This is a genomic window from Roseobacter sp. TSBP12, from assembly GCF_009129705.1.
GTDB classification, from domain to species: domain Bacteria; phylum Pseudomonadota; class Alphaproteobacteria; order Rhodobacterales; family Rhodobacteraceae; genus Celeribacter; species Celeribacter baekdonensis_A.
Genome location: NZ_PYIB01000041.1, coordinates 55,978 through 111,634 on the forward strand (window position 1 = coordinate 55,978; position 55,657 = coordinate 111,634).

Annotated in this window: 59 protein-coding genes and 2 pseudogenes (2 of these 61 running past the window's edge); 38 read left to right on the top strand and 23 right to left on the bottom strand. The window is 57.4% G+C overall.

The window, feature by feature from the left end; genetic code table 11:
• From C8029_RS11930 to C8029_RS11940, 3 genes are all read left to right on the top strand, one after another.
• On the top strand, positions 1 to 936 hold the 3' portion of the coding sequence (locus tag C8029_RS11930) for an MBL fold metallo-hydrolase (RefSeq protein WP_009572354.1). 99 nt of this gene lie to the left of the window's left edge; 936 of the gene's 1,035 nt are visible here — the last part of the coding sequence; its start codon lies off the left edge, out of view; its stop codon occupies positions 934 to 936.
• Positions 937 to 1,079: 143 nt separating this feature from the next.
• Complete coding sequence (locus C8029_RS11935; RefSeq protein WP_009572355.1) at positions 1,080 to 1,214, top strand: aa3-type cytochrome c oxidase subunit IV; 135 nt, start codon at positions 1,080 to 1,082, stop codon at positions 1,212 to 1,214.
• A gap of 27 nt (positions 1,215 to 1,241) precedes the next feature.
• Complete coding sequence (locus C8029_RS11940; RefSeq protein WP_009572356.1) at positions 1,242 to 1,868, top strand: hypothetical protein; 627 nt, start codon at positions 1,242 to 1,244, stop codon at positions 1,866 to 1,868.
• 1 nt (position 1,869) lies between these two features.
• On the opposite strand, the gene C8029_RS11945 is transcribed toward C8029_RS11940, so the two are convergent.
• From C8029_RS11945 to greA, 4 genes are all read right to left on the bottom strand, one after another.
• Positions 1,870 to 2,196 (bottom strand): AzlD domain-containing protein, encoded by a 327-nt coding sequence (locus tag C8029_RS11945; protein WP_009572357.1) that lies wholly within the window; start codon positions 2,194 to 2,196, stop codon positions 1,870 to 1,872.
• Positions 2,193 to 2,909, bottom strand: coding sequence for an AzlC family ABC transporter permease (locus tag C8029_RS11950; RefSeq protein WP_009572358.1), 717 nt, complete (start codon positions 2,907 to 2,909; stop codon positions 2,193 to 2,195). The genes C8029_RS11945 and C8029_RS11950 overlap by 4 nt, the downstream gene beginning before the upstream one ends.
• Before the next feature lie 122 nt (positions 2,910 to 3,031).
• Positions 3,032 to 4,048 carry a hypothetical protein gene (locus C8029_RS11955; protein WP_152002961.1) on the bottom strand — a complete coding sequence of 339 codons (1,017 nt, stop codon included), beginning with the start codon at positions 4,046 to 4,048 and terminating at the stop codon, positions 3,032 to 3,034.
• A gap of 16 nt (positions 4,049 to 4,064) precedes the next feature.
• Complete coding sequence (greA, locus tag C8029_RS11960) at positions 4,065 to 4,535, bottom strand: transcription elongation factor GreA (RefSeq protein WP_009572360.1); 471 nt, start codon at positions 4,533 to 4,535, stop codon at positions 4,065 to 4,067.
• Between the two features lie 395 nt (positions 4,536 to 4,930).
• On the opposite strand from greA, the gene C8029_RS11965 reads away from it, so the two are divergent.
• From C8029_RS11965 to C8029_RS11975, 3 genes are all read left to right on the top strand, one after another.
• A complete protein-coding gene (locus C8029_RS11965; RefSeq protein WP_152002962.1) occupies positions 4,931 to 6,583 on the top strand; it encodes an electron transfer flavoprotein-ubiquinone oxidoreductase in 1,653 nt (550 codons plus the stop codon).
• 121 nt (positions 6,584 to 6,704) lie between these two features.
• Positions 6,705 to 8,411, top strand: coding sequence for a tetratricopeptide repeat protein (locus tag C8029_RS11970; protein WP_152002963.1), 1,707 nt, complete (start codon positions 6,705 to 6,707; stop codon positions 8,409 to 8,411).
• Positions 8,412 to 8,420: 9 nt separating this feature from the next.
• Positions 8,421 to 9,248: a 4-(cytidine 5'-diphospho)-2-C-methyl-D-erythritol kinase gene (locus C8029_RS11975; protein WP_040402427.1), complete on the top strand. Its 828-nt coding sequence runs from the start codon at positions 8,421 to 8,423 to the stop codon at positions 9,246 to 9,248.
• 39 nt (positions 9,249 to 9,287) lie between these two features.
• Here the strand turns inward: C8029_RS11975 and C8029_RS11980 are convergent, their stop codons facing one another.
• Positions 9,288 to 10,298, bottom strand: a complete 1,011-nt coding sequence (locus C8029_RS11980; RefSeq protein ID WP_009572364.1) for a polyprenyl synthetase family protein — start codon at positions 10,296 to 10,298, stop codon at positions 9,288 to 9,290.
• A 50-nt stretch (positions 10,299 to 10,348) separates the two neighbouring features.
• On the opposite strand from C8029_RS11980, the gene C8029_RS11985 reads away from it, so the two are divergent.
• From C8029_RS11985 to C8029_RS11995, 3 genes are all read left to right on the top strand, one after another.
• The gene (locus tag C8029_RS11985; RefSeq protein ID WP_009572365.1) at positions 10,349 to 10,567 is read left to right on the top strand and encodes a putative signal transducing protein; all 219 of its coding nucleotides are present in this window, start codon (positions 10,349 to 10,351) and stop codon (positions 10,565 to 10,567) included.
• Positions 10,564 to 11,325, top strand: coding sequence for a tRNA1(Val) (adenine(37)-N6)-methyltransferase (locus C8029_RS11990; protein WP_009572366.1), 762 nt, complete (start codon positions 10,564 to 10,566; stop codon positions 11,323 to 11,325). Before C8029_RS11985 ends, C8029_RS11990 begins: the two co-directional genes overlap by 4 nt.
• A gap of 137 nt (positions 11,326 to 11,462) precedes the next feature.
• Positions 11,463 to 11,630 carry a YdcH family protein gene (locus C8029_RS11995; protein WP_009572367.1) on the top strand — a complete coding sequence of 56 codons (168 nt, stop codon included), beginning with the start codon at positions 11,463 to 11,465 and terminating at the stop codon, positions 11,628 to 11,630.
• Between the two features lie 134 nt (positions 11,631 to 11,764).
• On the opposite strand, the gene yddG is transcribed toward C8029_RS11995, so the two are convergent.
• The 4 genes from yddG to C8029_RS12015 form a co-directional block, all read right to left on the bottom strand.
• Positions 11,765 to 12,628, bottom strand: a complete 864-nt coding sequence (gene yddG / locus C8029_RS12000) for an aromatic amino acid exporter YddG (protein ID WP_009572368.1) — start codon at positions 12,626 to 12,628, stop codon at positions 11,765 to 11,767.
• An 88-nt stretch (positions 12,629 to 12,716) separates the two neighbouring features.
• Positions 12,717 to 13,439 carry a beta-ketoacyl-ACP reductase gene (locus C8029_RS12005; protein WP_009572369.1) on the bottom strand — a complete coding sequence of 241 codons (723 nt, stop codon included), beginning with the start codon at positions 13,437 to 13,439 and terminating at the stop codon, positions 12,717 to 12,719.
• 300 nt (positions 13,440 to 13,739) lie between these two features.
• The gene (locus C8029_RS12010) at positions 13,740 to 14,915 is read right to left on the bottom strand and encodes an acetyl-CoA C-acetyltransferase (protein WP_009572370.1); all 1,176 of its coding nucleotides are present in this window, start codon (positions 14,913 to 14,915) and stop codon (positions 13,740 to 13,742) included.
• A 149-nt stretch (positions 14,916 to 15,064) separates the two neighbouring features.
• Positions 15,065 to 15,892 carry an EAL domain-containing protein gene (locus C8029_RS12015; RefSeq protein WP_009572371.1) on the bottom strand — a complete coding sequence of 276 codons (828 nt, stop codon included), beginning with the start codon at positions 15,890 to 15,892 and terminating at the stop codon, positions 15,065 to 15,067.
• Positions 15,893 to 16,235: 343 nt separating this feature from the next.
• Between C8029_RS12015 and C8029_RS12025 the strand changes: the two genes are divergently transcribed.
• Positions 16,236 to 17,513 (top strand): PAS domain-containing protein, encoded by a 1,278-nt coding sequence (locus C8029_RS12025; protein ID WP_009572372.1) that lies wholly within the window; start codon positions 16,236 to 16,238, stop codon positions 17,511 to 17,513.
• On the opposite strand, the gene C8029_RS12030 is transcribed toward C8029_RS12025, so the two are convergent.
• Positions 17,482 to 17,991 (bottom strand): TlpA family protein disulfide reductase, encoded by a 510-nt coding sequence (locus C8029_RS12030; protein ID WP_226946323.1) that lies wholly within the window; start codon positions 17,989 to 17,991, stop codon positions 17,482 to 17,484. The genes C8029_RS12025 and C8029_RS12030 overlap by 32 nt on opposite strands.
• 98 nt (positions 17,992 to 18,089) lie before the next feature.
• On the opposite strand from C8029_RS12030, the gene argH reads away from it, so the two are divergent.
• From argH to C8029_RS12045, 4 genes are read left to right on the top strand one after another with little or no spacing between them, the layout of a single operon-like run.
• Positions 18,090 to 19,481 carry an argininosuccinate lyase gene (gene argH / locus C8029_RS12035; protein WP_040402398.1) on the top strand — a complete coding sequence of 464 codons (1,392 nt, stop codon included), beginning with the start codon at positions 18,090 to 18,092 and terminating at the stop codon, positions 19,479 to 19,481.
• Entirely contained in the window at positions 19,478 to 19,642 is a 165-nt protein-coding gene (locus C8029_RS22055) for a hypothetical protein (protein ID WP_176832867.1), read from the top strand. The genes argH and C8029_RS22055 overlap by 4 nt, the downstream gene beginning before the upstream one ends.
• Before the next feature lie 37 nt (positions 19,643 to 19,679).
• On the top strand, positions 19,680 to 20,945 hold the full coding sequence (lysA, locus tag C8029_RS12040) for a diaminopimelate decarboxylase (protein ID WP_152002965.1): 1,266 nt from the start codon (positions 19,680 to 19,682) through the stop codon (positions 20,943 to 20,945).
• Positions 20,946 to 20,993: 48 nt separating this feature from the next.
• Positions 20,994 to 23,540, top strand: a complete 2,547-nt coding sequence (locus C8029_RS12045; RefSeq protein WP_152002966.1) for a DUF4175 domain-containing protein — start codon at positions 20,994 to 20,996, stop codon at positions 23,538 to 23,540.
• Positions 23,541 to 23,561: 21 nt separating this feature from the next.
• On the opposite strand, the gene C8029_RS12050 is transcribed toward C8029_RS12045, so the two are convergent.
• Positions 23,562 to 24,533, bottom strand: a complete 972-nt coding sequence (locus C8029_RS12050) for a zinc-ribbon domain-containing protein (RefSeq protein WP_157789810.1) — start codon at positions 24,531 to 24,533, stop codon at positions 23,562 to 23,564.
• Positions 24,534 to 24,689: 156 nt separating this feature from the next.
• On the opposite strand from C8029_RS12050, the gene C8029_RS12055 reads away from it, so the two are divergent.
• The 4 genes from C8029_RS12055 to C8029_RS12070 are packed head-to-tail and all read left to right on the top strand — an operon-like array spanning position 24,690 to position 27,663.
• Entirely contained in the window at positions 24,690 to 25,361 is a 672-nt protein-coding gene (locus C8029_RS12055) for a cell division ATP-binding protein FtsE (RefSeq protein WP_009572378.1), read from the top strand.
• Positions 25,358 to 26,257, top strand: coding sequence for a cell division protein FtsX (locus C8029_RS12060; protein WP_009572379.1), 900 nt, complete (start codon positions 25,358 to 25,360; stop codon positions 26,255 to 26,257). The genes C8029_RS12055 and C8029_RS12060 overlap by 4 nt, the downstream gene beginning before the upstream one ends.
• On the top strand, positions 26,257 to 27,000 hold the full coding sequence (locus tag C8029_RS12065) for a lysophospholipid acyltransferase family protein (RefSeq protein ID WP_009572380.1): 744 nt from the start codon (positions 26,257 to 26,259) through the stop codon (positions 26,998 to 27,000). The genes C8029_RS12060 and C8029_RS12065 overlap by 1 nt, the downstream gene beginning before the upstream one ends.
• 57 nt (positions 27,001 to 27,057) lie before the next feature.
• Positions 27,058 to 27,663, top strand: coding sequence for a pyridoxamine 5'-phosphate oxidase family protein (locus tag C8029_RS12070; RefSeq protein ID WP_009572381.1), 606 nt, complete (start codon positions 27,058 to 27,060; stop codon positions 27,661 to 27,663).
• 41 nt (positions 27,664 to 27,704) lie between these two features.
• Here C8029_RS12070 and C8029_RS12075 read toward each other — a convergent pair.
• A pseudogene (locus C8029_RS12075) lies at positions 27,705 to 28,666 on the bottom strand (acetyl-CoA carboxylase carboxyltransferase subunit alpha).
• Positions 28,667 to 28,779: 113 nt separating this feature from the next.
• Between C8029_RS12075 and C8029_RS12080 the strand changes: the two are divergent.
• Entirely contained in the window at positions 28,780 to 29,625 is an 846-nt protein-coding gene (locus C8029_RS12080) for an AraC family transcriptional regulator (RefSeq protein WP_152002967.1), read from the top strand.
• Between the two features lie 77 nt (positions 29,626 to 29,702).
• On the opposite strand, the gene C8029_RS12085 is transcribed toward C8029_RS12080, so the two are convergent.
• The gene (locus C8029_RS12085) at positions 29,703 to 30,662 is read right to left on the bottom strand and encodes an L-malyl-CoA/beta-methylmalyl-CoA lyase (protein ID WP_009572384.1); all 960 of its coding nucleotides are present in this window, start codon (positions 30,660 to 30,662) and stop codon (positions 29,703 to 29,705) included.
• 278 nt (positions 30,663 to 30,940) lie between these two features.
• On the opposite strand from C8029_RS12085, the gene dgcN reads away from it, so the two are divergent.
• The 3 genes and pseudogenes from dgcN to C8029_RS12100 all read left to right on the top strand — a co-directional run bounded on the left by dgcN (position 30,941) and on the right by C8029_RS12100 (position 33,860).
• Positions 30,941 to 31,942 (top strand): N-acetyltransferase DgcN, encoded by a 1,002-nt coding sequence (gene dgcN / locus C8029_RS12090; protein ID WP_009572385.1) that lies wholly within the window; start codon positions 30,941 to 30,943, stop codon positions 31,940 to 31,942.
• Positions 31,943 to 32,007: 65 nt separating this feature from the next.
• Positions 32,008 to 32,975, top strand: a pseudogene (gene dgcA, locus C8029_RS12095) (N-acetyl-D-Glu racemase DgcA).
• 24 nt (positions 32,976 to 32,999) lie between these two features.
• Positions 33,000 to 33,860: a D-amino-acid transaminase gene (locus C8029_RS12100; protein WP_152002968.1), complete on the top strand. Its 861-nt coding sequence runs from the start codon at positions 33,000 to 33,002 to the stop codon at positions 33,858 to 33,860.
• 102 nt (positions 33,861 to 33,962) lie between these two features.
• On the opposite strand, the gene C8029_RS12105 is transcribed toward C8029_RS12100, so the two are convergent.
• The 5 genes from C8029_RS12105 to C8029_RS12125 all read right to left on the bottom strand — a co-directional run bounded on the left by C8029_RS12105 (position 33,963) and on the right by C8029_RS12125 (position 37,381).
• Complete coding sequence (locus C8029_RS12105) at positions 33,963 to 35,465, bottom strand: calcium-binding protein (protein WP_353617603.1); 1,503 nt, start codon at positions 35,463 to 35,465, stop codon at positions 33,963 to 33,965.
• On the bottom strand, positions 35,408 to 35,761 hold the full coding sequence (locus C8029_RS22745) for a hypothetical protein (RefSeq protein ID WP_152002970.1): 354 nt from the start codon (positions 35,759 to 35,761) through the stop codon (positions 35,408 to 35,410). The genes C8029_RS12105 and C8029_RS22745 overlap by 58 nt, the downstream gene beginning before the upstream one ends.
• 163 nt (positions 35,762 to 35,924) lie before the next feature.
• Positions 35,925 to 36,245, bottom strand: a complete 321-nt coding sequence (locus C8029_RS12115; RefSeq protein ID WP_040402437.1) for a DUF1244 domain-containing protein — start codon at positions 36,243 to 36,245, stop codon at positions 35,925 to 35,927.
• Positions 36,246 to 36,259: 14 nt separating this feature from the next.
• Positions 36,260 to 36,604 carry a 5-carboxymethyl-2-hydroxymuconate Delta-isomerase gene (locus tag C8029_RS12120; protein WP_152002971.1) on the bottom strand — a complete coding sequence of 115 codons (345 nt, stop codon included), beginning with the start codon at positions 36,602 to 36,604 and terminating at the stop codon, positions 36,260 to 36,262.
• Positions 36,605 to 36,607: 3 nt separating this feature from the next.
• Positions 36,608 to 37,381: an N-formylglutamate amidohydrolase gene (locus tag C8029_RS12125; RefSeq protein WP_152002972.1), complete on the bottom strand. Its 774-nt coding sequence runs from the start codon at positions 37,379 to 37,381 to the stop codon at positions 36,608 to 36,610.
• Between the two features lie 135 nt (positions 37,382 to 37,516).
• Between C8029_RS12125 and pyk the strand changes: the two genes are divergently transcribed.
• The 8 genes from pyk (at position 37,517) to pheT (ending at position 44,793) form a co-directional block, all read left to right on the top strand.
• Positions 37,517 to 38,965 (top strand): pyruvate kinase, encoded by a 1,449-nt coding sequence (pyk, locus tag C8029_RS12130; RefSeq protein ID WP_152002973.1) that lies wholly within the window; start codon positions 37,517 to 37,519, stop codon positions 38,963 to 38,965.
• A 36-nt stretch (positions 38,966 to 39,001) separates the two neighbouring features.
• On the top strand, positions 39,002 to 39,223 hold the full coding sequence (locus tag C8029_RS12135) for a hypothetical protein (RefSeq protein ID WP_009572393.1): 222 nt from the start codon (positions 39,002 to 39,004) through the stop codon (positions 39,221 to 39,223).
• A gap of 131 nt (positions 39,224 to 39,354) precedes the next feature.
• On the top strand, positions 39,355 to 39,555 hold the full coding sequence (gene rpmI / locus C8029_RS12140) for a 50S ribosomal protein L35 (protein ID WP_009572394.1): 201 nt from the start codon (positions 39,355 to 39,357) through the stop codon (positions 39,553 to 39,555).
• Between the two features lie 15 nt (positions 39,556 to 39,570).
• Complete coding sequence (rplT, locus tag C8029_RS12145) at positions 39,571 to 39,933, top strand: 50S ribosomal protein L20 (protein ID WP_009572395.1); 363 nt, start codon at positions 39,571 to 39,573, stop codon at positions 39,931 to 39,933.
• Between the two features lie 231 nt (positions 39,934 to 40,164).
• Positions 40,165 to 41,235, top strand: coding sequence for a phenylalanine--tRNA ligase subunit alpha (gene pheS, locus C8029_RS12150; protein WP_009572396.1), 1,071 nt, complete (start codon positions 40,165 to 40,167; stop codon positions 41,233 to 41,235).
• On the top strand, positions 41,232 to 41,789 hold the full coding sequence (locus tag C8029_RS12155) for a hypothetical protein (protein ID WP_009572397.1): 558 nt from the start codon (positions 41,232 to 41,234) through the stop codon (positions 41,787 to 41,789). Before pheS ends, C8029_RS12155 begins: the two co-directional genes overlap by 4 nt.
• A gap of 119 nt (positions 41,790 to 41,908) precedes the next feature.
• Complete coding sequence (locus C8029_RS12160) at positions 41,909 to 42,340, top strand: ASCH domain-containing protein (protein ID WP_009572399.1); 432 nt, start codon at positions 41,909 to 41,911, stop codon at positions 42,338 to 42,340.
• A 59-nt stretch (positions 42,341 to 42,399) separates the two neighbouring features.
• On the top strand, positions 42,400 to 44,793 hold the full coding sequence (pheT, locus tag C8029_RS12165) for a phenylalanine--tRNA ligase subunit beta (protein ID WP_152002974.1): 2,394 nt from the start codon (positions 42,400 to 42,402) through the stop codon (positions 44,791 to 44,793).
• Between the two features lie 29 nt (positions 44,794 to 44,822).
• On the opposite strand, the gene C8029_RS12170 is transcribed toward pheT, so the two are convergent.
• Positions 44,823 to 46,268: an ArnT family glycosyltransferase gene (locus C8029_RS12170; RefSeq protein ID WP_152002975.1), complete on the bottom strand. Its 1,446-nt coding sequence runs from the start codon at positions 46,266 to 46,268 to the stop codon at positions 44,823 to 44,825.
• A 34-nt stretch (positions 46,269 to 46,302) separates the two neighbouring features.
• Positions 46,303 to 47,004: a glutathione S-transferase N-terminal domain-containing protein gene (locus C8029_RS12175; RefSeq protein ID WP_152002976.1), complete on the bottom strand. Its 702-nt coding sequence runs from the start codon at positions 47,002 to 47,004 to the stop codon at positions 46,303 to 46,305.
• 153 nt (positions 47,005 to 47,157) lie between these two features.
• Between C8029_RS12175 and mscL the strand changes: the two genes are divergently transcribed.
• The 5 genes from mscL (at position 47,158) to C8029_RS12200 (ending at position 51,404) form a co-directional block, all read left to right on the top strand.
• The gene (gene mscL, locus C8029_RS12180; protein WP_152002977.1) at positions 47,158 to 47,586 is read left to right on the top strand and encodes a large conductance mechanosensitive channel protein MscL; all 429 of its coding nucleotides are present in this window, start codon (positions 47,158 to 47,160) and stop codon (positions 47,584 to 47,586) included.
• Between the two features lie 213 nt (positions 47,587 to 47,799).
• Complete coding sequence (locus C8029_RS12185; protein WP_040402438.1) at positions 47,800 to 48,255, top strand: Lrp/AsnC family transcriptional regulator; 456 nt, start codon at positions 47,800 to 47,802, stop codon at positions 48,253 to 48,255.
• A 72-nt stretch (positions 48,256 to 48,327) separates the two neighbouring features.
• Positions 48,328 to 49,287, top strand: coding sequence for a GAF domain-containing protein (locus tag C8029_RS12190; RefSeq protein WP_009572405.1), 960 nt, complete (start codon positions 48,328 to 48,330; stop codon positions 49,285 to 49,287).
• Between the two features lie 134 nt (positions 49,288 to 49,421).
• A complete protein-coding gene (gene adh, locus C8029_RS12195) occupies positions 49,422 to 50,942 on the top strand; it encodes an aldehyde dehydrogenase (RefSeq protein ID WP_009572406.1) in 1,521 nt (506 codons plus the stop codon).
• Between the two features lie 102 nt (positions 50,943 to 51,044).
• Positions 51,045 to 51,404 carry a DUF779 domain-containing protein gene (locus C8029_RS12200; RefSeq protein ID WP_009572407.1) on the top strand — a complete coding sequence of 120 codons (360 nt, stop codon included), beginning with the start codon at positions 51,045 to 51,047 and terminating at the stop codon, positions 51,402 to 51,404.
• Between the two features lie 137 nt (positions 51,405 to 51,541).
• Here the strand turns inward: C8029_RS12200 and rpsU are convergent, their stop codons facing one another.
• Entirely contained in the window at positions 51,542 to 51,751 is a 210-nt protein-coding gene (rpsU, locus tag C8029_RS12205; RefSeq protein ID WP_009572408.1) for a 30S ribosomal protein S21, read from the bottom strand.
• A gap of 111 nt (positions 51,752 to 51,862) precedes the next feature.
• Here rpsU and C8029_RS12210 point away from each other — a divergent pair, with 111 nt between their 5' ends.
• Both C8029_RS12210 and C8029_RS12215 read left to right on the top strand, forming a co-directional pair.
• Complete coding sequence (locus C8029_RS12210; RefSeq protein ID WP_152002978.1) at positions 51,863 to 52,573, top strand: COQ9 family protein; 711 nt, start codon at positions 51,863 to 51,865, stop codon at positions 52,571 to 52,573.
• Positions 52,574 to 52,587: 14 nt separating this feature from the next.
• Positions 52,588 to 53,568, top strand: a complete 981-nt coding sequence (locus C8029_RS12215; RefSeq protein ID WP_152003001.1) for an NAD(P)H-quinone oxidoreductase — start codon at positions 52,588 to 52,590, stop codon at positions 53,566 to 53,568.
• A 51-nt stretch (positions 53,569 to 53,619) separates the two neighbouring features.
• Here C8029_RS12215 and C8029_RS12220 read toward each other — a convergent pair whose 3' ends face one another.
• Positions 53,620 to 54,261, bottom strand: a complete 642-nt coding sequence (locus tag C8029_RS12220) for a ribonuclease T2 family protein (protein ID WP_009572411.1) — start codon at positions 54,259 to 54,261, stop codon at positions 53,620 to 53,622.
• A 140-nt stretch (positions 54,262 to 54,401) separates the two neighbouring features.
• On the opposite strand from C8029_RS12220, the gene C8029_RS12225 reads away from it, so the two are divergent.
• Positions 54,402 to 55,151, top strand: coding sequence for a DUF1013 domain-containing protein (locus C8029_RS12225; protein WP_009572412.1), 750 nt, complete (start codon positions 54,402 to 54,404; stop codon positions 55,149 to 55,151).
• 76 nt (positions 55,152 to 55,227) lie between these two features.
• Here the strand turns inward: C8029_RS12225 and recR are convergent, their stop codons facing one another.
• On the bottom strand, positions 55,228 to 55,657 hold the 3' portion of the coding sequence (recR, locus tag C8029_RS12230; RefSeq protein WP_009572413.1) for a recombination mediator RecR. It continues 209 nt past the right edge of the window; 430 of the gene's 639 nt are visible here — the last part of the coding sequence; the start codon falls outside the window, past its right edge; it ends in the stop codon at positions 55,228 to 55,230.

Below are 55,657 nucleotides of genomic sequence, written 5' to 3' on the forward strand. Positions count from 1 at the left end.
CCTTTGGCGCATGTGAATTGCTACCTCTTCGAGGAGGCCGATGGCTGGACCGTAGTGGACACCGGCGTCGATACCGCCAAAACGCGGCGGCTGTGGCAGCGGTTGATCGACGGGGTTTTGGGCGGCAAGCCGATCCACCGCGTCATTGCCACCCATCATCATCTTGATCACATCGGTCTTGCGGGCTGGTTTGTGTCCGAACATGGCGCGGGCCTAACCACCACCCGCACCGCCTATCTGATGGCGCGGATGCTGCAGCTTGATGTGCAAGAGGCTCCAACCCCTGAAATGTGTGCCTTTTGGCGCTCCTGCGGCATGGCGTCCGAGGTCTATGACAAACGTCTCACCGAACGCCCGTTCAACACCGCCGATGCGGTGACGCCAATCCCGCTTGGGTATACCCGCCTGCGCGAGGGCGATGAGATTGAGATCGGTGGTCGCATGTGGGACGTGCGCTGTGGCAATGGCCATGCGCCGGAACACGCGACATTTTGGAGCCGGGATGCGGATTTGGTGATTGGCGGGGATCAGCTTTTGGGCGCGATCTCTCCCAACCTCGGAGCCTCTGCGACTGAACCTTTGGCCGATCCGGTAGGGGAATGGATCACCTCTTGTGAGGGCTTCGTGCCCCATGCGCAAGACAGCCATCTTGTGATGACTGGGCATAAATTGCCCTACACGGGTCTGCCTGCGCGGTTGCGGCAATTGCTTGACAATCACCACCATGCGCTCGCCCGCCTGATTGAGACCCTAAAAGAGCCACATACTGCCTGCGATTGTTTCGATGTGCTGTTTCGTCGCAAGATCAAGGAGGGCGAATACGGCCTTGCGATGGTCGAAGCCATGGCCCATTGCCGCCATCTTGAAGCACAAGGGTTGGCCACCGGGCACGTCCGCGAGGATGGGGCGATCCTGTGGCAAGTGACGCAGGTATAGGCCCTGGATGGCTCAAGCAAAGCGACTTGTGGCTGATCTGAAACAGATTACCCCCTGATCGCACCCTCTGGATGCAAGCAACGGGTGACAGGCCGATCTGAATCGTCTAATTCAATGCCAAAGAAGATAAAAGGACACGCACAATGGCTGAGTATAAACACGGCGAAATGGATACTTCGGTTCAGGAAAAGACCTTTGCAGGCTTTATCAAATGGTCCACCTGGGTGGCAGGCGCTGCGATTTTCGCTTTGATTTTTATGGCTGTTTTCAACAGCTAAGCCTCGTTTAGGAGTCGGACAGTTCGGATGTTCTCTCGCGTTTTCTGGCTCCTGAGCCTTTTGGTCCTGACGGCCTGTGGAGCCGCCGAGCCCAAATGGGCCCCTGACGATGAGGTCGCGCGCGCGCATTATGTGCATGGCGCGCCCTACACGTTGACCCTGTTCACGGTGATCGGCAATCGCAGCGGCGGCGGGGCACATTCATCCTTGTTGGTCAATGCGCCGTCCGAGCGTGCGATTTTTGACCCTGCAGGCACGTTTTACCACCCGCATTTGCCCGAGCGTAACGATGTGCACTATGGCATGAGTGACGCCGCCGTGGCCTTTTACATAGATTACCATGCGCGCGTGACGTACCATGTGGTTGAACAGACCATCGTGGTCAGCCCTGAAGTCGCGCAGCTCGCGTTGTCAAAAATTCAGGCCCATGGCGCGGTGGCGAAGGCGCATTGTACCGATAGCATTTCGGGTATTTTGTCTGATCTGCCGGGGTTTGCCGGTGCACCAAACACGATGTTCCCCAAAAAACTGATGACGTGGTTCGGCACGTTTGAGGGCGTCAGCGAGAAAAAGCATTATGACGACAGCCCGGATGAGAACGGGCGCCTCATTGAAGCCCCGCCGCTGTTGCTACGTCACAGGCAGGGTGCCTGAGTCACCCTATCAACGCGCCGAAGCCGAAAAACAGCCCAAGCCCGATCAAAATCGCCCAAAGCACATTGCGGGTTAAAATCCCCACGGCAATGGTGGCCGCTGCACAGCCCAATCGCAGTGGGTCAAAGGCGTTTTCACCCTGCCCCAGTAGCATCGGTGCAACCACTGCGGGCAGTACCGCCACGGGCGTATAGCGCAGCAGGCGCAAGAGCCAATTGGGCAAAGGACGGTCACCGACAAAGCCCAAAAATGCAAAGCGGATCAAAAACGTACCCGCCGCCATAGACAGGATGATGGTCCAGATTTGACCTGTCGTGGCTTCGATCATGATGCGGCCTTTCGGTGTTCCATCCAAATCTCAACCTGTGCGCCAACGACCAAAGCAACCGCCGCAGCGACCAAAAGCCCGGAGCCAAAGGGCATAAAGCTCAGGGCCAGCACCAACACGACAGAGGTAAGCGCCGCCGCCAAATGCGCCAGTGTTTTCAACATCGGTGAGACCACGGCCAAAAAGGTGATTGGCACGGCGAAATCGACGCCGAGATCGGTGGGGATTTTCTCACCCAAAACCGCGCCGGTAAAGGTCAGCGCATACCATCCAATGCCGAGCGGGATGGCGACGCCAAAGAAATAGCCGAGCTTTTCAGAGACGCTCAGGTCGGGTTCTTTTTCGAATTTGATCGTCGAGAGCGCATAGGGTTGATCATAGAGCATATAGGCGGCAAAGGCGCGGGTCAGCAGCGAGGATTTGCCAATATGCGGGGTGATCGAAGCGGAATACATCCCCATGCGCAGATTGACGGCCAAAGCGGTGGCGATGACGATCACCGTGGGGGCGTTTTCCGTCATCAATTGCAAAGCGGCCAATTGCGCCGATCCGGCGATGACAAGCACGGAAAACCCCATGACTTCCACGATGTTCAGCCCGGCTTGCGTGGCAATTGCGCCAAAAATTGCGGCAAAGGGCCAGAGCACGATGTGAAACGGCAAACCGTCTTTGATGCCTATAAGGAACTGTCGCGAGGCGGGAGATTTAAACATGGATCTGTCACTTTTGGGGTCATGCCAACCTAAGGCATGTGTTCGCGCATGACCAATGTCGATTTGTGAATATGGGTTTTGCAAATGGTGATCAGACGGGGTCGATCAACAGGCGGGGTCGATCAATCAAACGTCCCGGTGACCCGCCCCAAAAGCATAAAGGCACGCGCGGTACGGGTGTCGGAGAGGGCGGAAATTTCTTCGTCCGTTGCGGTCTGTTCAAACTCGGCAAATGTTTTGTCGAATTTGCGCAGGAAATGGTGCACCGCATCGCGAAACACCGCATCCTGTTTCATCCGCCCCGAAGCCAAAGCCAAAGACGACCGATCCCGAACGCCGCCCAATGGCGCGACCGAATGGCCACGCTCTCCGGTGGCGAAGCGTCGCCACACCTCGGGCTTGGCACGGTCAGGACGCAGGTCGTCCATGTAAATCCCGTCTTGTGACAGCAGGGTCAAGACGTCCTGTGCGGCGTGAACCAATTGGCTGACCTTACGGTCAGACAAGGCGCGGCGCAGGGCGCGAAAACCCTCTTTGTCCTCGGCGGTTTCGGGGAAATTCAAAGCCTTGATAAAATCCGCGACCGAAAGGGGCGGTGCGAGGGATTCGGAGGGGGTGCCAAGCGCCAGCGAGGCCTGTTCTTCGATCAGCGCAGGCGAGGGGATCGCCAATTTGTCCTCCGGCGGCGTGGTACCGGGGCGGATCGAGGTGAACATCGCAAGGGTGGATTCGGTTTTTCGCTGAGCCGCGACAATCTCTTCGAGCTTTTTTTCAACGCTGCTGGATGCCGTGCCGCCGTGTTGTTGCGCCAGGTAGGATTGACGCATGGCAGAGATCGCCGCCTGAAGGCGGCGGCTCTCCTCTCGCATCGTGACCGACGCCCGCACCGCCAAGGCCCCGACCCAAATCATCGCCACGGGCATGAAAATCGCGATCAATATCATGACAAAGCGGATGCTGTCAAAATCGTCCGTGCCTTTGCCGACGATCAGAAAATAGCCAATGGTCAGCGCCAGCCAGAACAACGACAGGACTGCCGCGATCATTTCTGTCGCGGTGATCCGAGGGGCGTCATCCGGGCGTTGATACACGCCAAGTTCAATTTTTTTGGGACCTTCGTCTGCCAAAGGGGCCTCCACGACCGCGTCTATAAGGTTAAATATACGCGATCTTGAGGATTTCGTAGCTCTTTTCACCGCCGGGCGTGCGCACTTCGACGCTGTCGCCCTCTTCTTTGTTGATCAAGGCGCGCGCCAAGGGGGAGGCGATGTTCAACAGCCCGTTTTCGATATCGGCCTCGTGTTGGCCAACGATCTGATAGGTTTTCTCTTCGTCGGTGTCTTCATCCACGATTGTCACCGTGGCGGAGAATTTCACAGCGCCGGAAAGTGTTTTTGGATCAACGACTTCGGCCAGGGACAACACGCCCTCAAGCTCCTTGATCCGGCCTTCGATAAAGCTCTGTTTTTCACGCGCAGAATGATATTCGGCATTCTCTGACAGATCGCCAAGCTCGCGGGCTTCGGCAATCGCCTGAATGACAGCCGGGCGTTCCACCGACTTGAGTTTTTTCAGCTCGCTGCTCAACGCGGTGTTGCCCGCGCGCGTCATGAGAATTTTTTCCATCAGGCCACTCATCTGCACGAAAAAAGCGCTGCGAGGTCGGAGCCTCCGCGCGCTTTGGTTATCACAATTTATACTCCCAACTGACCCGGAATAGGGGCAGATTGCAAGGGCTCAGTTGTGCGACGTCCGACATGATGTCTGACATGGCGTGGTTTTAGGGGGTGGCCTGGTTGATGAGGGGCGATTCTTTTGGGGCAGACTGTGTGCTCTGCATGTAGCCTTATGAGATAATTGAGGTGTGGCGCGGGGCTTTGGTCACTTTTGATGCGGCGCTGCGGCGCTTTATCGATGTTTACGCCCAAGGGACGCCACGAAAAACACCATCTGAAATTGACCCGGCTATGGCTTAGCGGTTAGGTAAGCGCCGGAAAGCTGTTTGATCTGGGAGAAACTTTATGTCGAATGTCGAACGTGAGGCGATGGAATATGACGTCGTTATCGTTGGTGCCGGACCTGCGGGTCTCTCTGCTGCGATCCGCCTCAAACAGCTGGATGAGGACCTCAACATTGTTGTGTTGGAGAAAGGCTCCGAAGTGGGCGCGCATATTCTGTCCGGTGCGGTGCTCGATCCCTGTGGCCTTGACGCGCTGATGCCGGATTGGAAAGAGCGCGGTGCGCCGATTTCCACCAAGGTCACCGAAGACCATTTCCACCTTTTGGGGGAAGCGGGTTCCATTCGTATCCCAAATACGCCGATGCCGCCGTTCATGTCGAACCATGGCAAATACATCGTCTCCATGGGCAATGTCTGCCGCTGGATGGCGGAGCAGGCCGAAGCAATGGGCGTCGAGATTTTCCCCGGCATGGCCTGTTCTGAACTGATTTATGGCGAGAATGGCGAAGTCAAAGGCGTGGTAGCGGGCGAGTTTGGTCGTGGGCCGGATGGCGAACCGACCGAGGCCTATGAGCCGGGCATGGAGTTGCACGGTAAATATGTTTTGATTTCTGAAGGCGTGCGTGGCTCGCTTGCCAAAGAGATCATCGCCAAATACGACCTGCAAAAAGGCCGTGACGTTCAAAAATTCGGTCTCGGCATGAAGGAAATCTGGGAAATCGACCCGGATAAGCACAAAGAGGGCAAGGTTTGGCACTCGATGGGCTGGCCTTTGAATTCAAATGCGGGCGGCGGTGGATTTATCTATCACGCGGAAAACAATCAGATTTTCATCGGATTTGTGGTCCATCTGAATTACAAAAATCCCTATGTCTTCCCCTATATGGAGTTCCAACGCTTTAAACATCACCCGCTCGTCGCGGAGCTTTTGAAGGGCGGCAAACGCGTGGCGTATGGCGCACGCGCGATTTCCGAGGGCGGCTATCAGTCGATGCCAAAAGCGGCCTTTCCGGGGGGGGCTTTGCTGGGCTGTTCCGTTGGTCTCGTCAACGTGCCGCGGATCAAAGGCAACCACAACGCCATGCTGTCCGGCAAAGCGGCGGCGGAGCATGTTGTGGCGGCTCTCAAAGAGGGCCGGTCTGGCGACACGTTGGAAGGCTATGAAACCGAGCTGCGCACTGGCGCTGTCGGCAAGGACCTGAAACGTGTGCGCAATGTCAAACCGCTCTGGTCGAAATACGGCCTGACGGCGTCGCTGATGCTCGGTGGGTTGGATATGTGGACCAATACCCTGTTTGGTGGCTCGCTGTTTGGCACGGTAAAACACGGCAAAACCGATGCGCAATCGACCGGTAAGGCCGATAAATTCAAACCGATCGACTATCCGAAACCCGATGGTGTGATCTCGTTTGACCGGCTGACCAATGTGTCATTTGCCGCGACCAACCACGAAGAAAGCCAGCCCTGCCACCTCAAACTCAAAGATCCGCAAGTGGCGATTGATGTGGATTACAAACAATTCGGCGGCCCGTCCGCCCGCTATTGTCCGGCGGGGGTCTATGAATATCTGACACCCGAAGGGGAAGGGCCGAAATTTGTGGTGAACTTCCAAAACTGCGTGCACTGCAAAACCTGTGACATCAAAGAGGCCAGCCAAAACATCACCTGGACCGTGCCGCAGGGTGGCGATGGCCCGAACTATCCGAATATGTGACTCTCTCACGCCAACGTGTTGACGCAAATGACAGAACGGGGGCCCAGGCGGCCCCCGTTTGCGTTGCAGCCGCCCGGTTTGAACGATAGGCTTTGCGCAGATAACGCGAAGGAGATTTCTGGTGACACACCGCGCGGGTTTTTCGCTTTCCGCCCTGACCGCCGTCGGACTGATTTTAGGCGTCGGGCTTTTCAACCCGTCTCCGGTCTCGGCGGATGCGGGTGCCTATCTTGCGGCGCGCCAGGCGACAATGGATCGCAGTTTTCTCGACCTTGTGGGCTATGCGACGCGCTCGCTGGCCTCTGATCCGCAAAATCCGGTCCTGCTCGAATCCGTGATCTCGGGCCATATCTCCATGGGCAACTTTGATCAGATCAAAGGTTACGCCACCGTGTTGCGCGACCTTGAACCCGGCAATCAAATCGCCGCCATGGGCAATCTGACGCGACTGGCGCGTGATGAGGATTATGATGGTGTGATTGCGGCCCTTGATGAGGGACAAAGCATTTCTACCGTCGTTGACGGGATGGTGCATGCTTGGGCTTTCGTCGGCAAAGGCGATATGTCCAGTGCTCTGGCCCTGTTTGACGGCACGGTTGATGCGGGGCAGGGATTTGAGTTTTTTGGGCCTTATAACAAGGCCCTGGCCCTCGCCCTCGTAGGGGATTACGAAGGCGCGCTTGAAACGCTGTCTTCGGTTGGCATGCCCGCTACGCGTTCTGCCGTCATCGCACAAGCCCAAATTCTTAGCCAATTGGAGCGCAATGACGAGGCGCTTACCCTGATCAATGACAGTTTCGGACCGGCCAGTGATGCGCAAATCGACGCTCTCAAAGCCGCCCTGAGTGCGGGCGAAAACGTGCCGTTCACAGTCGTGCGCAGTGCGCGGGACGGTATGGCGGATGTGTTTTTCGCCGTGGCGTCCGCCCTAGATGGCGGGCTTGATGATGGCTACACGCTTTTGTACGCGCGCATTGCCCAGGAATTGCGCCCGGATGAGGCCAATTATGCGTTGTTCAGCGCTGCGCTTTTGGAGCGGCTCGACAATTACGATCTTGCCACCACCGCTTTTGACGCCATTGGTGTTGATGATCCGGCCTATCCGATGGCCACGCTTGGCCGCGCCGAAGCGCTGCGGGCGGCGGGCAAAGACGATGCCGAGCTTGAGGTTTTGCGCCAGTTGACGAAATCCCATCCTGAATTGGATGACGGGCATATCGCGCTTGGCGATGCGTTGCGTCGCCATGAACGCTATGCGGAAGCGGCCGAGGCCTACACCGTTGCAATTGATCTCAATCGGCCGCCCAGCCGAGCACAATGGCCGCTCTATTTCACCCGTGGCATCGCCTATGAGCGCGAAGGTGTTTGGGACAAGGCCGAGGCCGATCTGCGTCAGGCGCTTGCACTGGAACCCGATCAGCCGCAGGTGCTGAATTACCTTGGCTATTCTTTCCTTGAGATGAAAACCAACCTTGATGAAGCCATGGGGATGATCCGCAAGGCCTCTGCTGCGCGTCCGAATGATGGCTATATCACCGACAGTCTGGCGTGGGGGCTGTACCTTTTGGGTCGCTATGATGAAGCCGTCGATCCAATGGAACGCGCCGCCGCATTGATGCCGGTCGATGCGGTGGTGAACGATCACTTGGGGGACGTCTATTGGGCGGTGGGGCGCGAACGCGAAGCACGGTTTCAATGGGAACGCGCCCTGTCCTTTGATCCCGAGGAGGATGAGGCCAAGCGTATTCGCCGCAAATTGGAGGTGGGGCTGGACCGGGTGTTGGGTGAGGAGGGGCTCGCGCCCACGCGCCCCTTGGATGATGGCTAACCCCATATGATCACAAAGATTTTTGCTCCGGCCAAGATCAACCTTGCCCTACATGTCACCGGGCAACGGTCGGATGGCTATCACCTGTTGGACAGCCTTGTGGCCTTCGTCGATCTCGGCGATCAGATCATCGCCGCACCTGCCGTGCAATCGTCCCTGACGGTGACGGGTCCCTTTGCCGAGGGTGTGCCTGCCGATGGCACCAACCTTGTGTTGAAAGCGGCGGCTTTGGCCGGGCGGCCGATGGCCCTGACGCTTGATAAACATTTGCCGCCGGCCTCCGGCATTGGGGGCGGATCGGCGGATGCGGCGGCGACATTACGCGCGGCGGCCCGTTTGGGAACTCAGCCGGTGACCGCCGATCAGGCGCTGTCGCTGGGCGCGGATGTCCCCGTTTGTTTGCGCTCGAAACCGGTGCGGATGTCGGGGATCGGCGAGGGGCTGACCCCCGTCGTCATGCCCGCGCTGCATCTGGTGTTGGTCAACCCTCGGATCGAAGTGTCGACGCCGGAGGTGTTCGCCCGCCTTGAGCGCAAAGACAATATGCCGATGCCCGATAAGTTGCCGCGTTGGCCGGACACCTTGGCTTTTGTCGATTGGTTGAGCACTCAGCGCAACGATCTTGAACGACCTGCAGTGAAACTTGTGCCCGAGATTGCAGCGGCTTTGGCGGCTTTGGTGCTGGCCCCAAAAGTACAAATGGTGCGGATGTCGGGGTCCGGTGCGACCTGTTTTGGTCTTTTCGAGGATCGTTTGTCTGCGGATGCAGCGGCGGCGCAAATGGCCGCAAGCAATCCGTGGTGGTGGGTCAAATCGGCCAGCACGCTGCCGGGCTAAGGCGCGCTATCGTTTGGCGCAGCCGAGCCACATATTAAATTAGCGCAGCCGAGCCACGACATAATCCGCGATGTCCGACAGCATGTGAACAACCTCACCCGCAGGCAGCACAGACAGCGCCGCCTTGGCTTTTTCCGCCCAGTCCAGCGCCACCTCTCGGGTCTCTTCGAGCGCATTGTGGCGGTTCAACAGTGCGATGGCATGGTCCAGATCGCCCTCGTCCTGTTTGCCTTTCTCGATGGTCTTGACCCAAAAGGCGCGCTCTGTCTCGTCCGCTTTGGCAATCGCTTTGATCACCGGCAGGGTCAGTTTGCGTTCGCGGAAATCGTCACCGATGTTTTTCCCGGTCTGCGCCGAGCCCCAATAATCCAAAAGATCATCGACGATCTGAAATGAAATCCCAAGCGCATCGCCATAGTCAAACAGCGCCTTGACCACCGTGTCATCCGCCTCGGCCAAAACGCCGCCGACTTCGGTTGCCGCCGAAAACAGCGCTGCAGTTTTGCCGCGTACGACTTGCAGGTACACGCTCTCGTCGGTTTTCAAATCCTGCGCGGCGGTCAGTTGCAACACTTCGCCCTCGGCGATGGTCGCGGAGGCGTTGGAGAGGATTTGCAACACGCGCATGTTGTCGGCATCTGTCATCAACTGAAATGCGCGGGCAAAAAGATAATCCCCCACCAGCACCGAAGATTTGTTGTCCCACAACAGGTTCGCCGTGGGACGCCCGCGCCGCTGCGCGCTTTCATCGACCACATCGTCATGCAACAGCGTGGCGGTGTGGATGAATTCGACCGTGGCGGCGAGGTGAATGTGATAGGGGCCCATGTAGCCACAGGCCTTGGCCGCCGCCAAGGTCAACATTGGACGCAACCGTTTGCCGCCCGCCTCGATCAAATGCGCGGTGACTTCGGGAATGCGCGGCGCGTGCTCCGAGGACATGCGTTCACGGATCAGGGCGTTGACGGCCTCAAGCTCGGGCGCAAGATATGCGGCCAATTGCTCATGCGGTTTGATCGCCGCTCGTTTTGTCGCCTCACCCAAACTCATGGGACACTCCTTGTCTCGACAAACCCCTCGGTCTGTCTTTAAATCAAGTGATGAAACAGCTCCTGCGCACAACCGACCTGACCCAGATCATCTATGCCAAAGCCATCTTGTCCGGGGAGGATATAGACTGCTTTGAAATGGACGTCCATATGAGCGTCCTTGAGGGCAGTCTTGGCATATTGCCGCGTCGATTGATGGTCTTAGACGAGGATCTCAATCAGGCGCGGCGGATTTTGCGCGATCATGATTTTGAGTTGGAAGATCTGTGAGTTCGGAGACGACGGAGACCTGTGACGCGTTTTTGGGCGGGCGGGTGCAGCTTTACCAACCGGCAGACGGCTATCGCGCCGGTGTCGATCCGGTTATGTTGGCGGCGGCGACGCCTGCGCAGCCCGGACAGCATGTGTTGGAATTGGGCTGTGGGGCAGGGGCCGCGTTGCTGTGCTTGCATGCGCGCGTTGCGGGGCTGTCGCTGACCGGGGTTGAGATGCAGCCGATGTATGCCGATCTGGCCCGACGCAATGCGGCTCTGAACGGTGCCGATATGAGGGTTGTGGAGGCCGATTTGCGGCATCTGCCGCCGGATATAAAGACGCGCGGATTTGATCATGTGATGGCCAATCCGCCTTATTATGATCGCGCCCGTTCGACGTCTTCTCTCAATGCCGGGCGGGATATGGCCCTTGCAGGTGACACGCCGCTGAGCGATTGGATTGACGTGGCCGCGAAACGGCTTGCGCCCAAAGGCTATCTGACGATGATCCAAAAGGCGGATCGCCTCCCGGACATCTTGACACCGCTGATGGCACGGCTTGGCTCTGTACGGGTGCGTGCCATTCAGCCGCGTGTGGGGCGTGTGGCCGAGTTGGTGATTGTTCAGGCGCGCAAGGGCGGGCGGGCGGCGTTTGTGATGGAGCCGCCGCTGATCATGCATGAGGGCGAGCGACATCTGCGCGATGGTGAAAGCTACACGGCTCAGGTGTTAACCATTTTGCGCGAAGGCGGGGATTTGCCCTGGGGGCATTAATCCTTTGGCAATATTTCGCGCGCAACCCTGAGCGCGTCATTTTGTTCCAAAACAAACCCGTGACACGACTCAAAATCTATGGTGCACTTGTTACATAGCTTTTACATTGAAGCTAAATCAAACAGAGAGGAGAAGACATGAGCTTGGTTTCCCATATTGAGGAATTGAAGAAAAAGCACAAATCCCTCTCCGAAGCCGTCGAAATCGCGCAACGCTCCCCAAGCGCAGACGACCTTCGGATCGCAGACCTGAAAAAGCAAAAACTCCGGATCAAGGAAGAGATCGCGCGTTTGAGCACGACCTAAAACGTTATTAAAGCGTCACACCTTTCACCTGAGACAGGGAAAAAGTGTGACGCTGTCAGACATATTAATGTTGTGGGCGTTCCGCCATAAACCCGTGAAACAGGTTTATGGCGGAACGCTTTAAGTACAGATCATCATCCGGTCTGGCGGTTTGTAAAAGCGGCCAGACCGGCACCAGCAGTAATCAATCCCGCCGAGAGCAAAAGCATCAAACGCGGCTCAGTCACCCCTCCAAGGATCAGAGCCCCTGTTGACAAAAGTGGCGCGGCATATGCCGCTGTTCCAAGCAGTTGAATATCGCCCTTTTTCATTCCCACATCCCACAAGTAAAACGCACCGCCTGCGGGACCCAGTCCCAATGCGATCAGCGCCCCCCATCCTATGTAGGTTGCGGGCCAAACGGTCTCTTCAAAAGCCAAATGCGAGATCAACGAGAGGAACGCCGACAAAAGGCAAAATACGGCGACAGAGGCAGTGGTGATATGGCCGATCCGGCGCGAGATCACTGAATATCCGGCCCATGTGAAGGCCCCCGCCAAGGCGAGAAGATAGCCAAGTCCGGCCTCTCCCGCAAAGGATGTGCCACGCGCGATGACGAGGATGGCCCCCGCCAGCCCAAGTACGGCCCCTAAAATGTGCAGTGGGCGAAGGCGTTCGCCGGGCAAAAGGCCGGAAAAGAGGACGATCAGCAAGGGCCAGAGGTAGTTGATCAATCCCGCTTCCGCCGGAGGGGCAAGACGCAGGGATGAAAAATACAGGAAATGAAAGCCAAAAATCCCAAGTGTGCCAAAGCCATAGACCAAGGGCGAGACGCGTTTCAAATCCCTCCATGCACGGTTTTTGGCGATCCAGATCAGGCCAATTCCGCCACCAATGGCAAAGCTGATCGCATTGAGTTGCAGTGCCGGGACCGGCGTGCTGGCCACGGTGAACAGCGCCAAAAGCGCCCAGAGAAGGACGGCGAGAAAGCCGATGGATGTGGCGGTTTTGCGTGTCATTGCGCGAGATAGCCGTAAGTCTTTGAGCTGCGCAATCATAAAAAAAGGGGCCACGGCTGTGACCCCCTTCAAACCGTATCTCAACGCCTTAGGTGAGGTATTGGCCGCCGTTCGCCGTGATGGTCGAGCCGGTGATAAAGCCCGCCTCATCGGAGGCAAGGAACACCACACAGCGGGCGATGTCTTCGGGTTCGCCAAGGCGACCAACGGGAATGGTCGAAATGATTGACTCGCGGACTTTTTCCGGCACGGCCATGACCATTTCGGTCGCGATATAGCCGGGGCAAATCACGTTGACGGTGACGCCAGCGCGCGCACCCTCTTGAGCCAAGGCTTTGGTGAATCCGATGTCACCCGCTTTTGCGGCCGAATAGTTCACCTGGCCAAACTGACCTTTTTGGCCGTTGATCGACGAAATGTTGATCACGCGACCAAATTTACGCTCGCGCATGCCTGGCCAGATTGGGTGAGTCATGTTGAACACACCGGAAAGGTTGGTGTCCATGACCTGCTGCCATTGCTCACGGGTCATCTTGTGGAACGGCGCATCGCGGGTGATGCCCGCGTTGTTGACGAGAATGTCTACGGGGCCAAGCTCGGCCTCGACTTTGGCAATGCCTTCAACACAGCCATCGTAATCTGCCACGGACCATTTAAAGGTCTTGATGCCGGTTTCCTCAGTGAACTTCGCAGCAGCGTCGTCATTGCCTGCATAGTTTGCAGCCACGGTGTAGCCTGCGTCTTTCAGGGCCTTCGAAATGGCGGCGCCAATCCCGCGCGTTCCCCCGGTCACGATTGCGACTTTGGACATGATACTCCTCCCTATCAAATCTTCTGTTGGAAATCTTGTTATCCAAAATATTCTGCAGCCGCAACAATATTACTTAGCTGATGCAGAAATTTTTTGGCGCGACGGCATCGTCCCATGACATGGCTCCCAATGTTTTGGACATGAACACTGTACCGTCCAATCATGACAAACTGAATGCGGCGTGGGATCAAGAGCTATTTTAAGAAGGGAGTGTTTGCGCTACCATTTTGTAGGCTTTGGGCTTGTTTTGAGATCAAGCGGAGGGGAGAGGCCCCGAATTGGCCCCTCCCAGATTGGCTATCAATCGCGTTCGACGCAGAGGGCAACGCCCATACCGCCGCCGATGCAGAGTGTGGCGAGGCCTTTTTTGGCATCGCGGCGCTGCATCTCAAACAAAAGCGTGTTGAGAATACGTGCACCAGAGGCGCCGATCGGGTGGCCGATGGCAATTGCGCCACCGTTTACGTTTACCACGGCCGGATCCCAGCCCATGTCTTTGTTCACGGCACAGGCTTGTGCGGCAAAGGCTTCGTTGGCTTCGACCAGATCAAGATCCTGAGCCTTCCAACCGGCTTTTTCGAGCGCTTTGCGGGAGGCATGGATCGGGCCGACACCCATGATCGACGGGTCGAGACCGGCGGTTGCATAGGAGGCGATGCGGGCCAGGGGTTGGATGCCGCGTTTTGCCGCGTTGTCTGCCGACATCAAAAGCACGCCAGCCGCGCCATCGTTGATCCCTGAGGCGTTGCCTGCGGTGACAGATCCCTCTTTGTCAAAGGCCGGGCGCAGTTTTTGCATGGACTCCAACGTCGCGCCGTGACGGATGTATTCGTCGGCATCAACGATGATTTCGCCTTTACGGGTTTTCACCGCGAAGGGGATGATTTCATCAGAGAATTTCCCAGCCTTTTGCGCCGCTTCGGCTTTGTTTTGCGAGGCGAGGGCAAAGGCGTCCTGCATTTCGCGGGAAATCTGCCATTGATTGGCAACGTTTTCGGCGGTGATGCCCATGTGGTAGCCGTTAAACGCGTCCCAAAGGCCGTCTTTGATCATCGAATCGATGAACTTCATATCGCCCATTTTATGGCCAGCGCGCAGGTTGGCGACATGGGGAGACATGGACATGTTTTCTTGGCCGCCGGCACAGACGATGTCGGCATCCCCCAACATGATGTGTTGGGCGGCGAGGGCGACGGTGCGCAGGCCCGAGCCACAGACTTGGTTGATGCTCCATGCGGCGGATTCTTGTGGCAGACCGGCGTTGATATGGGCTTGGCGTGCCGGGTTTTGACCCTGACCCGCAGTCAGCACCTGACCAAGAATGGTTTCAGACACCTCGCCTTTTTCAATCCCGGCGCGCGCTACCAGCGCTTCAAGGACTGCGGCGCCGAGGTCGTGGGCCGGGGTATTGGCGAAAGCGCCCGAAAAGCTGCCGACGGCAGTTCGTGCTGCGGATGCGATAACGACATTGGTCATGATGGTCTTCTCTCCCAGAATGGTTGTGGGGAGATTGCCCAATGGTTGGATTTTTTGCAACAATATTGCGCGGCTCCCCACCAAAGCAGTAGGCTGCGCGCGCAGCATTTTCAACCATCAATCCCAGGATGAGGCGGTTTGACGCCCGACTAGCTGGCTTTTCGGCGTGTTTCTTTGGTTTGCCACGCCGGATCAATCGTGGCCGCGCCGAAGTAGTGGCCCTGCATGCAATCGATCCCGATTGAACTCAAGTATTGGGCATCTGCTTCGGTTTCGACAAATTCGGCCACCGTATACATGTCAAAATGTTTGGCGACAGAGACCAGTGCCTGCGTCAGCACTTGGTTGTCGGGATTTGTTGCGATGCCACGGATAAAGCTGCCATCAATTTTCACAATGTCGAAATAGAATTCTTTGAGATAGCGGAAGGCGGTATAGCCCGCGCCAAAATCATCAAGAGCAAAGGAAATGCCCATAGATTGTAGCTCTTTCATGAAGACAGACACAAGATCAGGCATCACCATGGCGGAGCTCTCAGTGATCTCCAAAATAAGACGTTCGGCGACGGTTGCGTTTTTGGCCAAACCAATGTGAAGCGTTTCTTTCCAGCGTGGATAGCCAATGGAGCGCGCCGACATGTTGATCGCAAGGCGCAATGTCGGGTGTTTGTTGAGGGCGGTGAGCCCAAGTTCAAGTGCGAGACAGTCGAGTTGGCGACCGGTTTCAGTGGTCTCGGCAACGTCAATAAACTCGCGCGCGGGAATCACCCGTCCGGTTTGATCCAAAACCCGAATGAGGCCTTCGAAAAAGGCGGGACGGTCCGGGCGCAACGTTTGGACAATAGGTTGATATGCAAGCATCACCTGTTTTTTCCGCAGGGCCGAATGCACCATATCCATTGTGTTTTGATCGCGCTCTGCGACCGCAGCCGACAGTGGGCTACCCAAATCATCGTGGCCATAGAAAGAGGTATTCATCCCGTCACCTTGCCTTAAAGCATCCGCATTGTGAGACCGACTTTGAAAGACTTGGGATAACGGTGGGTAAACTTTCAAATTTGTTTGAGATTTTAGAGAAGTTTTAAACAATGTCATAAAGCATTGATGCGATTTGAAAATTTAAGGGAAAACGTGAAATTGATCGAAAATTCGGAGTATTTAAATCGAATTTTTCTTTCTAAAAGGGCGCAGGTTTTGCGGGCCAAGGCAAAAACTGCCGTTGCAAAAATTGAATGGCAAAACAGGATCGATTTGAAATGGCTTAACCATATTGAAAGTAACCTTTGCTCAACTGCGATCAAATCAGACAATTGGGCACAACATGTCATTTCAAAACTCTGCAACAGCCTTTTCCTCAAGCCGTGAAGAGGCGCCGTTCTCAATCGACGAACTGTTCTTTTCACGGACAGATGAGCGCGGTGTGATCGCGGCCGGGAACGAAGTTTTTCGCCGAATTTCCGAATATTCCTGGCAAGAACTTGTTGGTGCCCCTCATAAGATCATTCGACACCCCGATATGCCGAAAGGGGTTTTTTATATTCTGTGGGAGCGGCTCAAAAAAGGGCTAGCCACGGGCGCTTATGTGAAAAACCGTGCGAAAGATGGTCGGTACTATTGGGTCTATGCGGTTATTTCGCCGATTGAGGGCGGCTATGTTTCCGTGCGGATGAAACCCTCTTCGAAAGTCTTTTCTCAGGCTCAGGTCGCGTATGCGGAGGCTCTAAAATTAGAGGCAAATGAAGGGCTTACTCCCGAAGAAAGTGCTGCGAAAATTCGTGAAGTTTTGCGAGATCTCGGGTTCCCAACCTATGCGGCGTTCAGTTCGTTTGCGATTGCACAAGAGATGACGGCCCGTGACACCGCGCTCGCCCGGGTCGAAGACGGGCGTTTACGCAGTATGAAAGAGCTTTTGCCCAGGCTGCATGACCTTGAATCAGAGCAACAGAACCTGTTCACGGCCTTCGCCAAAATTCGTGGGATTCCCTCAAATATGCGCATTGTTGCATCGCGGTTGGAGCCTGCGGGAGGGCCGATTTCTGCAATCTCCCAAAATTATAGATTGATGTCGGACGAAGTGACCAACCATCTTGGAGGGTTCAGGGTCGAAAACGGCGCCCGAAGTATGACCGAATCGGTTCTGTCGCGAGTGCACCACGGTATTTTCATGATGGCCGCGGCACGGCTACAACGTGAAGTGAAAATGGTTGCGCTAGAGGCTTTCTTGACAGCGAAAGAAGGGGATAATTTCAAGTATGAGGTGGAGGTTCTCACCACCTTACTCGACACCTACTCCATTGATTCTGGAGCAGTTTTGGTATCCGTCTTTAACGATGTGACCGCGCTCACGCGCTCGGCAAAGGATCTGCGTCAACTTGTGACGGGGCTTGATTCCATCCGGGTGTTGTGCCGCGTCGAAGCTGGGCGTCTTGGGGCGAATTCGGTATCGCTCATGCCTGTCATTGATCAACTCGATAAATTCCATATCGAAATTGATGCGACTTTGGAGCGGATCATGCATCTCTCGGAACGGGTGAAAACATTGGTTGAGGCGGCCATGCCGCGCACCGCTAATGGATCACTACACTATCATCATTCGTGAGGCCGTATTCATTCAACAGTTCGGTCACAATTGCTTGGGCTGAGGGCGAGAACCAGTCCGCATCTCCGGTCATACGTGCGATTTCCTGGCCTTGTGGAGAAATCAAGATCGACACAGGGAGGCCAAGCACCCCCATATCACGCGCCATTGCGCCTTTTGGGTCAAGTCGTGCCGTCAGCTCTTTGATCTGAGCGGTTTCAAAGAATTTTTCGATCGCGGGTGTGGGGTTGTGTCCGGTCGCAATGGGCAGAACCGCAAACCCTTTGCCGTCAAACTCAGCGGAGAGCGCATCAAGCGCCGGCATTTCTTTGCGACACGGCGCACACCACGTGGCCCAGAAATTGAGAAGGACAAGTTTGCCCGCATGGTCCGCAAGCGTTTCCTCAGCACCATCCATCGTCGTGAACGGCAGCGCACTCACTTCTTTGGGTTCAGTGTGAAATCCCAGTTTTTGCAGGCTGTCCTCGCGCAAATCCATCACGCTTTGCATATCCTGTGCGGCAGCAGGAATTGCACCAAGCTCAGGGCCGTATAAAGGGTGGCGGCAATCAGATTTTTCAACATGCGGGTGTGTCCATGACCGATAAGAAATCAAACGCGATGTGGGGCGGGCGTTTCGCCGCCGGACCTGACGCGATTATGGAAGCGATCAATGCGTCCATTGGTTTCGACAAACGACTGGCCTCCCAAGATATCGCGGGTTCGCGCGCCCATGCTTTGATGCTTGCGCAACAGGGCATTATTACCGATAGCGATGCGCAGGCCATTCGGGAAGGCCTTCTCACGGTATTGTCAGAAATTGAAGCCGGTGAGTTCGTCTATTCCACAGCGCTTGAAGACATTCACATGAATGTCGAATCCCGGCTCAAAGAGATCATCGGCGAACCGGCTGGGCGGTTGCACACGGCGCGTTCGCGCAACGATCAGGTCGCCACCGATTTCAAACTTTGGACCCGCGATCAAATGGATGCAGCGGTTTCTGGCCTTGAGGCCTTGATCCGCGCGTTGATGGCGCAGGCCGAAAAGGGCGCTGATTGGGTCATGCCCGGCTTCACCCATTTGCAAACTGCGCAGCCGGTGACCTGGGGCCACCACATGATGGCCTATGTCGAAATGTTTGGCCGCGATATGTCTCGCTTCAAAGACGCACGCACCCGGATGAACGAAAGCCCGCTGGGCTCAGCGGCTCTGGCAGGCACGGGTTTCCCGATTGATCGCCATATGACCGCTGAGGCGCTGGGCTTTGACCGTCCGACCGCCAACTCTTTGGATGCCGTGGCCGATCGTGACTTCGGTCTCGAATTTTTGAGCTGCGCGTCCATCACCGCCATGCACCTGTCGCGTTTTGCCGAAGAGTTGGTGATCTGGTCCTCGGCGCAGTTCCGCTTTGTCGCGCTTTCGGACCGGTTCTCCACCGGCTCTTCGATCATGCCGCAAAAGAAAAACCCCGACGCCGCCGAATTGATCCGCGCCAAGGTGGGGCGGATTTTTGGCGCAAATGTCGCGTTGATGATGGTGATGAAAGGCCTGCCTCTGGCCTATTCCAAAGACATGCAAGAAGACAAAGAACAGGTCTTCGACGCCGCCGACAACCTTATGCTGGCCCTCGCCGCGATGACCGGGATGGTATCGGATATGAACGCCAACACCGACAATCTGCGCGCTGCCGCCGCCTCTGGGTTCTCCACTGCGACCGATCTTGCCGATTGGTTGGTGCGCGAAGCGGGCCTGCCGTTCCGCGACGCACATCATGTCACCGGCGCATTGGTGGCGATGGCTGAGAAAAAGGGCTGCGATTTGCCTGATCTGAGCCTGGAGGAGATGACATCCGTTCACGAAGCGATCACTGAAGGCGTCTATGATGTCTTAACGGTTGAAAATTCGGTCGCGTCTCGCACAAGCTACGGAGGCACGGCGCCCTCTCAGGTCCGTGCACAAATTGCGCGTTGGAAAGAGGTGCTCGGATGATCCGTTTTATATGTGCTGTGGCGATGATCGGCCTTGTGGGCTGTGGTGTGGATGGCGACCCTGTCAAGCCTGAGGTGGGCGTGTCGACCACCGTGGGCGTGAATTCCAAACGCGGAAGTTACACCGACACGTCGGTTAACATTCACATTCCGCTGAACTGACTGAGGGCCCTTGGGCCCGGCATCTGAAAGACCCTACATGGATCATTTCCTTTATAGAGACGGTGTTTTATACGCCGAAGACGTGCCCGTGTCTGACATCGCGGCACAGGTTGGCACGCCGTTTTATGTCTATTCCACCGCCACATTGACGCGCCATTACAATCTGTTCGACGAGGCCTTGGGCGGGATGGATCATCTGGTCTGTTTCGCGATGAAATCGAACTCGAACCTTGCCGTGCTCAAACTCATGGGTGAGCTGGGCGCGGGGATCGACGTGGTGTCGATCGGCGAGTATCTCAAGGCCAAGGCGGCGGGCCTGCCGGGGGATCGGATCGTGTTTTCCGGCGTGGGCAAAACCCGTGATGAAATGCGTCAGGCGTTGATCGGTGGTATTCGTCAGTTTAACGTCGAAAGCGAACCCGAGCTTGAGGCGCTCAATGAGGTGGCGATGTCTTTGGGCGTCAAAGCCCCGATTGCCCTGCGGGTGAACCCGGATGTGGACGCCAAAACCCACGCAAAAATTGCCACTGGGAAATCCGAAAACAAATTCGGTATTCCGATTGCCACATGCCGCGACGTCTATGCTCGCGCGGGCCAAATGCAGGGCATCGACGTGGTCGGTATTGATGTTCATATCGGCTCGCAATTGACCGAGCTTGCGCCGTTTGAACTGGCCTTTACCAAGGTGGCGGAATTGACCGAAGCCCTGCGCGCCGATGGTCACAACATTCGCCGACTTGATCTCGGCGGTGGTTTGGGCATTCCTTATGAGCGCTCAAATGAGGCCCCGCCGCTACCAGTGGAATATGGCGATGTGATCCGCAAAACCGTCGGCCATCTGGGCTGTGAGATCGAGATCGAGCCGGGGCGGCTGATTTCCGGCAATGCCGGGATTTTGGTGTCTTCGCTGATCTATCTCAAACATGGCGAAGGCCGCGATTTTCTCATCCTCGATGCGGCGATGAACGATCTCGTGCGGCCGTCGATGTATGACGCTCATCACGACATCATTCCAGTGATCGAACCCGATGCAGGTGTGGAACAATTGCCCTATGACATCGTTGGCCCGGTTTGCGAAACCGGCGATACCTTTGCCAAGGCCCGCAACATGCCGCTTTTGGCGGAGGGCGATTTGGTCGCGTTCCGTTCGGCGGGTGCTTACGGCGCGGTGATGGCGTCGGAATATAATTCCCGCCCGCTCATCCCAGAGGTTTTGGTGAAAGACGATCAATTCGCTGTCATCCGCCCGCGTCCGAGCTTTGAAGAGATGATAAATCGCGATACCATTCCTCAATGGCTTTGACATCCGCGCGATCCGGCGCGGTAAAATGGGCTGGATCGGGCAAACGTCATGGGATTTGACCAAGAAAAACGAACCCTCAACCTGAACGGGCCTTTGGCGCGGAGGGTGCGCTTTGCTTTGACTGCCACGGCTGCCGGGCTTTGGTTTGAGCGTATTGGGCAGGCCTTTTGGCCATTTTTCTCAGTTCTCGTGGGGTTCTGTGGCTTTGCGCTTTTAGGGCTGCATGATCTGTTTACGCCTTTGGCGCGAACGCTTGTTTTGGCCGGGGCCGCTTTGGGCGTTGTTGCCAGTTTCGGCGTGGGCCTTTGGCAGTTCCGCCGCCCACCGCCGCATGCGGCTTTGGCGCGGGTGGATGCGACCTTGCCGGGGCAGCCGTTGCAAGCGCTCACCGATACGCCCCTGATCGGCGGGGACGATCCAGCATCAAACAGCCTTTGGACGGCCCACCGCGCGCGTATGCTGACGCGTCTCAAAGATATACGCGCAATCGGCCCAACCCTGCGTCTGTCTGCCGCAGACCCCTATGCTTTGCGTTTGATGGCGCTCACGGCCCTTGGCATGGGTGGCCTGTTTGGCTCGCTTGAACAGGCCCGCACGACCACGGATTTGGGCACATCCGGGTCGAACATTGCCGCTGGGCCAAATTGGGAGGGCTGGGTGCAACCGCCAGCCTATTCGGGCAAGCCGACGCTCTATCTGGAGGATTTGAAAGACCGGTTTGACGTGCCGAAAGGCTCCAATGTGACCGTGCGCTTTTATGGCGAGGACGGGGTTTTGACACTGTCCGAAACCGTGTCCGGCGAACCGCTCTCGGGCACAAGTGCCGCGCCGGATTTTGCCGTGCGTCAACCGGGCGAGATCGAGATTGACGGTCCAACGGGGCGTTTGTGGGATGTGGCGCTACAGCCCGACGCGGCGCCCACGGTCGAGTTGATCGGCCCGATGACCCGCGCTCCTTCGGGTGAAACCCGGCAAAATTTCCGCCTCACCGATGATTTCGGCGTGGCGCGCGCGGTGTTGACGATCACCCGCGACCCGGAGGCGGTGGAAAAACGCTATGGCTATGTGCTGTCGCCTGAGGCGCGCCCGGCGCTTGAGGTTACTGTGCCGCTGCCGCAGATCGGGGATCGGCGCGAGATCGAGGGCATGATCGGCGAAAATCTGGCCCAACATCCGTTTGCGGGTCTGCCGGTTCAAATCTCTCTCACCGCGTGGGATGAGGCCGGGCAGGCCAGCGACGAGGCGATTGGCGAGGCCATTCTGCCGACTCGTCGGTTCTTTGATCCGCTGGCCGCGGCTTTGATTGATGTCCGTCAAGAGTTGCTGTGGAACCGCGAAAATGCCGCGCGCGCCGCCCAGGTGATCCGCGCGGTCACGGTTGATCCGACGCAACTGTTTGATGATATGCGCCATTATTTCCGCCTGCGCGAAGTGGTCGGTGTGATCGAGGGGCGCGAGAGCACTCTGACGGATGCGCAGCTTGGTGAGGTGACGGACGCGCTTTGGGAGATCGCGCTTTTGCTCGAAGATGGACAGTTGAAAGACGCGCTTGAGCGGCTGCATCGGGCCCAAGAGCGGCTGAGCCAAGCCATGCGGGACGGGGCAACGCCGGAGGAAATCCAAAAGCTGATGCAAGAGCTGCGCGAGGCGACCCGCGATTATATGCAGCAATTGGCTGAGCAGCAGGGTGAGCAAGGTGATGGCACCGACATGCCCGATCAAGGTCAGCAAGACGGCCAGCAGATCACCGGCGATCAGTTGCAACAATTGATGGACCGCATTCAGGAATTGATGGAGCAGGGCCGGATGGCCGAGGCGCAGCAGCTTTTGGACATGCTGGCCGAAATGCTTGAAAACATGCGTGTGACGCAAAGCGAGGGGCAGGGCCAAGGCGGCGAGAGCATGCAAGGCTTGCAAGACATGCTGCGCGACCAACAACAGCTCAACGATGATACGTTTTCTGACCTGCAAGAGCAGTTTGGCGGCGGTCAGCCGCGGAGCGAACAAGGGGATCAGGGCGAAGGCACACAAGAGGGCCAGCAACCCCAAGCAGGCGAAGGACAGGACGGTAAAGGGCAGGGCGCGGAGCCGAATGGTCAATCCTTGGCCGAACGCCAACAAGCGCTACGCGATCAACTGGCGCGCCAACGCCAGTCGATGAATGGTGCGGGCGGTGGCGACGAAGAGGGGCTTGGCGGGGCTTTGGATCGGGCGGATCGGGCGATGGATGAGGCCGAAGAGGCACTTGGCCAAAACGATTTGTCCGGCGCGCTCGACAGTCAGGCCGAGGCGATGGAAGCCCTGCGCGACGGGATGCGCCAGCTTGGCGAACAACAGGCGCAATCGCAGCAGGAGCAGGAGGGCCAGCAGGGCGAAGCAGGCGGGCAATCCGGCAGTGATCCAATGCGGCGTGATCCGCTTGGGCGCGCGGCCGGGGACACGGGGCAGTTTGGCTCAGATGAGCCGCTTTACGAGGGCGAGGACGTCTATCGCCGAGCAGAAGAACTCACCGATGAAATCCGCCGCCGCTCGGCCGAACAAGATCGCCCAGAAGACGAACGCAACTATTTAAACCGTCTTTTGGACCGGTTTTAAATGCGAGAGTGTTGATCTCGATTAGCTGTTGAGCTGGCTCAAAAGCGCGTTGAGGCGCGCACTTGCCGCCGACATGGCGCGGTCAAGCCAGGCGCGGAACCCATTTGCCACGGTCACATAGGCCTCCATCACACCCCCAAGCGCGGGGACCTTTTGCGCGATCAGTGGCGCAAAGAGATACAGCCCGACCAAGATCACGGTGAGAAGCACCAAAAGCCCAAAGCCCGTGCGGAAACTGGAGCGTTCTGCGCGGGCGCGGCGGGTGTCTTCGTCGGGCACTGTGCCGTCTTCGTCTCGGTCCGATGAGGCGCTGAGGGTGGAGTTGATTTCTTCGATGTCAGGCAACAGATCACGGCGTTTGCCGGTGACCGCGGCGGCACTCCCGGCAATGATCCCCGAATCCGCCGGATCAAGCCCGCGCAACCGGGCCATGCGGTCGCGAAGGCTCTTTTTGGCGGCGTCTTGGGATGGCTCTTCCAGTCCCAAATCGGGTTGGGATTCAAGCGGATCACTTTCCGGGCGACGCATGGTTTGGTCAAATTCGACCTCGGCGCGCAGGATGTCGCGCACGCTGTCTTTAAGCACAGAACTCCGCCGGGCCTCGTCGATTGGAGTGGCTTCATCTTCCAGAGCTGTGTCGTCCGCGCCATCGTCGATGTCCGGCTCAGGTTCCGCCTCCGCTTCGGGTGTGACCTCTGGCGCAGGAGTGGTTTTTGATTCTGGTGTTGGTTCTGCCTCGACTTCGGGCTCAGGCTCCGCGTCAAAATTGGGCACCTCGGCGGCGGCTGGTGCTGGGGCGTCAAAACCGGGTTGCTCTGGTGCCTCTTCAGGATGCTCGTAGCCCAGCTCTTCGGCCAGTTCCTTGTCCTGATGCGCGGGCTGTTGAAACCAAGTGTGACCACAGTTTGAGCATTGAACATCCCGCCCCGTGTCGGGAATGACACGTGCGTCAACTTCGTATTGCGCTCCGCAATTGGGACAAATAAGCCGCATTTTTTCCCCTGCCACAGCAAAATCCGTGCTTAGCACGTTTAGTTTGACGGAATTGTTAACGTCCCAAGCCAGATTGTCCATGTTTTTGCGACAGTTGCATTGAAAGCTTTTGACCAGTGAGGCAAAACTGTCGCGACAGAGAACAGGGGTTTGGGTGTGATCGAGTTTCATAATGCTGGCTACGGCTACGGGGGGCGAGAGCTTCTCACGGAGATGACGCTCTCGCTTGCGCCGGGCTCCTTTCACTTTTTAACCGGCCCGTCGGGGGCGGGCAAAACCACGTTCCTCAAACTGTGCTACCGCGAGCTTCAGGCGACGGCAGGGCGGGTTTCGATCCTTGGACAGGACACCCGCGAGATGGGGCGCGATGAGGTGGCCCAGCTCAGACGCAAGATCGGGGTGGTGCATCAGGATTGCCAGTTTCTGGATCATTTGAGTCTGGCCGAAAATGTGGCCCTGCCTTTGACCGTGGCTGACCGGCCGCGCGACGATCAGGATCTGGTGGACCTTTTGGCCTGGGTTGGATTGACGGAACAGATCAAAGCCAAGCCGCCCGAACTCTCCGGCGGCGAACGCCAGCGCGCCGCTTTGGCGCGGGCGGTGATCATGTCCCCCGATGTGATTTTGGCCGACGAGCCGACCGGCAACGTCGATTGGGAGATGTCTTTACGGCTGTTGCAATTGTTGGTCGAACTCAATCGCATGGGCAAAACCGTGGTGATTGCGACTCATGATATGCACTTGATCAGGCAAGCGAAATCGCAGGTGCAAGCGCGCGTTTTGCGGATTTCCAATCGACGCATCCAACAATCGGGGGCGGATCTATGAGAACCATTCTTTTGCCGTTCCTGAATTTTTCTGAAAGCGCGCAGGGCCGCGTTGTGCCACCCTCGGGTTTTACCGCGCGTCTGACGGTGCTGACCGCAGCGGCGATGGCGTTTTTGGCGGTGTTTGCGCTGGCTTTGTCTTTGGCGACGGGCCGATTGGCGGAGCGTTGGGGCAATGAGTTGGCGCGCGCTTCCACGGTACGCATTTCCGCGCCTGAAGATCAGGTCGACGCTCAGATCAAGGCAACGCTTGATGTGCTGAACACCACGCCGGGCGTCGCCTCGGCGCGGGCGTTGAGCCGGGACGAAGAGATGGCGCTGCTTGAGCCATGGTTCGGCCCGTCTTTGCCGGTTGATACCCTGCCTTTGCCCGCACTGATCGAAGTGATCGAGACGGCGGAGGGTTATGATGGTGAAGGCCTGCGATTGCGTTTGGCCGGAGAAGCGCCCGGCGCGGTCCTTGATGATCATAGTCGTTGGCGTCGTCCTTTGATCAAGGCAGCCAGTCGGCTTCGGTTCTTGGGCTATGTGTCCTTGATCTTGATGGCGGGGGTGACGGCGGGGATGATCACCCTTGCCGCCAATGCCGCACTTGCCGCCAATGCCCAAGTGATCCGCACCCTGCGTCTTGTCGGGGCCACGGACAGCTATATCGCCCGCGCCTTTGAACGCCGCTTTACGGTGCGCGGCTTTACCGGGGCCGTCATCGGTGCGTTTTTCGGCACCGTTGCCGTTGCGCTTTTGCCCTCTGCGCAGCAAGAAGGTGGATTTCTCACCGGGCTCGGCTTTTCCGGGCTACAGTGGTTCTGGCCCTGTGTGATCCCGCTGCTGGCGGCCTTCGTGGCGTTTCTGGCCACACGGTTTGCCGCGCTGCAAACCCTACGGAGATTGATGTGATGCCCTATCCGATCCAATGGATTCTCTCTTTGATCTTCGTGGTTCAGATGTATCTGGCGATGCTTGTGCTGGCGATTGTCTTTACGCCCTTCGCAATGATCAACCGGGTCTATGCCTATGCCGCGTGTCGGACCTATTGCCGTTGGGTGCGGTTTTCGGCGCGCTGGCTCGTCGGGCTGCGCTCGGACATTCGGGGCGATATCCCAACAGATGAGGTTTTGATCGCCTCCAAACACCAAAGTTTTTTCGACATCATCATGATCGTTTCGGTCGTCCCGCGGCCAAAATTCATCATGAAAAAGCAACTGAGTTTGACCCCGATTGTTGGCTATTACGCCAAGCGCATCGGCTGTGTCGCAGTGGATCGCGGCAAGCGCGGGCAGGCGATCAAAAAGATGGTTGCGGATGTGAAATCCGGTTCCACCTTGCCGGGGCAATTGATCATTTTCCCGCAAGGCACCCGAGTGGCTGCTGGAGTGCATATGCCGTATAAAGTGGGCACGGGTGTTCTGTATGAACAAACCGGGCAAGGCATCGTGCCCGCCGCCACCAATGTGGGCGTATTCTGGCCGCGTCGCGGCGTGTATCGCGCACGCGGTTTGGCCGTGGTCGAGTTCCTGCCCCGGATCACGCCAGGAAAGCCGATCAAAGAGGTTATGACAGAGCTGGAAGAGGTGATTGAAACTGCCTCTGATCAATTGATGGCTGAGGCTGGGTTTACGTTGCCGTCGCGTGCGACATAATTCGTCATCGTTGTGTCATCCTTTCGGGCTAGGCCGCCTGTAAAAGGAAGATGCAAGATGACGCCGATCAAAACCATTGAAGACCTTGAGGCGTTGTATGGTGTGCCCGGACCCGCCGCGACGCAAAAGGTGGCGCGTCGCGTCACACCGGAGTTTCGCATCTGGCTTGCCCGGTCGCGGTTTTGCATTCTCTCAACGGTGGGACCGGAGGGGACTGACGCCTCGCCGCGTGGCGACGACGGCGCTGTGGTGCGCGAATTGGATGCCGGGACGCTGGCTTTGCCGGATTGGCGTGGCAACAATCGGATCGACAGCCTGCGCAATATCGTCCGCGACCCTCGGGTCTCTTTGATGCTGTTTGTGCCGGGGTCCAATAATGTGGTGCGGATCAATGGCCGGGCGTTTGTCACCGGAGACGACGATCTGTGTCGGTCCTTTGAAAAGGACGGGCGTCATCCCCGGACCGTCATCGTGATCGAGATTGCTGAGATTTACACCCAATGCGCGCGCGCTTTGATCCGCTCCGGGCTTTGGGCTGCGGGGGACGAAAGTGAAGGCCTGCCGAGTGTGGGCGATATTTTGGCGGCGCTGACCGAGGGCCGTGTCGGCGGCAAAGCCTATGACGAAGAATGGCCGGAGCGCGCCGCGAACAGCATGTGGTAAAAACGCCGCGAGAAGGCGGCGTTTTGTCTGAAATAAATGTGTTAGGCCGCGAGTCCTTTTGACCCCACGTCCAGGAACTTCTTACGACGCTCTTTCAGGATCGCATCGGGCTTTTTCTTTTTCAGCGGTGCAAGCAGGGCTTCAATCGCTTTGCCAACGGCGGCGATGGTTGCTTGCGGGTCGCGTTGCGCGCCGCCCAGCGGTTCGGGAATAATCTGATCAATCACGCCGAGTTTCTGCAAATCCTGCGCGGTCAGGCGCAGGGCTTCTGCCGCCTCACGCATTTTCTCGGCGTCTTTCCAAAGGATCGAGGCGCAGCTTCTGGCGTGATCACCGAATAGACCGAATGTTCCAACATCGCGACCTTATTGGCCGAGGCGAAGGCGACAGCCCCGCCAGAACCGCCTTCGCCAATGATCACGGAGATCAGCGGCACTTTCAGTTGCAGGCATTTTTCCGTCGAGCGGGCGATGGCTTCGGATTGACCGCGCTCCTCGGCGCCTTTGCCGGGGTAGGCACCGGGGGTGTCGACCAAAGTGATGACCGGAAGGCCAAACCGATCCGCAAGCTCCATCAAACGGATGGCCTTGCGGTAGCCTTCGGGGCGCGCCATGCCGAAATTGCGTTCGATGCGCGATTTGGTGTCATGGCCCTTTTCCTGACCGATGACCACAACGGGTTGGTCATTAAACCGGGCCAGACCGCCCATCACCGCATGGTCATCAGCGAAATTGCGGTCTCCCGCCAAGGGGGTGTATTCGGTAAAAAGCGCCTCGATATAGTCGCGGCAATGCGGACGATCCGGATGACGCGCGACCTGGCATTTGCGCCAGGGACTCAAACCTTTGTAGAGGTCTTTCAAGATGTCGGCAGCTTTCTTATCAAGGCCGGCGGCCTCTTTTTCCACATCCATCTCCGCATTGGCCCGCGCCAAGGCGCGCAGTTCTTCGGCTTTGCCTTCGATTTCCGCAAGGGGTTTTTCGAATTCGAGATAATGGGTCATGCTGTACTCCGACACTGGTCTTGTCTGTATATGGCGATTTTCGCGCGCCGGTGCAACTCGGCAAGATTTGCAAAGCGCATCTATGCGAGGACATGGGGCGAAAGGGGCAAAAAATGGCACAAGATTACGATCATCGACTGTTGCGCGTGCTCACCTATATCGAGGCCAATTTGGAAGGGGATTTGTCGCTGGACCAATTGGCGGAGGTGGCCGCGCTCAGCCGATTCCATTTTCATCGGGTGTTTCGCGCGATGACCGGGGAAACCGTGGCACAGGCGGTGCGGCGCGTGCGGTTGCGCGCTGCGGCGGCTGAATTGTTGCGCGGAGGTGAGCCGATTGAGGCAATCGCCGCCCGGCATGGCTATCCCAATCTGTCCAGTTTTTCGCGCGCCTTTCGCGATCAAAATGGAATGAGTCCCGGCGCGTTTCGGGAGCGTGGCTTTGTCACGCCCCAGCCGTTGTCCGAGACACTGCCGCGGCAAAAGGAGTTTACCATGTACGACATCGACATTCGCGATATGCCCGCCCATCGCCTCGCTGCGATTGCGCATCTGGGCGATTATATGAAAGTGAACCAAGCCTTTGGCAAAGCCGGTGCCGTGCTTGGCGCGCGCGGGATGATGCAACAGGCGGGGCCGATGATTGGCGTCTATCTGGACGATCCGTCCTCGGTGCCTTTGGACGCGCTGCGCTCCTATGCGGGGATGAGTGTGCCGGAGGGGGCGTTGATCGAAGATCCGTTGGAAGAGATCGCTTTGGTCGGCGGCAAATATGCGGTTTTGCGCTATGTTGGCCCCTATGAGGGCCTGTCCAATGCCTATGCCACGCTGTTTGGGTCGTGGTTGCCGCAAAGCGGCGAAGTGCCTCGCGATGCGCCGCCTTATGAGCTTTATGAAAACACGCCGATGGACACAGCTCCCGAGGATTTGGTCACGCTGATCTGCGTGCCTTTGCAGTAAAAAATGCGCCCTGAGGATTGCTCCCCAGGCGCGCGTCACCTCAACAGTCAGGGCCTCCCCGCCCCAGCCGGAGGAGATCAGCTCTTGGCGATCAATTCGGACTGGGCCACGATGACCTCAGCCTGTTTGATCGACGCGATGTCAACGAGCCGGCCTTTGTACACGGTCGCGCCTTCGCCATTGGCTTTGGCGATTTCCATTGCGGCCAAAATCTCGCGGGCCTCTGCGACGGCTTCCTCGGAGGGGGTGAACACCTCATTGGCCAAGGCGATCTGTTTCGGGTGGATCGCCCATTTGCCGACCATGCCCAATGTTGCGGAGCGGCGCGCCTGTGCGCGGTAGCCTTCGTCATCGGAGAAATCGCCAAACGGACCATCGACCGGCAACACACCATGGGTGCGACAGGCGGCGACGATGGCGGTCTGGGCCCAATGCCACGGATCGGAATAGTGGCGGGTGTCGCCGTGCAGCATGTAGTAGTTTTCTTGTGTGCCGCCGATACCCGTGGTTTGCATGCCCATGCTTGCGGCAAAATCCGCAGCACCAAGGCTCATTGCCACCATGCGTGGGGAGCTTGCGGCGATCGCTTCGACATGGGCAATACCCGCCGCCGATTCGATGATCACTTCGAAATTGATCCGCTTGGTCCGGCCCTTGGCGCGCTCAATTGCGGTGACCAAGGCATCAACGGCATAAATGTCCTCGGCACAACCGACTTTCGGGATCATGATCTGATCCAGACGTTCACCGGCCTGTTCCAAAAGATCGACCACATCGCGATACCAATAGGGGGTGTCGAGCGAGTTGATCCGCACGGCCAGCGTTTTCTTACCCCAATCAATCGTGTTGATGGCTTCGATGATATTGGCGCGGGCGATGTCTTTGTCGGACGGCGCGACAGAATCCTCAAGGTCGAGGTTGATCACATCCGCGTCCGATGCCGCCATTTTCGGGAACAGTTTGGTGTTTGAGCCTGGGCCAAAAAGTTGGCACCGGTTTGGCCGTTCCACGGGGGTGGGCTGAAGGCGGAAGGACATGTCGGTTCCTTTCGGTAACGATGTTTCTAAATTTATGTTCGCATTGATATAATCTTGCGCAAATATCCGCAAGAGTCATTTTGCTCCTGCGGCAAATCCCGCATCAGTCCACAAACCAAGTTTATTTTTTGCCTATTTTGTACACATAAGAAAGTATCTCCCGATAATATGAAATAAATGACGTATTTATCCCAAAAGGACAGCGTTGCTGCCCAATTTTCGAAGCACATTGCAGCGATTCACCAGCACACTCATTCAAACGCAACTGGAGAGCTGCCATGATTGAAACGCCATATCTTCTTTTCCTCGGTGACGCCCCTGACCAACTGGCCGCAAAAGTGGCGCAGGGGATCAAGGACTGGCGCCCGGAATTTGCCCTTGGTCAATTCCGTATGGACGGCTGCAAAGCCGATATGAAATTGCCCGACATGGACCTCACCGAGGCCAAAGCGGCGGGCGCAAAGACGCTGGTGATCGGTGTGGCCAACCGGGGTGGCGTGATCAGCCCGGCTTGGAAAAAAGTTCTGATCCAGGCGCTGGAGGAGGGGTTCGATCTGGCATCGGGCCTTCATAACCTGCTGCGCGACGAGGAAGACCTCGTCGCCGTGGCCAAAGCCTGCGGTCGCACGTTGCATGACGTGCGTGTCCCTTCGGTGAAATACCCCATTGCCAATGGCGTAAAGCGGTCCGGCAAACGCTGTTTGGCTGTTGGCACCGATTGTTCGGTGGGGAAAATGTACACCGCGCTGGCAATGGACGCGGAAATGCGCGCTCAGGGAATGAAATCCACCTTCCGCGCCACGGGTCAGACCGGCATTCTGATCACCGGCGACGGCGTTCCTTTGGACGCGGTTGTGGCCGATTTCATGGCGGGATCGATCGAATATCTGACGCCCGACAATGACGATGATCATTGGGATTTGATTGAGGGTCAGGGCAGCCTGTTCCACGTCTCTTATTCTGGCGTGACCATGGCTTTGGTTCATGGCGGTCAACCGGATGCGCTGATCCTGTGTCACGAACCGACCCGCGAACATATGCGCGGCCTGCCGGGATATGCTTTGCCGACGCTTGAAGCGCTGCGCGATGTGGCGCTGACCTTGGCCAAAGTGGCAAACCCGGACTGTGTCGTGGTTGGCATCTCCGTGAACACCCAACACATGTCCGAAGAAGAGGCTGTCGCCTATCTCGGGCGGGTTGAAGCCGAGATGGGCCTGCCCGCGGTCGATCCGTTCCGCCATGGCGCGGCGCGTCTGGTCGCAGCATTGGCGAACGTCTAAGATTAAACGAGGGCGTCTTCGGGCGCCCTCATGTTTAGGCCCTCATATTTGTTAGGGAAGAGTTCATGACCAAGCTCACCGTCACCTCCGAGAGTTTCCGCTTGGCCGAGGTCTTTACCATCTCGCGCGGGTCGCGCACCGAGGCCAAAGTCCTGACCGTGCGCGCCACCGATGGCGATCTGATGGGGTGGGGCGAATGCGTGCCTTATGCGCGCTATGGCGAAAGCTTGAGAGCGTCACGGAGGAAATCATGACGCTGCCCGAGGACATCACGCGCGCGACCCTGCAAGAGGCGCTTCACCCCGGTGCCGCGCGCAACGCGGTGGATTGTGCGCTTTGGGATTTGGAAGCAAAGCGGGCCGGAAAACGCGTGTGGCAGATGTTGGGCCTGCCCGCGCCGATCCCGATGATCACCGCTTACACGCTCTCGCTCGGCACGCCCGAAAGCATGGAGGCCGCTGCCGCCAAACATGCTCATCGGCCGCTGTTGAAAATCAAACTCGGCACGCCCGATGACATGGCCCGGCTTGAGGCGGTGCGTCGCGGCGCGCCAAAATCGAAAATTATTGTGGACGCGAACGAGGGGTGGTCCGCCGAGGTCTATTCGGACCTTGCGCCGCATTTGGTGCGGCTTGGCGTGCAGCTTGTGGAGCAACCCTTGCCTGCGGGGCAGGATGATATGTTGGCGGAGATTGCGAGACCCCTTCCGGTCTGCGCCGACGAATCCTGTCATGATCGGGCGAGTCTCCCGGAGTTGAAGGGCAAATACGATGTCATCAACATCAAGCTCGACAAAACCGGGGGGCTCACCGAGGCCTTGGAATTGCGCAATGCGGCAAGGGCCGAGGGCTACGGCATCATGGTCGGCTGTATGGTCGGGACGTCTTTGGCGATGGCACCTGCGGTGCTTGTCGCCCAAGGGGCGCGCGTTGTGGACCTTGACGGACCTCTGCTTTTGGCCGAAGACCGTGCCGAACCATTAAAATTCGACGCGGAGGGCGTTCACCCGCCTGTTCGCGCGCTTTGGGGCTAAGCCCCGTCATTTAAGGAGATCATGATGACGCGCACCGTCTATGTGAACGGCGAATACCTGCCGGAAACCGAGGCCAAAGTATCCATTTTCGACCGTGGCTTCCTGATGGCGGATGCGGTGTATGAGGTCACATCGGTGATCGGCGGCAAGTTGATCGACTTTGCCGGCCACACCGCGCGTCTCGAACGCTCGCTGTCTGAACTTGAGATGGCGTCCCCGGTCACCATGGACGAACTGTTGGCGATCCACCGTGAATTGATCGCGAAAAACAACATCGACGAGGGTGGTGTCTACCTTCAGATCACCCGTGGCGCGGGCTCTGATCGCGATTTCGTCTGGCCGGACCCCGAAGAGGTACCGGGTGGCATCGTGCTTTTCACCTTCGCCAAGCCGCTTTTGAATTCCAAAACCATGGACGAGGGCATCAAGGTGATTTCCGTCGAGGACCTGCGTTGGGGCCGTCGCGACATCAAAACCACCCAGCTTCTCTACCCGTCTTTTGCCAAGATGCAGGCGAAACGCGCCGGGTGTTCAGATGCGTGGCTGGTCGAAGATGGCTTTGTGACCGAGGGCTACGCCAACAACGCCTATATCGTCAAAGATGGCACGATCATCACCCGCCAACTGTCCAACGACATCCTCCACGGCATCACCCGTGCCGCGATCCTGCGCTTTGCCGAAGAAGCACAGATCAAGGTCGAGGAACGCCCCTTTAGCATCAAAGAGGCGCAGGAGGCGGATGAGGCGTTTGTGACCTCCGCGACCGGGTTCTCTCAGCCGGTGATCGAGATTGATGGCGCGATGATTGCCGATGGCAAGCCGGGCCCGATCGCCAAGCGCCTGCGTGAGATTTACGTCGAAGAGATGCTGAAAACCGCGATTTGATCCGATTGTTTTCATGTAAAAGGCACCGTCTCTCGCGAGGCGGTGCCTTTTTCGTGTCTTACCGTCGGGGTCAGGCCCTGGGTGCCTTGAAAGTCGCGCCTTTTATAGGAGGATTTCAAAAATACTCGACGGATCGGCTGGCAAATTCGCGGCGGTGATACCATTGAGCACAGCCACTGTTTCACCCAGATAGGTGACCGCAAGCCCCTCAGGCGTGTCAGAAAAACTCAGTTCTTCGTTGGTCAATTCCTGAAGATTGTTGCCATAGACATCCACAATGAGCTTGTCCTCGCTCAGGTCGAAATCGGTGACGGTGATCGCGGTTTCCGCAATATCGCGCTGGAAGGCGGCGGCAATCGAGTCGGCCCCGGTGCCGCCGGTGACCTGATCGCCATTATCGGCGAAAATCACATCATTGCCCGCGCCACCGATCAAGTGATCGGAGGTATCGCCGGTCTCAGGCGGAAGATTGCCCGAGGTGGCGAGCTCATCCACGACGTCATAGCCATAGAGAATGTCGTCACCCTCTCCGCCGCTCAAAACATTCGCACCCGAGATATCGACAATCGTATCATTCCCATCTTGGCCAAGCACCGTGTCATTGCCGCCTTGCAAGTAGATCTGGGCGTTGTCTTCCAGATTGCCGGCGGTCAGGCCAAAGCCATAGGTGTCATCCCCACCGCCAAGCTCAATGCGATCATCGCCCCAGCCGCCTTCGGCAATATCGTTACCCGTCCCAGCGTAGATGAAATCGTTTCCGCTATTGCCGACGAGGGTGTCATCTCCGCCTCCGCTGGTGATGGTGTCATCGCCACCGCCAGCAAAAATCGTATCATCTGATGAAGTGCCGATGATATGTTCCCGCGCATCTGTACCGTTGAACACCTCGCCTTCGGTCACGGCGTGGTCGTATATCGCGTCATAATATCCAGCCACTCCGCTGGCGTAGATTGTTATATTTGGGAAATCGTCTTCGGTCAGCCCGGCAAGAACGGCCACTTCGGTCCCATCAATGTCGATGGCCAAACCGGCGTCGGTGTCGCGATAGGTGAGTGTGGAGTCGTTTTCTGGGGTATGGAGTTCGCCCGACGTGAGGTGGCTGAGATCCCGGTCCAACCACTTGATGATAAGATCATCTTCGTCGGTGTTGAAATCGGTGATGAAGACGCTGTCAGTGTCCCCAGACTGAAACAGGCCAAAGGTATCGGCGCCCGCGCCGCCGGTCATTGTGTCGCCATCGTCACCCACGATGTAGTCATCGCCGTTGTCGCCAAACAACATGTCCGGGGCCTCTGTGCCCTTGGCATCCAGGCCAAATATCCTGTCGTTACCGTCTCCACCGTGGAGGATGTTTGCGCCAATCTCGTCGATCATCAGGTCATCGCCCGCGCCGCCGTCGATGTAATCATCGCCGGTTTCCATATATCCGGAGCCAGTTATCTCATCATCACCCGACGAAATCCCTGAATAATCGTTGCCCCCGCCCAAGAACAAATAATCGTTGCCATAGCCGCCCTCGACGGTGTCATCGCCCTTGCCGCCATAGATCACGTCATCGCCACCATTGCCTTCGACATAATCGTCACCCGACCCGGCGTGAGCCAGTCATTGCCGGAGCCAAGCGAGATTGTGTCGTTGCCGCCATAGCCCTGAACAAGGTCATCACCGCCGTTGGTGACAATCTCTTCGCCGCCCATGGTGCCAAGAATTTCCTCGCTCTCCTCCGTGCCTTCATAGGCGTCGTCCGTCGAAGCCATTTCGATCGTTGTTTCCGGTGTGGGCTGTTCTGGCATATCCTCTATCGGATCGTCATCCGTCTCTGTGTCGTCAGACGAGTCCCCGAGATCCAAAGCGTAAACCGCGCCGATCAGCATTGGCAAAGCAAGCAGTGCAAGAAGCATTTTCAAATCCTTGAGCTTGTAAAAATTCGGTGTTGGAAAAATCGAAAAACACCCTTGTTCGGCTATTTCAGAGCGGGGTGTTTTGGTCAATAAACTATTAATATTACAATGGGTTACGCGCAACAATATCTCAAATTTCGCGGGATTGTTGCGCGAGGGAAAGCTATGATTTGTCAGCTTCGCCTACGTTTTCGGCAAAAGCCGTTTTGAAGGCGGCGTGTTGTTCGGCGCTGGCTTCTGTCTGAGACTGGGCTTTCCAGTCCTCATAGGGCATGCCGTAATACAGCTCACGCGCCTCGTCTTTGCTCATTTCAATACCGCGCTCATGGGCGGCTTCTTGCACCCAACGCGACAGGCAATTGCGGCAAAACCCGGCCAGATTCATCATGTCGATGTTTTGCACATCGGTGCGCTTTTCCATCAAATGCGCGCGTAAGGTACGAAAGGCGGCGGCCTCAAGTTCGATCATGGTTTTTGCGTCGATTTGGTCCATTTGACTTATCCTTTCACACGTTTTGCATAGGCGGCTTTGTTCATGTCGCGGACATCTACAGAGAGGCTGCCGACATTGGGCAGCACCGCATCCATCGCGTGCAACACGATGTCGGACAGTCGTGCCTTGGTGTCATCCGCGCGCCCGGCCAAAAGGTAAAGCGTGGCATGGGCGAAGGTCTGCGGTTCGGTTCCGATGTGGAAATAGGGTTGCGGTCGGGCGCGGATTTTGAGTGCGGGCGCGTTGATTTCGACATCCAAAATCAGCGCGTCAAACACGGATTTACAGAGCAAATCAATGTCAAAGCTGTCTTCTAAACCAGCGGAAAAATCAATCACGACATGGGGCATGGGTTACAGTCCTGTTGCTTTGAGGGTCTCGGTTAAAATCGGTGCCAAAAGCCCCGCCCAACGGAGCTGATCCGCCTCAGTTTCGATCAGATCAGAGCGCAGTTCAATCAACAGGTTGAGCCGTCCGTGTTTGAGCGCATGGATGTCAATCGCATCGCCGGGGAGGTGGCCGTCATAGGGTTCGTTGTCGCCAATCACCAACCGTTCACCGCGCTGCTCAACCTCGGCTTTCAAGGTCGGTGAAGCCTCCAGCGCCTTGATAAACGGGTCGGTGAAGCGGCGATCATAGGCCGACAAGATGCCGATTTGCCACGGGCGGGGCGGGCGGGTTTTGAGTTGCGGCGTAAAGGAATGCACCGCACAGATCACCACGTTGTCACGCTGTGCGGCAAGCGCTTCATACGCCATATGATAGGGGCGATGATAGGCGTTGAGGCGGCGTTCGACTTCTGCGGCGTCAGCATTGCGATTGCCGGCAATGATCGTGCCATCGTAGAGTTTCATCACCAAAGTCGGGTCGGTTTCGCCACGATTTGGGTCGATCACAAGCCGCGAAAAATCGGTTTCGATGCTGGGGCTGTTCAACAGGCGCGCCAATTCCCGCGTGACCCCACGCGCGCCAATGTCATAGGCAATATGGCGCTGCATGTCGGCCTCAGAGATGCCAAGATCGCCGCCCAATTCCTCAGGCACGCGGTTCGTCGCGTGATCGCAGGTCACCAGAAACCGACCTGGACGATCCGCGCCAAAGATGAGAAATGGGGTTTTTTCGGTCATTTTAACGTCACCTTGCCATGTCATTCCCCAATACGCGCTTTGATGGGAAAGGGCCAGTTGTGCCGCAAGGCCATTTGCGGCATAGAGGGGGTGGCCCGCCGCGAACCTACAAGAACCGAGAGGATTAAAGGCATAATGAGACGCCTTCGGAATGTGAAAATCGTGGCCACTTTGGGCCCCGCTTCCAATGACTATACCACCATCCGCGCGCTGTCAGAGGCCGGTGCGGATGTGTTTCGTTTGAATATGAGCCATGGCGACCATGAAGAAATCCGTGCCCGCCATGCAATCATTCGCAAGATCGAAACCGATCTTGGTCGCCCGATTGCGATTTTGGCCGACCTACAGGGGCCGAAATTGCGGGTGGGTAAATTTGCCTCCGGTGCGCATGATTTGGAGGAGGGCGACAAGTTCCGCCTCGATCTGGACGCGGCGGATGGTGATGGCAAACGCGTGCAACTGCCGCACCCCGAAATTTTTGCCGCCCTCAAACCCGGCGCTTCGCTGTTGGTCAATGATGGCAAAATTCGCCTGACCGTCGAAGATTGCGGCAAAGATTACGCCAATTGCGTTGTGGTGGTTGGCGGGACGATTTCGAACCGCAAAGGTGTGAACGTTCCCGATGTGGTGTTGCCGCTGGCCGCACTGTCGCCGAAAGACCTTAAAGATCTCGAATTCGTCTGCGAACTCGGCGTCGATTGGGTGGCGCTGTCTTTTGTGCAGCGTCCCGAAGATGTGCTTCAGGCCAAGGAGCTGGTCAAAGGCCGCGCCTCGGTTTTGGCGAAGATCGAAAAACCCTCCGCCGTGGAGAGTTTTGATGACATTCTGGCCGTCTCTGACGGGATCATGGTCGCGCGCGGTGATTTGGGCGTGGAACTGCCGGTTCAGGCCGTTCCGCCAATCCAAAAACGCCTGACGCGCAAATGTCGCGCGGCGGCCAAGCCGGTGATTGTGGCGACCCAGATGCTTGAGAGCATGATCGAAAGCCCGATGCCAACCCGTGCCGAGGTCTCTGACGTGGCCACCGCCATCTATGAAGGCGCGGATGCGATCATGTTGTCGGCGGAATCTGCGGCGGGGAATTACCCGGTCGAGGCCGTGACCACGATGAGCAATGTGGCCAAAGAGGTCGAAAACGATCCGGTCTACCGCGATGTTTTGGATGCCTCGCGCTCTGGCACCAAAAAGAAAACCGTGGCCGATGCGATCGTGTCCGCCGCGCGTGAAATCGCCGAAACCACCGAGATCAAAGCCATCGTGTGTTATTCCGAATCCGGCACCACGGCGGCGCTCACCGCGCGCGAACGGCCGCATGTGCCGATCATTGCCATGACCTCGCGCCGGGGCACCGCGCGCAAGCTCTGCCTCTATTGGGGGATGCACTGCGTCATGACCGGCGAAGTCGAACGGTTCAAAATGGCCGTGGTCAATGCGGCGCGTGCGGCGCGGACCTCGGGCTTTGCCACAGAGGCCGACAAAATCGTCGTCATCGCTGGCATTCCGTTCAACCAACCGGGATCGACCAACATCTTGCGTGTCGCGCCCTGCGAGGAACGCTTGATTTTCAACACCGATCCCGAATAATGGCCGCAGCGTAAGGCCTTTCAAAGGAACGGCATGATGGATACGGATCTTTTTCTCGTGCTGGGCACCGCGATTTGTGTGCTCGCAGTTCCGGCCTTTGTCAGCGCCTTTTCCGACAGTCGTCCCCCACGGGGGGCGGCGATCATGGTGATGATCGGCGGCGGGCTTTTGGTCGCCGCCGTCACCAAACACCCCGGTGGATATGCCATCAACGACATCCCGGATGCCGTGATGCGGGTGATTGGGCATTATTTCTAAGCCATCTGAAACTCAAGGCTTGCAAACACCCGAATTGGCCTGTACTTGCACGCGCTCATGGTGCGCGTCCGGCGAAATGGCATGCCGAGTCGCGCGTATAACCATCCGATCACTCGAATAAGGAGATGGAAATGCCAAAGATGAAGACAAAGTCGAGCGCTAAAAAGCGTTTCAAAATGACCGCCACTGGCAAGGTCAAAGCGGGTCAAGCCGGCAAACGCCACGGCATGATCAAGCGTACAACGAAATTTATCCGTGACGCACGTGGGACAACCACGCTCTCCGCACCCGATGCGAAGATCGTGAAATCCTATATGCCGTACAACCGTTAATAGGGAGACACAGATATGTCCCGCACCAAAGGTGGTACCGTCACCCACGCCCGTCACCGCAAAGTCATCAAAGCCGCAAAAGGCTATTATGGCGCGCGTTCGCGTAACTTCCGCACCGCCACACAGGCTGTCGACAAGGCCAACCAATACGCCACACGCGACCGTAAAGTCCGTAAGCGTAACTTCCGCGCCTTGTGGATTCAGCGGATCAACGCAGCTGTGCGTAGCCACGACGAGTCCCTGACATATTCCAAATTCATCAACGGCCTGTCCTTGGCTGGCATCGAAGTGGACCGTAAAGTCCTCGCCGATCTCGCCATCCACGAGCCGGATGCATTTGGGGCCATCGTCAATCAGGCGAAGGCCGCGCTCGCGTAAGCTCACTCCCTATTGGAGTTGAATTATTTAGGAAGCCGCGGACCTTAGGGTCTCGCGGCTTCTTGTCTTTTGGGCCTCCCGTGATACCAAGCGGGGAATAAAGCGTTCCGCCATAAACCTGTTTCACGGGTTTATGGCGGAACGCCCACAACATTGATATGTCTGGCAGCGTCACGCCTTTCCCCTGTCTCAGGTTAAAGGCGTGACGCTTTAGGAAACAGAGGGTTCGGGATGGACGATCTGAAAAACAAATACCTCACCGCCATTCTGACGGCGGGGGACGAAGCCACGCTCGAAGACATTCGCCTTCAGGCCGTTGGCAAAAAGGGCGAAGTCGCTCTCAAGATGCGTGAACTGGGCAAAATGACCCCGGAAGAGCGCCAAGAGATGGGGCCGAAACTCAACGCTTTGAAAGACGAGATCAACTCGGCGCTTGCCGCCAAAAAGGTTGCGCTCGAAGACGCCGCTTTGGATGCGCGTTTGGCCGAGGAATGGTTGGACGTGACATTGCCGTCGCGCGCCCGCCGGCAAGGCACCCTGCACCCGATTTCGCGCGTTTCCGAGGAAATCTACGCCATCTTTGCCGATCTTGGCTTTGCCGTCGCAGAGGGCCCACAGATCGAAGACGATTGGCACAATTTCGACGCGCTCAACATCGCGCCGCATCACCCCGCGCGCCAAGAGCATGACACGTTTTACATGCACCGTGCCGAGGGGGATGATCGCCCGAACCACGTCTTGCGCACCCACACCAGCCCGGTGCAAATCCGTTCGATGATCGACCAGGGCGCGCCGATCCGCATCATCGCGCCGGGTCGGGTGTATCGCTCGGACTATGACCAAACCCATACGCCGATGTTCCACCAAGTCGAAGGCATGGCCATCGACAAGGACATCTCCATGGCGAACCTGAAATGGGTGTTGGAAGAATTCTACACCGCATTTTTCGGCACCAAGGTCAAAACCCGTTTCCGCGCCTCGCATTTCCCCTTCACGGAACCCTCCGCCGAAGTCGATGTGCAATGCCGCTGGGAAAACGGGTCTGTCACCGTGGGCGAGGGCGACGATTGGCTCGAAGTCTTGGGCTCCGGCATGATGCACCCGAACGTGTTGCAAGCCGGTGGGATCGACCCGAAAGAATGGCAAGGCTTCGCTTTTGGCATGGGCATCGACCGCTTGGCGATGCTGAAATACGGCATCCCCGATTTGCGGGCGTTTTTTGACTCAGACCTGCGCTGGTTGCGTCACTATGGGTTCAGTCCGCTGGGGGTTCCGACGCTGGCTGGGGGGATTCACGGGTGAGTGATACTTTCAACTATGTTGGCGTGAAGTTTGGCATGGCAGGCGAATACCCCCAATTTCTGGCTGCTGAGCTTGAAAAAGTGCGCGCGCAAGGACAGAAAATGTGCTTGGCAGTTGTCGCAGTGCTTTCTGGAGCTGCGACAGTTGTTAGCTGGCTTATTTCACTAGAAAAACCAGCTAGGGCTGGCATCATTTCAATGGTTTCAGAGGCGTCAATTGGGACACTGCCATTGTTGTTGTGGGTGTTGCTTAGCCTTGTTGCAGGTTTTTGTTGTCTATTTTACTTGGTCTTTGCTTTGCTACTCGCCTTTTCCGCGAACCCTATATTCGCACCAATTGAGAAGCGTGGGTGCTTTCCTCCTCGTTGGCTCCGCAAACTGGATGAAGCAAAATTCTCAGAATCTTCTCCGGACACATGGAAGACAAACTTGGAAAACATTCTGCAAAAAAGACTGGCTCTTCGAGATGCCGCGGACTTTATAGCGTACATGCTGTTAGGGACGTGTGGTGCCTTGGCGATTTTCGTCATTCTACAGGCGTGGAAGTGGGTATAAGAGGCTAAGATGAGATTCACACTCTCCGGGCTCAAAGAGCATCTGGATACCGCCGCGAGCCTCGACAGTATCCTTAACACGCTGGCCATCCGAGCTTCTAAGGCGAAAGACCCGAAAAAATGACCGACCATAACGACAACATGGAAGACCTCCAAGTCACCTATCCGGGGGCGGGGACGTTTAAATTGGCCGACACGAAAGGCCGGGTTGAGCATCTCAACAGGTTGGTCGCGGCCAAACAAAAAACCGCCACTTGCCTGCCGTGGTCGGAGTTTGAGAACGACCAAGGTGCCCTGCCGCAAAAGGGCCGGTGCGACATCATCGCCAACTGGGACGGCAGCCCCGCCATGGTCGTGCGCACGCTCACCGTTGAAAAGATCAAGTTCCGCCACGTGACGCCTCAACTGGCCCTGGCCGAGGGCGAGGACAAGGACATCGAGGCCTGGCGTAAACGCACCGCCAAGGCCTTTGGCACGAAAGGCGTGTTGGACCGCGACACGTTATTGGTGTTTGAAACATTTGAACTGGTCGAGGATTTGAGCGTCCGCTGACGCCCCCTCCCATCGCAGGACACGCCCGCCAAAAGACAGCAGGCAAAGGAGATGACGACATGAAATTCACCCTCTCTTGGCTCAAAGAGCATCTGGAAACGGACGCCTCCCTTGATGACATCCTCTATGCGCTCACCGATTTGGGGCTTGAGGTCGAAGGCGTTGAAAACCCCCGCGATGCGTTGAAGGGGTTTAAATTGGTCAAGGTCCAAGAGGCCGAGCCACACCCGGACGCCGACAAGTTGCGCGTGTGCAAGGTCGAGACCGATGAGGGCATGACCCAGATTGTGTGCGGCGCGCCGAACGCGCGGGCGGGGATCACCGCAGTGCTCGCCAAACCAGGCATGTATATCCCCGGCCTCGACATCACCATTTCGGTTGGCAAAATTCGCGGCGTCGTAAGCCACGGCATGATGGCCTCGATGCGCGAGCTGAACCTGGGCGAAGATCACGATGGGATCATCGAGTTGGAAGGCGGCGAGATCGGCATGGAATTCGCGGATTATCTGGCCCAGACCGATCCGTCGAAAGTCGATCCGGTGATCGAGATTGCGATCACGCCGAACCGCCCCGACGCGCTTGGCGTGCATGGCATCGCCCGCGATCTGGCCGCACGGGGTCTTGGCACGTTGAAGCCGCTCAAGGTTGAGACCGTCGAGTCCACATTCGCCAATCCGATCTCGGTTGAGATCACGGAGGCGGCCAAGGATGGCTGTTACCTCTTTGGCGGACGCTATATTCGCGGCGTGAAGAACGGCCCCTCGCCGATGTGGTTGCAGGACCGTTTGACCGCCATCGGTCTGCGTCCGATTTCCATTCTGGTCGATGTAACCAACTTCTTCACCTATGACCGCAACCGCCCGCTGCACGTGTTTGACGCGGCAACGGTCAAAGACGGTTTGGTGATTGATCGCGCCAAAGGCGGCGAGGAATTGTTGGCCTTGGATGAGAAGACCTACACAATGCCCGAGGGCGCGATGTGTATTTTCTCAGGCGGCAAAGTCGAGAGCATCGGCGGCATCATGGGGGGCGAAGAGACCGGATGTTCCGACGACACCGTGGATGTGTTTGTCGAAGCCGCGGTGTGGAACACGCTCGACATCGCCAAGGCGGGACGTGCGTTGAAAGTCAATTCGGACGCGCGCTATCGCAACGAACGTGGCATTGATCCGGCCTACAATATGCAGGCCTTGGATGATGCCACCGCGATGATCCTTGCGCTTTGTGGCGGTGAGGCCTCTGACGTGGTGATGGCCGGTGCCGTGCCTGATGTGTCTCGCGCTTATCGCCTTGATACCGACCGGGTGCAGAGCCTTGTTGGCATGGACATCGCCCCCGCGCGTCAGGTTGCCATTTTGGAAAGCCTCGGCTTTGTCATGGATGGCGATATGGCGCAGGTGCCAAGCTGGCGTCCCGACGTATTGGGCGAGGCCGATTTGGTCGAAGAGGTGGCGCGTGTTGAAAGCCTCACCCACCTTGCGCCGAAGGCCATGACCCGGCCCGCAGGCGTCGCCAAACCGATCCTGACGCCGATGCAGGTCCGCGAAAGTGCCGCGCGCCATCAAGCGGCGGCCTTGGGGTATAACGAATGCGTCACCTATTCTTTCGTGGACGAAAAATCTGCCAAACTCTTTGGCGGTGGGACGGATGCAGTGAAATTGGAAAACCCGATTTCCTCCGAGATGAGCCACATGCGCCCCGATCTTTTGATCGGTCTGTTGCAAGCCGCTGCACGGAATCAGGCGCGTGGCTTTGCCGATCTGTCACTGTTTGAATGCGGCCCTGCCTTTCATGGCGGTGAGCCGGGCGAACAGCATTTGCAAGTGGCGGGGCTTTTGGTCGGGGCCTCTGGTCCAAAAGACGTCCATGGCGCACGCCGGGTGATGGATCTTTATGATGCGAAAGCCGATGCCGAGGCGGTTTTGGCCGCCATCGGTGCGCCCGCAAAGGCGCAAATCCTGCGCGACACCTCGCCGTGGTTCCACCCTGGTCGGTCGGGCAAAATCTGCCTCGGTCCGAAAAAGGTCTTGGCGCAGTTTGGTGAATTGCACCCGAAAGTGCTCAAGGAAATGGGCGTCAAAGGCACGGCAATGGCCTTTACCGTCTATCTGGAAGAGGCACCTTTGCCGCGTGGCAGCAAAGTGGCGCGCTCGGCGTTTTTCACCAATGACCTGCAAGCGGTCGAACGCGATTTCGCCTTTGTCGTCGATAAATCCGTCAACGCGTTGGATTTGGTCAATGCGGCCGCAGGCGTCGACAAAGTGCTGATCGAAGAGGTCCGCGTGTTTGACGAATTCATCGGTGGCTCTTTGGGCGAAGACAAAAAATCGCTGGCGATCACTGTGCGCCTTCAGCCTGTGGATGCGACGTTGAAAGACAAAGATCTCGAAGAGATTTCGGCCAAGATCGTTGCGAAAGTCGAAAAGGCCACCGGCGGCGCGTTGCGCGGCTGATCGGTCTTGAAATGTGAGGAAAGCGGCGTCTATTCGGCGCCGTTTTTCAATTCGACTATCGCGTAGGGCACGTCGATGGTTTTCACGTCCTCGAACCGATAAGGCAGGGTGGCGCTGTGTTGTATCACCTTGGCGATCGCGTCTGGTTTGATGCCGTGCTCGGCCAAAACCGCCTCAGACCGCGCGACCATGTCGCCACCGACAAGCACCACCGCAACCGTGCCCGGCGCGGGGACGCGGTTGGGCAGCGGGGCGAGGGCTTGCCAGTCTGGGCGGTGATATTTCAGGTTGCCGGCGAAGTAGTAATTGCCACTGATCACTGCGACAGGACCCCCGGGCAGGTCTGCGGCAATGGCCTGGGCCAGGACATCCACCCGCATCGAATCTGATCCGGCACCGCGCAGCCTTGTGTCGGCCATGGCGGCCAAGATCAGGACGGCCAAGGCGGCACAAACGCCCAAAATCGCGCGTTTCGTGCGCGGGCCGAGGCTTTGTGTGACCCAGATCATCAGACCGATGGAAAGTGGCACCAACATCGGCAACAGCCAACGCGGTTGAACATCGGTGACGCCAAATCCAACAACGGCTACTGCGCCCAATCCCAACCCGATCATCCCGGCCCGCATCAACCAAAGCGCCATAGGCATCGCGGGACCAAAGCGCAGAGCGGCGCGGCCTTGCGCCAAACGCGCGCCAATGAGGACCATAAGCAACAATGCCAGCGCCGCGAGCGTTTGAACGCCGTATTCGACCAGCCCCGCAAGCCATGTGGGCAGGGTCTCATATTTCGGCGGATAGTAGAATTTATAGGCCGAGGCCATGGTTTGATCCGAATGCAGGACCATCCACGCCATCGGTGCGATGAGGATCAGGGCTGCGACAAGCCCCGATTGCCAAAGGGTGCGCCACATTAGTCGAGCCCTGATCTCTGGCACAGTGAGGGCAGATAGGAACAGCGTCAGAGGGAAGAGCCAAAAGTTAAACTTGGCGAGCCCGCCTAAGCCTAGAGCCAGACCAAGCGCGATAGGGTGCCACGGCTTTGGCACCTCTGTCTGACGTGCCATCACCCAAAAAGTTGCGGCCATCGTGGCCAGCATGGCGATGCTATGCGATCCGGCGCGCTGCCCTTCCCAAGATACATTGGGCAAAAGCAACAGCGCAAGCGTGCCAAGCACCGCCGTTTGACACGGGAGAACCCGCCGCAAACCATCAAAAAACAGCGCATAGGTGATAAAGAGCAAGAGGTTTTTGGCCGCGGCGACGGCGAATGTATTGGCCCCAAACAGCGCAAACGCACCGGCTTGAATCCAATTATAAAGCGGCGCTTGTGGCCCGTAACCCAAGTGGACCTCTTGCGCCATGACGAACATTTCGGCCTCATCGACCTCGAACGACCCGCCCAGGACCGTTCGAAGTACAGTGTGGGCCGCGAAATAGGCAGCGATGATCCAAATGAAGAGCCGATCTTGCCGCATGGGTCCTCTGTCTCAGCGCCTGAAGGTGCGCCGGTTACTCCGGCCGCGCCGGGATGTTTTTCGCCCGATCAACCGCAGGACGGGCATAAAAGCGGGCGACATAGGCGGGCACGTTTTTCAAATCGTTATAGCCTGTCACCTCTTTTGCGCCATAGAAATCAAGCGCATTCAGCCAGGGCGCGATGGCCATATCGGCAATCGAATAGTCTCCCACAATCCAATCACGCCCCTCAAGCTGCGCGTCCACTACCGCCAAAAGGCGCTTGGCCTCACCGATGTAACGCTCGCGGGCGGTTGGGTCCTCCATCTTGGCGCCTGCGAATTTGTAGAAAAATCCAAGCTGGCCGAACATGGGGCCGATACCGCCCATTTGGAACATCAGCCATTGGATCGTCTCATAGCGCGTCTTTGGGTCTTTGGAGAGGAATTTGCCAGATTTTTCAGCCAGATAAATCAGGATTGCTCCAGATTCAAATAATTCGATTTGTGCCCCATTCGGGCCGTTCGGATCAATGATGGCGGGGATTTTGTTGTTTGGGTTGAGCGCCAAAAATTCGGGACTTTTGACATCCGCATCGGCCAGGGTGACCAAATGCGGCTCATAGGCCAGCCCCATTTCCTCAAGCGCGATGGAGATTTTGACTCCGTTTGGTGTGGGAAACGAATAGAGCTGAATTTTTTCAGGCTCGGTTGCGGGCCAGCGGGCGGAAATCGGGTGATTGACAGTCTGGGTCATCGAGGCTCCTGCGGTGAAGGGCTGGTTAATCTCCCCTAAGGTATTGCTGGAATGCCGAAAGAAAACCATTAAAGGATGTGCGTCAATGTGCTACGCAATGTGCGTCACTGCGTCGTTTGGACACGGCGGAATTGGTAAGAACGGGGACAGAGAATGTTCAAAGAATTTAAAGATTTCATCGCCAAAGGCAACGTCATGGACATGGCGGTTGGTATTATCGTTGGTGCCGCCTTTACTGCGATCGTCAGTTCCATGGTCGCCGACCTGATCAATCCGTTCATCGGGCTGTTCACCGGCGGTTTGGATTTCACCAACAACTATCTGGTGCTGTCCGGCGAGGTGCCCGCGGGCGCGTCTTTGGACGCGGCACGCGAAGCGGGTGCGGCGGTGTTTGCTTATGGGTCATTCCTCATGGCGGTCATCAATTTCCTGATCATTGCCTTCGTGGTGTTCATGTTGGTGCGCTACGTCAACAAACTCAAAGCCGCAGCCTTGCCTCCGAAAGAGGTTACCCCGGCCGCTCCGGCAGGCCCGTCCGAGCTCGATATTCTGATCGAAATTCGCGATTCTTTGAAAAAGTAACAACCCGAGTGCTCGCAAGGCATGGAAGACATCAAAAAGGCCCGTTGGATCGCACCAACGGGCCTTTTCGCGTGATGCTATAAGGCATCACGCCTCGGGGACACATCTTTCATACGCAACAGGCGGCCATATCCGTCGCGGCTTGCCGAAAAAAATAAACTGTGGGAGATTGGGACGAATTATCTGGAAAAACCGGGAGAGGCTGCCGATATGATCAAAATTGACGAAACGGATCGGCGGATTTTACGAATTTTACAGCGCAAGGGACGCATTTCAAACGCCGATCTTGCGCAAGAGGCGAATGTGTCCAGCTCCGCCTGTCATCGTCGGGTGCAGCGGCTTGAAGCCGAAGGGCTGATCCGCGACTATGTGGCACTTTTGGACCCACGCCACTTGGATCGTCGCTCCACTGTTTTTGTCGAGGTCACGCTCACCAGCCAAGCCGACGATATTTTGCACGCTTTTGAAAAGGCGGTGCGCAATGTGCCTGACGTTTTGGAGTGTCACCTGATGGCGGGCAAGGCGGATTATATCCTCAAAGTCGTCGCCGCCGACACCGATCACTTTGCCCAAATTCACCGCCGCCTCGTCGCGCTGCCCGGCGTGCAAACCATGCAATCGTCTTTCGCCATGCGCACCGTGTTCAAAACCACGGCTTTACCTGTCTAAAGGTCTGGGTTTGGCGATTGACCGACCCTGTGGTAAGTCTACGACCTGTCGCATTTGGGAGGAGGCGGCATCATGGCACGCATAAACCACGCAGAACACGTCATTTCTACCGTCGAATCGGGGTCCGTTGGCACGCGTTTGACGGCCAGTTGGCGGCGGTCTCTGAAAAAGCATGGGCTTGATCCCGAACGCCCGGTGACGCCGCGACGGTTCTCAGAGGCGGAAATCTCGGAGCGTCGTGAGCGGCTTGGCGGTTTTATGAATCTTGCCTCGCCAAAACTCGACCAACTGTTTCAAATGGTAGGTAACACCGGCTGTTCGGTGATGATGACAGATCGGGACGGGGTGGTTTTGGATCAGCGCTCCAAAGATGCTGATTCTGACACGTTTCAATCCTGGGGGCTTTGGACCGGGGCCGATTGGTCGGAGGAATCCGAGGGCACCAATGGCATCGGCACCTGTATCGCCGAGGCGCGTCAGATCACGATCCACCGCGACGAACATTTTCTAAGCCGCAACACGGTGATGTCCTGCATGGATGCGCCGATTTTTGGCCCCGATGGCGAATTGATTGCCGCCCTTGATGTGTCGTCCTGCCGCGCCGATCAGACCGAAGCCTATGCGCGGTTGATTTCCAATGTTGTGGCCCAAACCGCCAAGCAAATAGAAACAGATGCCTTCCGCGCCGCGTTCCCGAAAGCCCGGATCATCACCGCCCCTGAAGATCGCCCGGATGGGGCGGTGCTTTTGGCGGTGGATCATGACGATTTGATCATCGGTGCCACCCGTGCGGCGCGCCGTGCGTTTGGACTGGGGCAGGGGGCGCATATCGTGCCCACACCGGCGTCGGATATTCTGGGGCGGGATAGCACCGTGTCTGCCTTGGAGCGGGCCGAGCGAGCGGCGTTGAAACGGGCGATTGCGCGGGCGGGTGGCAATGTGTCTGCGGCGGCGCGTGAACTTGGAATCGGTCGTGCCACGCTCTATCGCCGGATGAAACGGCTCGGGATTGGCGAGAACGGTGAAAACTGATCCGTACCTGTCTCACCCCTGAGACATTGCCGCGCTGCGGCGTGGGAAACAGGGGGTGACCGCAGCTTAAGGTCGCGTTCACACTCTCTTCATATGTTGGCGTGGGAGACGTCAACACCCTGAGGAGGAAAACAATGAACGTTCAAGCTGACGCGAGCGCACAGTACGCATCGCCTTTCAAAGCCCGTTATGACAACTTTATCGGTGGTAAATTTACCCCGCCTGTCCACGGCAAATATTTCGACAACACCACGCCGATCACCGGCCAGAAAGTGTGTGAAGTGGCCCGCTCTGACGCGGCCGATGTCGAGTTGGCCCTGGATGCCGCTCATGCCGCCAAAGACGCATGGGGCCAGACCAGCGCCACGGAGCGCGCCAACATCCTGTTGAAAATCGCCGACCGGATCGAAGAGCACCTCGAAGCCATCGCAACGGCAGAAACCTGGGACAACGGTAAGCCGATCCGTGAAACCATGGCTGCCGATATTCCGCTTTCCGCCGACCACTTCCGCTACTTTGCGGGTGTTCTGCGCGGCCAGGAAGGTTCCATGTCGGAAATCGACTCGGACACCATCGCCTATCACTTCCATGAGCCTCTGGGCGTTGTCGGCCAGATCATTCCGTGGAACTTCTCCATCCTGATGGCCGCTTGGAAAATCGCGCCTGCTCTGGCCGCTGGCAACTGTATCGTGCTGAAACCGGCAGAACAGACCCCGGCTGCGATCATGGTGTTCATGGAACTCATCGCCGATCTTCTGCCGGCTGGCACGCTCAACATCGTCAACGGCTATGGTGCCGAAGTCGGTGCGCCGCTTGCGCGCTCGCCGCGCATTGCTAAAATCGCTTTCACCGGTTCGACCGCAACCGGCCGGATGATCATGCAATATGCCACCGAGAACCTGATCCCGGTGACCTTGGAGTTGGGTGGCAAATCGCCGAACATCTTCTTCTCCGATGTGATGCGCGAAGATGACGCCTTCCTCGACAAAGCTGTCGAAGGCTTTGTTCTCTTTGCCTTCAACCAAGGCGAAGTCTGCACCTGCCCGTCGCGTGCTTTGATCCAGGAAGACATCTACGAAGAGTTCATCGAACGGTGTATTGCTCGTGTGAAAGCCATCAAACAAGGCGATCCGCGCGACATCAACACCATGGTTGGGGCTCAGGCGTCTGCCGAGCAGCAGGAAAAAATCCTGTCCTACCTGACCATCGGTCGCGAAGAAGGTGCCGAAGTTCTTGTCGGCGGCGATGCTGCGCGCTTTGGTGGCGATCTCAAAGACGGCTATTACATCCAGCCGACCATCCTCAAAGGCCACAACAAAATGCGTGTGTTCCAAGAGGAAATCTTTGGCCCGGTCGTCTCCGTGACCACCTTTAAAACCGAAGAAGAAGCGCTTCAAATCGCCAATGACACGATGTACGGCCTCGGCGCTGGCGTCTGGTCGCGTGACATGAACACCTGCTACCGCTTCGGTCGTCACATTCAGGCCGGTCGTGTTTGGGTGAACAACTACCACGCTTACCCGGCGCACGCTGCATTCGGTGGCTACAAACAGTCCGGCGTCGGACGTGAAAACCACAAGATGATGCTCGACCATTACCAGCAAACCAAAAACATGCTGGTGTCTTACAACCCGAACAAACTCGGGTTCTTCTGAGCTCCTCCCCGTGGGGGCACGTTATGCGTGTCCCCTTACTCTACAGGGCGTGGCTTTGGCTGCGCCCTGTCCCCGTTTTGGCGTTTTGTTTTGGAGGGTCCGATGATCCCTGATCGTGTGATTGCTACCCCTGCCGCGCGGGCTTTGCTGGCCGATATCGTCACGGACTATGGTCCGGTGATGTTTGTACAATCGGGCGGCTGTTGCGATGGCTCATCGCCGATGTGTTACAAGAAGGGCGACTATTTGATTGGGCTGCGCGATGTGAAGCTGGGCGAAATTGAGGGGGCCGAGGTTTGGGTCTCCGAGTCTCTGTTTGAAATTTGGCGCTACAGTCAGATGGTTCTGGATGCAGCCCCCGGCCATGGTGCGGGATTTTCGCTCGACACCGGGCGTGGCCAATGCTTTCTGTCGCGATCGCGCCTGTTTAGCGATGACGAAGCGGCGGCTTTGGCACTCTGACCTTTGCCGGTCTCGGTTGCTCCCGTTGAATAAAAACAAACCCCCGGAGCTTGCGCCACGGGGGTCGTATTTTTATGTCCCTTCATCCTTGCGGACAAGGGCCGCTCGAAACGTCGAGCCTCTCGGGGCCTGACGGCTTAAAGAGACATACCTTCGCGCTGAGCTTTTTTACGAGCCAGCTTACGGGCACGGCGGATGGCCTCGGCCTTCTCGCGCGCTTTCTTCACGGACGGCTTTTCGAAATGTTGCTTCAGCTTCATTTCACGAAAAACGCCTTCACGTTGAAGTTTTTTCTTCAGAGCCCGGAGGGCCTGATCGACGTTGTTATCACGAACGCTAACCTGCATGTGGTGTCACCACCTTCCTAGTTAGATTTGCATGAATTGCAGGAAGTGGCCATATAGCAAAGTCACCCTAGCTTGTCTACTATGCTCGTAAGCCGCAAAAGGACGTATCAGATGACAACAACCGCTTATCCCGATCCGACTCGTGAAAAACTGCTCGATGCCGCCCTTGTTCATGTGGTGTTTGATGGTTGGGGGCCTGAGACGTTTAAAGCGGCGATTGCTGATTCGGGTGTGTCCGAAGGTTTGGCGCGCGTCGCCGCCCCGCGTGGCTCCGTCGATCTGGCCAGTGCTTATCACAAACGCGGCGACCGCGAGATGGTCAAGGCGCTCGCGGAAACCGATCTCTCAACCATGCGTTTCACTGACCGCGTCACCCATGCCGTATGGCTGCGGTTGCAAACGGTGGATCGCGAATTGGTGCGCCGTGGCATGTCGCTGTTCTCTCTGCCTCTGCATGCGCCTGAGGGCACGAAATTGGTCTGGGAAACAGCGGATGCCATTTGGACCGCGCTGGGCGACACCTCGCGCGATGTGAATTGGTACACCAAACGCGTGACTTTGTCGGGTGTGTTTGCCTCGACCGTGCTGTTCTGGCTCGGCGATGACAGCGAAGGCTTTACCGACACCCGCGCCTTCCTCGACCGGCGCATCGAGGATGTGATGAAGATTGAAAAGACCAAGGCTACGGTACGCGACAACAAGGCGCTGTCGGCGCTGTTTGCCGTGCCGAACGCGCTGTTTGGTATGATCAAAGCCCCCGCGGGCGCGGGCCGCACAGATGTCCCCGGAACCCAACAGAGCACGCAAGGAGCGACTGAATGACCCCGCCGACCACCCTGCCCACCACCATGCGTGCGATTGAGATTTCCGCGCCGGGCGGCCCCGAAGCTCTGACGCTTTGTGAACGCCCGGTGCCGACGCCCAAAGCCGACGAGATCGTGATCAAACTGGCCTATGCCGGGGTCAACCGTCCCGACGCTTTGCAACGCGCGGGGCTTTATAATCCGCCGCCGGGCGCGTCCGATTTGCCCGGTCTTGAGGGCGCGGGTGAAGTTGTGGCAGTGGGCGCGGCGGTGTCTGAGTGGCGGATCGGCGATCAGGTGTGCGCACTGTTGCCCGGCGGTGGCTATGCCGATTATGTGGCCACCCCGGCGGCCCATGCTCTGCCCGTGCCCAGAGGCCTCTCGTTGAAAGAAGCCGCCTGTTTGCCGGAGACGTTTTTCACCGTCTGGAGCAATGTGTTCATGCGCGGGGCATTACAGGCGGGGGAGCGGTTTTTGGTCCATGGCGGCTCGTCCGGCATTGGCACCACGGCCATCCAACTGGCCCGCGCTTTCGGGGCACGGGTGTTTGCCACGGCAGGCTCCGCCGAGAAATGCAAAGCCTGTGAAGGATTGGGGGCGGAACGGGCGATCAACTACCGCGATGAGGATTTTGTCGAGGTTCTGAAAGCCGAGGGCGGGGCCAATCTGATCCTCGACATGGTTGGCGGCGATTACATCCCGCGCAATGTGCGTGCGCTCGCCATGGAGGGTCGCTTGGTCAACATCGCCTTCTTGCAAGGCTCAAAGGCTGAGCTGAATTTTGCTCAGGTGATGATGCGGCGGCTGACACTGACCGGCTCAACGCTGCGCCCGCAATCGGATGCGGCCAAGGCCAAAATCGCCGAAGCTCTGTTGGCGAAAGTCTGGCCGTTGATCGAAGCCGGGCAGGTTGGTCCGGTGATGCATTCCGAATTCGCGCTTGCGGAGGCAAGCCGTGCCCATGCCTTGATGGAAACCAACGCCCATATCGGCAAGATCGTATTGGCGCTCTGAATATTTTGACCTGCAATGGAGGGTTTTGCGCCTTCATTGCAGGTCAAATACTCACTCTATCGCCTCAAACAACGCGTCATCCAAGGTGCAATCGCGGATCACATCCGCGCCGCATCTGCGTGGTTCCAAATCCTTGGTCAGGCAAATGCGCACCTCTTGGATACGGCTGGCTTTGCAGGTCACGGTGATCTCGTTTTTGTCCAATCCGGCGTTCTCTTTCATAAACGCGTCCTCGATCAAAGCGGCGGGGAGTTTGACGTCCTTGGTCAGTTTGCGAAACACTTCTGGGCGGGTGATTTTTGCGTAAGCGTCGCGTGCGGTGGCAAGGTAATCCGATGCCGAAAGCCCTGCACAGCGCCCGTGTTTCTTCCATTGATACCACGCTGCACCATCGGTCCCCATAATGTCCTCCATCGCCGCAGTTTCGCGTTTCGACGGGTCGCGCGCGGTGGTGTTGCAATAGGAGGGGTAGCCCTGTTCGTACTGCGGCCAAAGCCCATGCAGCACCCATCCCAGATCACGATCACATTGCGGCGAATTGCGTGCCTCACCCTCAAGAGTACACCATGTCGGGGACCAAGACAGAGACAACACATAATAGTCGAAATCCCCGGCCCGCTCGCCCTCTGCCATCGCAGGCGGTGCGATGAGCAACACCAAGCCCAGCAAGGCACTCACGATCCGTTTACGCATTTTCTCTTCCCTCTTTTCTCGATCCGCAGTATACAGCCGCCAAGTTCCCCGACAACGTGAACCGTCCCGGCCTCCGGGAAAGCCCTTTCAGGCGACGGAGAAGTTGTATTCGGGCAAGACCTATTTATGGAGTGTGTCCTATGGCAAAACCGATCATGGCGAAAGCCACCGCTGTCTGGCTGGTCGATAACACCACGCTGAGCTTTAAACAAATCGCCGATTTCTGCGGCCTGCATGAGCTTGAAGTTCAAGGCATTGCCGATGGCGATGTGGCGGCTGGCGTGCGTGGCTTTGACCCGGTGGCCAACAATCAGTTGACTGCAGAGGAAATCAAAGCGGCCGAAGAAAACCCGATGGCGCGCCTGTCGTTGAAATACAATGCCGCCGCTCAAGGCGAAGAAAAACGCCGTGGCCCGCGCTACACGCCACTGTCTAAACGTCAGGACCGCCCGAATTCGATCCTTTGGTTGGTGAAATTTCACCCGGAATTGGCCGATAGTCAGATCGCCAAACTGGTGGGCACCACCAAACCGACGATCCAATCCATCCGCGAGCGCACCCATTGGAACATCGCCAACATGCAGCCGATTGATCCGGTTGCTTTGGGTCTGTGTAAGCAATCCGAGCTGGACACAGCCGTGCAAAAAGCCGCCCAGAAACGCGCCGCCAATGGCGAAGCGATGACCGATGACGAGCGCCGCAAACTGCTGTCCACGGAACAATCCTTGGGTATGGATGCAGAGCCGAAAATGCCGTCTTCGATCTCCGGGCTTGAGACCTTTTCCTTTGGTCGTGACCATGAAGAGGAAAAAGAAGAGGCCCTGCCAGATGCGGACAGCTTCTTTAACCTGCCCGATCACGGCGATGAGGACGAAGACGACGACAAGTAAGTGTCTGACATCCAGTCGAAAAAGAAAGCCCAGGCCGGTCGGTCTGGGTTTTTTCGTGTTTGGTCGAGGTGTGGATTTAGACGGATTTACGCGCTTTCAGCGCCGCGCTGATCGTGCCGTCATCGAGATAATCCAACTCACCGCCAATTGGTACGCCCTGCGCCAAAGACGTCACCGCGCAGCGTCCGGCCAGCTCATCACTGATGTAATGCGCCGTGGTTTGGCCATCGACCGTGGCGTTGAGCGCCAGGATCACCTCATGCACCTGTTCGTCCATCACCCGTTGGATCAGCGCCGGAATGCGCAGGTCTTCTGGCCCGACGGCATCGAGCGCGGACAATGTCCCGCCCAGCACATGATAGCGGCCTTTAAATCCGCCCGCGCGTTCCATCGCCCAAAGGTCCGACACGTCTTCGACCACGCAAATCTCACCTATGGCGCGCTTTTCGGAAGCGCAAATGCCACAGAGATCGCCCGTGCCGATATTGCCACATGTGATGCATTCG

Coding starts and splice junctions, on each gene's coding strand:
- C8029_RS11935 (WP_009572355.1), top strand. CDS start 1,080: ATGGCTGAGTATAAACACGGCGAAATGGATACTTCGGTTCAGGAAAAG.
- C8029_RS11940 (WP_009572356.1), top strand. CDS start 1,242: ATGTTCTCTCGCGTTTTCTGGCTCCTGAGCCTTTTGGTCCTGACGGCC.
- C8029_RS11945 (WP_009572357.1), bottom strand. CDS start 2,196: ATGATCGAAGCCACGACAGGTCAAATCTGGACCATCATCCTGTCTATG.
- C8029_RS11950 (WP_009572358.1), bottom strand. CDS start 2,909: ATGTTTAAATCTCCCGCCTCGCGACAGTTCCTTATAGGCATCAAAGAC.
- greA (WP_009572360.1), bottom strand. CDS start 4,535: ATGGAAAAAATTCTCATGACGCGCGCGGGCAACACCGCGTTGAGCAGC.
- C8029_RS11965 (WP_152002962.1), top strand. CDS start 4,931: ATGTCGAATGTCGAACGTGAGGCGATGGAATATGACGTCGTTATCGTT.
- C8029_RS11980 (WP_009572364.1), bottom strand. CDS start 10,298: ATGAGTTTGGGTGAGGCGACAAAACGAGCGGCGATCAAACCGCATGAG.
- C8029_RS11985 (WP_009572365.1), top strand. CDS start 10,349: ATGAAACAGCTCCTGCGCACAACCGACCTGACCCAGATCATCTATGCC.
- C8029_RS11995 (WP_009572367.1), top strand. CDS start 11,463: ATGAGCTTGGTTTCCCATATTGAGGAATTGAAGAAAAAGCACAAATCC.
- yddG (WP_009572368.1), bottom strand. CDS start 12,628: ATGACACGCAAAACCGCCACATCCATCGGCTTTCTCGCCGTCCTTCTC.
- C8029_RS12005 (WP_009572369.1), bottom strand. CDS start 13,439: ATGTCCAAAGTCGCAATCGTGACCGGGGGAACGCGCGGGATTGGCGCC.
- C8029_RS12010 (WP_009572370.1), bottom strand. CDS start 14,915: ATGACCAATGTCGTTATCGCATCCGCAGCACGAACTGCCGTCGGCAGC.
- C8029_RS12015 (WP_009572371.1), bottom strand. CDS start 15,892: ATGAATACCTCTTTCTATGGCCACGATGATTTGGGTAGCCCACTGTCG.
- C8029_RS12025 (WP_009572372.1), top strand. CDS start 16,236: ATGTCATTTCAAAACTCTGCAACAGCCTTTTCCTCAAGCCGTGAAGAG.
- C8029_RS12030 (WP_226946323.1), bottom strand. CDS start 17,991: ATGGATTTGCGCGAGGACAGCCTGCAAAAACTGGGATTTCACACTGAA.
- argH (WP_040402398.1), top strand. CDS start 18,090: ATGACCGATAAGAAATCAAACGCGATGTGGGGCGGGCGTTTCGCCGCC.
- C8029_RS22055 (WP_176832867.1), top strand. CDS start 19,478: ATGATCCGTTTTATATGTGCTGTGGCGATGATCGGCCTTGTGGGCTGT.
- lysA (WP_152002965.1), top strand. CDS start 19,680: ATGGATCATTTCCTTTATAGAGACGGTGTTTTATACGCCGAAGACGTG.
- C8029_RS12045 (WP_152002966.1), top strand. CDS start 20,994: ATGGGATTTGACCAAGAAAAACGAACCCTCAACCTGAACGGGCCTTTG.
- C8029_RS12050 (WP_157789810.1), bottom strand. CDS start 24,533: ATGCGGCTTATTTGTCCCAATTGCGGAGCGCAATACGAAGTTGACGCA.
- C8029_RS12060 (WP_009572379.1), top strand. CDS start 25,358: ATGAGAACCATTCTTTTGCCGTTCCTGAATTTTTCTGAAAGCGCGCAG.
- C8029_RS12065 (WP_009572380.1), top strand. CDS start 26,257: ATGCCCTATCCGATCCAATGGATTCTCTCTTTGATCTTCGTGGTTCAG.
- C8029_RS12070 (WP_009572381.1), top strand. CDS start 27,058: ATGACGCCGATCAAAACCATTGAAGACCTTGAGGCGTTGTATGGTGTG.
- C8029_RS12080 (WP_152002967.1), top strand. CDS start 28,780: ATGGCACAAGATTACGATCATCGACTGTTGCGCGTGCTCACCTATATC.
- C8029_RS12085 (WP_009572384.1), bottom strand. CDS start 30,662: ATGTCCTTCCGCCTTCAGCCCACCCCCGTGGAACGGCCAAACCGGTGC.
- dgcN (WP_009572385.1), top strand. CDS start 30,941: ATGATTGAAACGCCATATCTTCTTTTCCTCGGTGACGCCCCTGACCAA.
- C8029_RS12100 (WP_152002968.1), top strand. CDS start 33,000: ATGACGCGCACCGTCTATGTGAACGGCGAATACCTGCCGGAAACCGAG.
- C8029_RS22745 (WP_152002970.1), bottom strand. CDS start 35,761: ATGCTTCTTGCACTGCTTGCTTTGCCAATGCTGATCGGCGCGGTTTAC.
- C8029_RS12120 (WP_152002971.1), bottom strand. CDS start 36,604: ATGCCCCATGTCGTGATTGATTTTTCCGCTGGTTTAGAAGACAGCTTT.
- C8029_RS12125 (WP_152002972.1), bottom strand. CDS start 37,381: ATGACCGAAAAAACCCCATTTCTCATCTTTGGCGCGGATCGTCCAGGT.
- pyk (WP_152002973.1), top strand. CDS start 37,517: ATGAGACGCCTTCGGAATGTGAAAATCGTGGCCACTTTGGGCCCCGCT.
- C8029_RS12135 (WP_009572393.1), top strand. CDS start 39,002: ATGGATACGGATCTTTTTCTCGTGCTGGGCACCGCGATTTGTGTGCTC.
- rpmI (WP_009572394.1), top strand. CDS start 39,355: ATGCCAAAGATGAAGACAAAGTCGAGCGCTAAAAAGCGTTTCAAAATG.
- rplT (WP_009572395.1), top strand. CDS start 39,571: ATGTCCCGCACCAAAGGTGGTACCGTCACCCACGCCCGTCACCGCAAA.
- pheS (WP_009572396.1), top strand. CDS start 40,165: ATGGACGATCTGAAAAACAAATACCTCACCGCCATTCTGACGGCGGGG.
- C8029_RS12160 (WP_009572399.1), top strand. CDS start 41,909: ATGACCGACCATAACGACAACATGGAAGACCTCCAAGTCACCTATCCG.
- pheT (WP_152002974.1), top strand. CDS start 42,400: ATGAAATTCACCCTCTCTTGGCTCAAAGAGCATCTGGAAACGGACGCC.
- C8029_RS12170 (WP_152002975.1), bottom strand. CDS start 46,268: ATGCGGCAAGATCGGCTCTTCATTTGGATCATCGCTGCCTATTTCGCG.
- C8029_RS12175 (WP_152002976.1), bottom strand. CDS start 47,004: ATGACCCAGACTGTCAATCACCCGATTTCCGCCCGCTGGCCCGCAACC.
- mscL (WP_152002977.1), top strand. CDS start 47,158: ATGTTCAAAGAATTTAAAGATTTCATCGCCAAAGGCAACGTCATGGAC.
- C8029_RS12190 (WP_009572405.1), top strand. CDS start 48,328: ATGGCACGCATAAACCACGCAGAACACGTCATTTCTACCGTCGAATCG.
- adh (WP_009572406.1), top strand. CDS start 49,422: ATGAACGTTCAAGCTGACGCGAGCGCACAGTACGCATCGCCTTTCAAA.
- C8029_RS12200 (WP_009572407.1), top strand. CDS start 51,045: ATGATCCCTGATCGTGTGATTGCTACCCCTGCCGCGCGGGCTTTGCTG.
- rpsU (WP_009572408.1), bottom strand. CDS start 51,751: ATGCAGGTTAGCGTTCGTGATAACAACGTCGATCAGGCCCTCCGGGCT.
- C8029_RS12210 (WP_152002978.1), top strand. CDS start 51,863: ATGACAACAACCGCTTATCCCGATCCGACTCGTGAAAAACTGCTCGAT.
- C8029_RS12220 (WP_009572411.1), bottom strand. CDS start 54,261: ATGCGTAAACGGATCGTGAGTGCCTTGCTGGGCTTGGTGTTGCTCATC.
- C8029_RS12225 (WP_009572412.1), top strand. CDS start 54,402: ATGGCAAAACCGATCATGGCGAAAGCCACCGCTGTCTGGCTGGTCGAT.